The organism is Halomonas sp. SpR1, assembly GCF_031010175.1.
Taxonomy (GTDB): Bacteria; Pseudomonadota; Gammaproteobacteria; order Pseudomonadales; family Halomonadaceae; genus Vreelandella.
In genome coordinates, this window is the sequence record NZ_JAUAMB010000017.1 from 57,672 (window position 1) to 108,058 (window position 50,387).

The following is a 50,387-nucleotide window of genomic DNA, read 5'->3' on the forward strand; positions in this document are numbered from 1 at the left end:
TTAAGGTGCCGGAGACGCTTTCCACGCCATCTTCACCGCCATCAGCCAGGGTGAAATCAAAGCTGGCATCGCCTGCACTACTGCCCGCCGTGAATGTCACCAAGCCGTTGTCGATGTCTTGTTGGGTAAAGGTCTCGCCTGCGGCCAAGGCGGTGCCGTTAAGAAATAGTGTGCCGGACGTTGGCAGGGTGTTCAGTGTGTAAGTAAGCTCTGCCCCCTCGTTATCCGGATCGCCTTCATTCAAATTGGCAGTCGTCAGTGTGACGCTACGCCCCGCTTGTACGCTGGGGCCTGTGTTGGTGGCGATGGTCGGCGCATTGTTAACCCCTGCCACTGTCACCGTCAGCGTTGAAGTGTTGGTATTACCCGCGGTGTCTTGAATGTCGACGGTGACGCTGGTGGTTTGTGTCTCACCGTGGGCAAGGGCTTCGAACTCTCCATTGGGGTCGAAGCTTGCAGTGCCATCGGCATTGACGATAAAGCGCCCGCCGTTGCTGCCTGCCACCGCGTTGCCCAGCGCATCGGAACGGTTATTCACCGCGGTAACAGGGGCTGTATTGTCTGCGCCCGTGTCGTTATCGGTTAGCTTGTCGCCTGCTCCGCTAACGTTGGTCAGCAGGGTCTGCCCCGCATCTTCGCGTACCGTGGCAGTCGTGTCGTTTTTGGCGGTTGGCGCGGTGGTATCCAGGATCAGCGCAAGATCCGCAGATGCGCTGCTGGTATTGCCTGCGCTATCGATAACAATCGTATCGATGGCATTGATGCCTTCGCTCAGGTCGCCTTCGGCCAAGGTGAAGGCCCAGGCGCCGTTGCCATTGGCGGTGGCGCTACCCACGCTGATGCCATCGACACGCACCGTCACGGTAGCCCCCGCTTCAGCCCCCGTGCCGGTGAGAGTAGGCGTTGTGTGGTTGGTAAGGTTGTCACTATCGCTCACGCCACTGTCGGAATCAGCCGCTAACGAGGGCGCTGAAGCAGCAGCGGGAGAATTGGCATCAATCGACAAATTAGTATTGTCGGCAAGGTTTTGACCGCTGGGTAACGCATCAAGGTTCGCCGATATGCGGTTATCGTGGGCGACCAGCGTGGCTGCCCCCGTCAGGCTTAGTGAGGCGACGTTAAGCCCAGCGGTGTCTGTCTCGCCTTCTTGCACCGTATAGCGGCCAATAAACTGCGTTTGGTTAGCGGCATCGCTACTGGTGAGGAGAATCGTTGCTCCGGTGTTGAGCGTGGCCGTCAGTGCACCGCCGTTGGCAGCAAAGTCGACCGCTTTATCGAAGGACACGGTGATATCTATGCTGCTGCCTACCGCAAAGGTGCCATCGGCGGTGGGCGAGGTAATCGCTTGAATACCTGGGGCCGTGCCGGTCACCACGCTGAAAAGGTCATTTTGGGTTACGGCGACAAGGGTATTGCCCGCCGCATCCTGAGCACCGCTGACTCGTACATCCACGTCATTGATCACTTCATTGGCGTCGGCGGTGTCGAAGGTAGCGATATAGGTTGTGGCATCCGTCCAACTGCCGGTGTTAAAGGTAATAGTGTTTGTGGGATCTTCCGTTGGGAAGGTGATCGTCGGTGCGACGCCCGTATCCATCGCTTCGTTGAAGCTCAATGTCAGGGTAAAGCGGCCACTGCCGATCTGGTCGTCAGTAATAGTGGTGAGCGACGGTACGATAGCGCCATCCAAAAGAGGTCGAGCAGTGTCGATGGCATCAGCACTCTGGCTGATAGCGGTGGTGTAAGTGTTGGAGCTATTGCCTGCCGCATCGGACAGCACAACGCTAACGGGAATGTCGTCGCCTGGAGCGCGGGAGGTATTCCCCTCCTGTACCGTGTAAGTGGCGGTATAGATGCCGCCGCCCTGGTCGGTGAAATCGGTGACCGCTACCCCGTTCACCGTACCGGCGTCCAGCGATAAGCCTGCCTCTCCCGCGCTAATGGTGACGGTCACAGTATCGCCGATTTTATGGCTGCTATTCGGTATAGAAACGCTGGTGATGAAGGGGGCTACGGCATCAACAACGATGTTCTTGTTGGCGCTCAGCGAGTTGGCGGTACCCGGTGTGGGCAGGGTAAGTTCGGTGTCGTTGCCTGCTGCATCGCGAATTGAGCCGCCATTGAGGATGATTCCGGTACCTGCCAGCGCCAGATCACTGGATTCGTCACCCGCCTGAACGGTATAAGCAAACGTCAGCGTGTCGGTACCTGAGCCAGCCACATAATCTATGGTGCGATCCGTTGCCCCGGTTTCCAGCGTCAACTGCGGTGTACCGTTCACAGTTACGGCTTCACTGAATGCTAAGGTGATGTTAACAGTGTCGCCCGCTTTATAAGTACCGTCAGCATTCGTTGAGGTGATGTTGGTCACACTCGGTTTCACCCGATCAACGCTGTGTGCCGAACCACTGGTATAGGCGGTCGCCATATTCCCCGCGGCATCCTGCACATTCGTATTACTGTCGAGGTCAAGGCGCAGAGTGCCGTCGCCAGTGAGTGTGTCTACGGTGACGGTGTAGCTACTGCCGGAGCCTGAGATGGCGGCGATGGTGCCCGACGCATTGCCGTTGAGGGTGGAGAGGGTAAAATCATCGATAGAGACACCGCTGACGTTTTCGCTAAATGTCACGGTGTAATCCACTGAGGAGGCATTGGCAGCAGGGGAACCGCTGAGCGCAATGCTGGAAACGCTGGGCACTACGGCATCGATTACAATATCTTTATTGCTACTCAGCGAGTTAGTATCGCCCGGCGCGGGCAGGGTAACCACCGTGTCGTTACCTGCCGCGTCCTTTATAGAACCGCCATTGAGGATGAGCTCGCTACCCGCCAATGATAGATCGCTGGTTTCATCCCCGGCCTGGACGGTATACCTAAACATCAGCGTATTAGTCCCAGATCCCGAGGTATAACTAACGGCCCGGTCGGTCGTGCCGGTTTCCAGCGTTAGCTGTGGCGTACCGGCACCCGTGTTCACCGTAACGGCTTCACTAAAGGTCAGCGTAATGTCAACGATGTCACCCGCTTTGTATGTGCCGTTGGCTCCCGGCGAGGTCACGTTGGTGACACTCGGTTTTACCAGGTCAACGTTATGGGTCGTGCCGCTGGTGTATCCTGCTGGGGCGTTGGTGGCCCCATCGTCGATATCGGTGCCAGTGTTAAGATCAAGACGCAGGTCGCCCGCACCACTAATACCAGTAACACTGACCGTATAGCTGTCACCGCTGCCAGCAACCGCAGTAATAGTGCCAGATGCCGTACCGGTGGCGGTGAGGGTGAAGTCGTCGACCGATACATTGCTGACGCTTTCGCTAAAGGTAACGGTGTAATCTACTGAGGCGGCATTGGCCGCAGGTGAACCGCTGGGGGCGATACTGGTAACGCTGGGCGCCACGTCATCAATGACATTAATGGTAATATTTTGCGTCGAGGGTGTCGTGCCATCGGTGGCTTGTACGCTGAGCGTATAGCTACCTGTAGCGCTGGCGTCGAGTTGGCTAGTATCGCTCAGGGTGATCTCGCCAGTGTTACTGTCGATAGCGAAGACGCTGCCGGTGTTGCCGGACGCGATAGAGTAGCTCACCGAGTTATCGTCGCCCGTGGTAGCGACAGTGCCTATAGAGATGCTATTGGCATCGCTCTCGTTAACGCTAAAGGATTGGCCGGTGGTGATGACCGGGGCGATATCGTTAACCGAAATGGTGATATTTTGAGTAGCGGTGTTGTTGGTGCTTTCGCCATCGTCGGCCTGCACCGTTAAGGTATAGCTAGCGGCCGTTTCATAGTCGAGCGCTGCTGCACCGGCGGCATTAAGGCGGATCTCACCATCGTCAGCATCGATATCAAAATAGCTTTGCCCCGTACCGCCCGTAATTGAATAGGTGATATTGGCATCCGCCAGACCACCATCACCGTCATCGGCCTGCACATCCAGTAACACCACATTGTCATTGATGGCGGTTTCGTTAATAGTGAAGGCGTTTACAGAGTTAAATTGTGGGGAGGTATTGGGAATGACCGCGTTATCAATCACAATATTGTTAATGGAGGAGTAGCCGCTGCCGTCGGCGTAATAGATGCGGACTTCATCAACGTAATCAAAACTGGAGTTATTGGATATATCTATGGAGAGACGGTTGTAATCGCTATTGGATATAAAACTACTGAAGGCTACTTGAACCGAGTTTTTAAAGCCAACAACATTAACTTGTTCGAGGGCTCGTGGTTCTGAACCCCAGTCATAAAAATCAAACGACTCCAGTTGAAATGCCGTGCCACTACTACTTTTTATGGCCATCCCTGCCCATTCATTGCCATAAGTATTCCAATCAACAGTCAAGCCGTTAAAGTCGTCGTCAGCAGCAAAATCGATGCTGTTAAACCAATTGATACTGTTAAGTCTAGTGCCATTTATATCGCTAATATTATAGAACTCGAGCACTGCCCCAGGGAAGTCAGCACTACCCCCTTCACCATCTTGGGCAATAGAGTCTGTGTCCCAGCTAGGGTCGTCAGCACTAAACGTAATGGTGGTGAGGGCTAATAGATGCTGATAGGTAGTTACAGCGAGGCTAGGGCCATGCGATGGAGCTGTGGTTGTATCAAGTAGCCAACTGCCGCCCAACAAGGTGCTGCCGATAGGCGAACTTGATGCGCTGATATCGACATCAAGTAGAGCATTTAATCGACTGAGTAAGAAAGCGCCCTCATTACCTTTAGCAGTAGAACAAGAATATAAAAAAAGTTCTCGTTGAACCAGTTGCCCAAGCTCCTCTAGCTGAGGTGCAAGTGCGGCAAAATTATCATTAGCAATACGTGTATTGCCAAGGTAAATGGTGCCTGGCTGCCCATGACATAAAAGATGCAGCGCCTCCACCGGTAAGAAATGAGAAGAGAGCTGCTCAATCAGGAAGCCAAGGCTATCCTGATCATGTGTAAGGTACAGCACCTTCATGCCTTGCGATGCTGCAGCGTTAGCAAGTACATCATAATCCGGTAGAGCTGAGTCGATAACGGCGACGGCGGTCATGGTAGCCTCTTTAACAGTGAACGAGCACAGCGTGCTTTCAATGTTAGCTAGTTAGTTAATTGTTGGTATTAAGGGCGGGATGGATAGATGCCGTTAAGCGCCACGCAGTAACGAATACCCTGCTGGGGTGGCAGGTTGTTAAAGGGCACTGCTTGTCCTGTCGATCCTACTTGAACCTGGCCACCTTCGATGCTAACAGGAAAGGGAGAGGTCAAAGTCTCAGACCAAATGGTCGCGCTGCCAGGGCCGCCACCTGAAGCGGCAAGGTACGGATTAGTACTGCTAGGTGTGGATGAATTATTACTGCTGTTACTCGAAACCGGCAGCTGCGAATTAGTAACAGTAGCCGCGTGAGTATGAGGGGCTAGATTGGCACTCGTTAACGTAGTGATTTCGGTGCCACGTGTTTCACCTGCAACAACTGGGGATAATCCTGGGCCGTTACCCAGTCCAACAGGCGTGCGTCCTTGTAAGTCGGGCAGTCTAAACGTTTGAGTACCATTACCGCCATAGGTAGTGCCGAGTAGTGAGAAAAGAGCGGAGTTTTGGGCAATAGAAAGCAACTGCCCCCGCGCTTCAGCGTATTGGTTCGGGCAATAGCTAGCGGCGGTCAAGCAAATGGAGCCTATGTAGGGTTCGCTACTGCAAGTGGCATTTGCAGTCGTTGTAATTCCAAGCATTCCTAATAAAGCAGTAGCCAGGGCTACAGGACGATAAAAACAGGTGAGTTGTTTCATGGTTATTTTCCCTTGAGTTTTTTAGTTTTTTATTGCTCTTGAAGCTTAGCCATTTCCTTATTTTCTGTCACTAATAATTACTTAGTCCTAGCAAAAATTGCTGGTGATATGTCAATTTTATGAAGTTTTGAAACGCTGGTTTCAATTGACTGTTTTTATCTTTGGTCTGAGTTTTGTCGTTACAGATGGCCCATATAAATTTTATTTATTGAAGAGACTCTCTTTATGAGGTTTAAGGGGGATTTGCTTTGTTAAAGACGCTATAAAAATTAGAGTTTACGAATATAGACAATGAACCATGGGGGGCGCCGAGTGCATAGTGGCAATTTAGAGAGTTAAAAGACCATGCAAGAGCGAAGAGCCGCCATTATCATAATGGCGGCTCTTCGCATCAATTCAGTTTCAATGTGAACTTAGCCAGAATACTCCAAGGCACACTGCAAAGTTATATTTTTTACTTACCAAACTTGACAGCGCAGCACGACCTGCAGGTAAGAGCTCACCAGCCTCCCTGGCCCTCTAACAAGCTGCGGGTGTTGTTATTGAGCGGCATGCGAAAATCGGCGCTGCCGAGTACCATGGCATCGCCTGCCCGCACTACCCTAGCACTCACATAGACGTAGTCCTGGCCCTGTGCATAGGTGCCCATTAAAATTGAGCGGGCGTTGTGCTGAGCGGTTAGGCGCTGAACTTGCCGTGAAAGAATTAATTCCCCCACGCTCTCTTCGATGAACATGCTGTCGCGCATTTTAACTTCGCGTACCTGCATACCCTGGCGGGCCAGGGCGGACGCCATAATTTCAGAGCTGATACGCCCCAGTGTCGACGACTGGCTTAGATTATCGATGCTCACAAAGGTGGCGGCGATCATGGGGCTATAGCGCGTTAACTCTGGATTGCTGGCAACCATCTGCTCGGCAGCTGCATGAACCAATTCAGAGAGATCGGGTTCCGGTTCAGCGGGTCTGTTGTTAGCATTGCCCAGCGTGCCGCAGCCAGCCAGTAGCAGTAGCGTTATTCCAATGGCCATTCCACGGGTAGCATGGCTGAGCGTGCGGGCGCGCTGAATATTGAAAAGTGTCATCAACATGAAATTACCACGTATCAGTAAGGGGAACGGAGGGTGTGGTAGGTGCCTGGGGCACGCGATGAGGGGCATATTGACGACGATCACCGGCATTGATGTAGTAAATGTTGGATGAAGAGTAGAGAATTCGTTCGCCATCGATGATTTGTGTGGTCACGATGATCTCTTCGTCACCGGTGTGCGTCCAGCTGCCGCTGGTAGTGTCGGCAAGCATGCCAGCGGGAATCAACCCCAAAGCAGGTTCGGCCCACTGGTTAAAGGGAATAGTGGCCACGGCGATACCCGCGGTGAGTGCGGTAAAAGCGCCGACGGGGGGGCGGATAAAACCACGATCCCGGTGTTCGACAACTTCGACATTAAAGGTAATGTTGGCACTGTTAGCAGTCGGGACGGTGGTGAGGTTAGCCCCCCGTGAGACCAGCTCGCTGGTCAGCAGCGCGCGAAAGCCGCGGCCAAATTCACCGCCACTGTAAGCGTGCAGTGCTTCACTGTCTGGCTCGCTAATGTGTAAATCGCGATTGCGAACGCGCTCGCGTTGCAAAATGCTGGTAGCTTCATGGCGGGCCAGCACATCCCAATGGTGGGCAGCCTGCATACGCTGCTGTTCGGTATAGGGATAGGTTGTGGCGATCGGCGCTTGAGATGTGTTGGCATAAAAGCAGCCGCTGAGCATTAAGCTTGCCAGCCCCAGGCTAACAGGACGTATGAAATAGGGTATTGGGAATAATCTGGGACGGGTGCGCACCTGCTGGTTCCTTTTTCGCTACAAAACGGCTTTTGATAGACTGTTCGCCATGCTTAGCTTGCCATGCCTAATTCGACGTACCTAGCTCTATGTGGCTAATTATAAGCATCTGATTTGACAAGCCTAGCTTGATGTACCTAGTTCGTCATATTTAGCTAGATCGGCCACGAGGTTAAAAACTTTAATGAGCGATAATACCAATGCTTGAAGATCATCGCGGCGGCCCGCGCCACGATTCGCTAATGTCGGCCTATCATGAAGGTGATAGTGGTAGTGGTTGGATGATCAGCTATCTCGATATCATGACCTTGTTGGTGGCTCTTTTCGTGGTCATTATTGCCGCGGCAGGGCCAGTAATACCCCAGTGGAACCAGGCAGACAGTGAGAGTGATTATACATCGTCGGCCCTGGAAGTCCCGCTGCCTGAGTCTTTGGCCCAGCTAAATCACGAGCGTGCGGACATTGCCCGGTGGAGCGGGGCGGGATTGAGCCCTATGGCCATTAGTGCGGCGCTCGGCGTCGCAGGGCTGCCCAAGTTGACCGATCTTCCTCGGCGAGTCAGCGTCGGTGTCCCACCGCTTTTGGCAGCACCACTGCCGCCCGCTGAGCCGGTTATTTCTTTACCCAAACTGTTGATGCCCGCGGGCAGCGATGATTTTACATCACCCTTAGCTGACTACATGGTGGTGTTGACTGACCGCCCCCCGGTGAATGTAGAAGCAGTGAGTGATGAGTCAGTCTCGGGGGCACTTGCGCTAAATCAGGCGCTTTCGGAACGTGTAGAAGAGTCTACCTATCTGCCCGACCTTGAGGGGGTTGAGGTCTCACGGGTGGCCGAGGGGATTAGTCTCCGCGTGCAGGATCAACTGCTGTTTCCCTCGGCAACGGCTGAGCTAACCAATGACGGATCGTCACTAGTGGGCAGTTTGCTGGAAACTATTCAGCGCTACGATGGCGAAGTATGGGTCGAGGGGCACTCGGATAGCCAGACCATCAATACCGATGAGTTCTCGTCTAATTGGGCATTATCTAGCGCCCGCGCGATTGCCATTGTGGAAGCGCTGGAAGCCGCGGGGGTAGATGCCGAGCGGCTACGCGCCGTAGGTTTGGCGGCCACAAAGCCATTGGAAAGCAACGCCACTGCTGAAGGGCGTGCGCGTAATCGTCGAGTTGAAGTGGTGATTCATGTCGAATAGTGGGTGAAAATAGTGAGTGAAGACGCACTCTCATACCTTTCAACCAGTATTGAGCCGCTAAACGAGCAGCTACTCGGTGCTAGGCGTTTCAGTGGCGGGGCGGGGGCAAAAAAAACCCGCCGGGAAGGCGGGTATCAAAGGGCTTGGCTCACTGCAGCCCACCGGCATCAGGTGAGGGGTGTACAGGATGCACGGTGGGTACAATTTCAGTATAGCTATTTATTGAACGTTGCCAAGTGCTGTGACGCTTTTTGTAGAACTATTTTTATTTTTGCAAATTATATTTTGTCTTCTGATAGAAAATAGCGCCAGAAGCGCACTGATCTGTTTCATGCACTCTTTTGGTGCGCTTGCGTTGCCTCTTTTTGGTGCTTGGCTGTTTTCCACCTTATCTATTCCGTAAGTTGCTATGTAACACCCTGTTGAACCAATGCTTCTCTGTTTTGGCTTATTAATTGCTATGCTTTCCATAGCCATTAGGTGTCCCCAGACATGACGCCTTAACGATGCGTTAAGGCCGAAGAGAGGTAGTGCCATGCCTGAATCCACTCGTCTTTCCACATCAACGCTTTCGGCAGCGTCAGTTGATCCCGCTCTACAGCCGCGGCTGGTAGTGACCGATTTAGATGGCTCACTGCTTGATCATCACAGTTATGACTTTAGCCCTGCTGCTCCCTGGCTTGCCCGCTTAAAGCAGATGGGGGTGCCGGTAATTCCGGTAACCAGTAAAACCCGTGCCGAACTGATTCCACTGCGCGAAGCGCTGGGCCTCACGGCAACGCCGTTTATTGCGGAAAACGGTGCAGTTATTGGTCTGCCGCCAGGCTGGTGCCATGCACGCTTAGACCGCCCAGGAAGTGGTCGCGATGGCGTCGTTATCAAACATCCAGGTGTGGATATTGGTTTTATTCGTGCCCGACTGAAGGTGTGGCGTGAGCGTCTAAATATTCGCTTTACCCGCATGGGGGAGCTGAGTGTGCCAGAGGTGATGGAGCTTACCGGGCTTGACGCGGTTCGCGCCCGGGATGCACGGCAGCGTGAAGGCAGTGAGCCATTGCTGTGGCATGACAGCGAGGTGGCACTCGAGTCGTTTCGCGCCGCGCTGGAAGGGGATGGGCTGCAGCTTACTCAAGGGGGGCGCTTTTGGCATGTAATGGGGCGCTCCGCGGATAAGGGCAATGCCGTCGAGTGGCTGGTTAAACGTTTTACGGCATTAAGAGGACGAACGCCTATTTCGCTAGGATTAGGCGATGGACCGAACGATATCACCATGCTTGAAGCAGTCGATCAAGCGGTCGTCATCCGTGGTTGCCACGAACTAGCCGTAGAGCCCAGCAATGCTTCACTCTATCGCACGGAGGCAACAGGGCCGACCGGCTGGGCCGAGGGGGTGGCCTACTGGTGGGGGCGAGATGGCCGCCGTTTAGCGACGGCGGAGAGAGGTGCTGCTGTATTCTCGGAATCCACTTCTTTGAGTACAGCTCTTTGAAGCCAGTTCTTAGGATCTAGTTCTTTGAATCCAGGGAGGTAAGCGCATGAGTGACTTTCATCAAAATGGAATTATTACCGACTTTCACAACCTTACCCGGCGCTCGGTGGAGGCGCTTGAGCAGGAGCTGTGCCAGTTTGCTCGACGGCGCCCCATGGGGCTGATTCTGCCGTCGCTGTTTTCGGAGCTGGAAGGGCCTGCGTTGTCGGGGATCGTTGATGAGTTGGTTAAAGTCCCCTATCTCAATGAAATTGTCATTGGCTTGGATCGCGCCGATCGTGAGCAATTCTTATATGCCCGGGAATTTTTCTCACGCCTACCACAGCATACGCGCATCTTATGGAACGATGGCCCGCGGCTGCGCGCCCTGGATGCGGAGCTGGAGGAGCACGGCCTAGGCGCGCTGGAACCTGGCAAAGGGCGCAATGTGTGGTACTGCGCAGGCTATATGCTGTCGTCTGGGCGTTCGACGGTGGTAGGGCTTCACGACTGCGATATTTTGACCTATGAGCGGGGGCTGCTGGCGCGCTTGATGTATCCGGTGGCCCACCCTAATTTTAACTACAGCTTCTGCAAAGGTTATTACCCGCGCATTGCCGAGGGTAAGCTGAACGGGCGAGTCTCTCGACTGTTAGTGACGCCGCTACTGCGAGCGCTTAAAACTGTCTGCGGGCCGATGCCGTACCTGGATTACCTGGATAGCTTTCGTTATCCATTATCGGGCGAGTTTGCGATGCGTAGCGAAGTGCTTGAGGGAATTCGTATGCCGGCGGACTGGGGACTGGAGATTGGCGTGTTATCGGAGTTACAGCGCAACTACTCACTGCGACAGCTGTGTCAGGTAGATATTGCCGATGCCTACGACCACAAGCACCAACCGGTTAGCGAAGATGATCCCAACGGCGGTTTAAACCGCATGAGCCTGGATATTTCAAAAGCCCTCTACCGCAAATTAGCTACCCAGGGGGTTACTTTTAGCAGCGAAGATTTCCGCACGCTCAAAGCTACCTACTATCGCTTCGCGCTGGATTTGATTGAAGCCTATGACCACGATGCGACGATGAATGGCCTAAGCCTTGACCGTCACAGTGAAGAGCAAGCCGTAGAGCTGTTTGCCAGTAACCTGCTTGAAGCCGGCAATCTGTTTATAGATAACCCACGAGAGCGGCCTTTCATTCCTAGCTGGAATCGCGTGCAGGCTGCGGTGCCGGATCTGCTCACGCGTATGCACGAGGCAGTCGAGCTGGATAATCAAGGTAAGGTTTAACGGCCTTGGTTGTTAATTAATCATTTCTTCCAAAACCGTTTTATCCATTAAAAAGGCCAGCTGCCCTAGGGTAGCTGGCCTTGTCTTAGCCCTTGATGTTTAGCACTTAGCTTTTGCTAGTGCTAAAAATCGTTGTGCTGGTGAGTGGCACGTGAGGCAGGAGAGGAGGCGGGCAATGCCTGCGTATGCTCCATGCTCTGATTAATGCGGAAGTGGGCTACCAGTTGGCGAAGCTGGGCGCTGAGCTGTGCGAGGGTTTGGGTGGCGTGATTGCTCTCTTGCACCAGGCTGGCATTTTGCTGGGTCATTTGATCCATTTGCGTTACCGCCTGGTTGACCTGCTCAATGCCGCTGCTCTGCTCAATGGTGGCCGCTGAAATTTCCTGAACCAGGGTGCTGAGCTGTTTAATGTCATCGACCATGCCATTGATCACATCGCCGGTGTCACGCACTTGGCGGCTGCCTTCCACCACTTTGCTATCCGACGCTTCGATCAAGGTTTTGATCTCCTGGGCGGCAGCGGCCGAACGACTGGCCAGTTGGCGAACCTCATTGGCGACAACGGCAAAACCGCGCCCTTGATCACCGGCACGTGCGGCTTCCACCGAGGCGTTAAGGGCCAAAATATTGGTTTGGAAGGCAATGCCATCAATAGTGTTAACGATACTGCTCATCTGGGTGGCGCTTTCGTTAATCGTGGCCATGGTCGTGATCACTGTCGACATAGAGTCACTGCCACGCTGAGCGCTGTCCGCCGCTCGGGTGGCAAGCGTGCGTGCGTGATCGGCGTGCTCGGCATTTTGCTTAACCGTGGCGGTGAGCTGCTCCATGCTCGAAGCGGTTTCGGCCAATGAAGCAGCCTGCTCTTCGGTGCGTGTGGAAAGCTCTTCATTAACACCCACAATCTGCTCTACGCCACTATTGACCTGACTCGCGCCGAGGTGGATGTCGCCAATCGTTTCAGCGAGTGCCTCACGCATACGATTGATATTAAACAGTAAGCTTTGTTGATCCTTGGGTGAAAGCCGCGTGACTTGGGTCAGGTCGCCATCAGCGATATGCCGCACTACGTTGGCGGCGTAGCGTGGGTCACCGCCTAAACGACGAGAAACATCACGAATAACCCAGCCCATCAGCAGCGTTACCGGTAGGCCAATGATCAGCAGTATTCCTATTGAGCGAATCAAACCAGCAATAAAGGCGGCGTTAATATCGTCCACATAAACGCCTGTCGCCAGTGACCACTGCCACTCAGGGAGATGCGCGACATAACTGGTTTTTGGCAACTGCTCGTCGCCACCCGCACGGGTTGAGTAGTAGTTAACGTGACCACCGCCCGCCTGGGCAACACGCAGCAACTCGGGGTATAACGCCATACCGCTGGCGTCTTCGTAGTTGGTCATGTCAGTGCCGGGGTCACGACTAGGGTGCGAAACGATAAGTAAGTCGTTGTTAAAAGAGAAGATATACTCCCCCGCCCCAAAGCTAACGCTCGACATATTGTCGATAGCACGCTGTTGTGCTTCTTCCAGGCTGAGTTCGCCGGCGGCGACCCGTTCTTGCAATGCTTCAATTTGGTTTTGCACGCTTTCCACGACGTGCTGAATGCTGTCGCGGCGTTCGCTCTCAATCGTCTGGCGATTCTCCCAGGCAAGCCAGCCAACCAAGAGCAGCATGGCGATCCAGATAATGCCCAGCGTTCCCCAGAGTTTTTGTGTGGTTGTTAAGTGAGTCATATTGTTCCTAGTTTTTGTAATTGAGTAACTCTTAAGCTATCGGCCTAAACAGGGCAGACCTTAGCAAAAATAGTCTCGGACTCTCTTTTGGGTTAATAGTGTTTTTATATTCTTAAATAATCTAAATATAGAACATAAAGTGCACTATGCTGTCTCTACAGGATGAGCATGAGATTTCCACTCTATGGGAGGCAGTTATGCAACGCCCAACCGTGACGCACTTTTTCGACGAACCCACCAACACCTTTAGCTACGTCGTTCAAGACCCCGACAGCAATGCCTGCGCCATTATCGATTCAGTACTCGATTTTGACTACGCTGCTGGGCGAACCGATGTACTCTCCGCTGACAACATCATCGCCTATATACGTGAACACCACCTGGAAGTTGCCTGGATTTTGGAAACCCATGTGCATGCCGACCACCTCTCGGCAGCGCCATACCTGCATGAGCAGTTAGGCGGCAAAACCGGCATTGGTGCCAATATCGTGGCGGTGCAGGAGATATTCGGTAAGGCGTTTAACGCGGGGACGGAGTTTGCCCGGGATGGCAGTCAGTTTGATGCGCTGTTTAAAGAGGGGGATACGTTCTCGATTGGTCAGTTGCAGGGCTGTGTACTGCATACCCCAGGGCATACGCCCGCCTGTTTAACCTACGTCGTCGGGGATGCTGCCTTTGTCGGCGATACGCTATTTATGCCGGATTATGGCACCGCGCGTTGCGACTTCCCGGGCGGCGATGCGCGCACCCTTTATCGCTCTATCCAAAAAGTGCTGGCGCTTCCCGAGCAGACGCGACTGTTCCTTTGCCACGACTACAAAGCCCCCGGCCGTGAGACCTTCCAGCATGAAACCAGCGTGGCTGAGCAGCTAAACGGTAATGTTCACGTGCATAAAGGTATTAGCGAAGACGAGTTTGTAAAAATGCGCACTGAGCGCGATGCCACCTTGGGCATGCCACGGCTCATCATTCCGTCGGTTCAGGTCAATATGCGCGCGGGGGCGATGCCGCCAGCGGAAGATAACGGTCAGGTTTATCTTAAAGTGCCGCTCAATTTTTTCTAACCATCACGACATGTTAAGACAGGAGAAGGGGGATGGATTGGATGGCAAGCCTGTATGGGCTGGTTGGAGGGGTATTGATCGGTCTTTCCGCTACCTGGCTGATGGCAGCGCTGGGGCGTATCGCGGGTATCAGTGGCATCGTGGGAAACTTGATTACCCAGCGACCCAAAGGCGATAGCGCTTGGCGAGTGGCTTTTTTGTTAGGGCTAATCAGCGGGCCGTTGGTGCTCATGGCGTTAGGGGGTGGTTTAGGCAATGTTGCCGGTAGCCCTGGTGAGGTAATTGGTGCACCAGCAGGCGGAGTAGGGCTAATGCTGGTGGCCGGTTTGTTGGTGGGGGTAGGCACAGGGCTGGGTAGTGGCTGTACCAGCGGCCATGGCGTATGTGGGCTGGCGCGCTTGGCACCGCGCTCTATGGCAGCCACCGGGATGTTTTTACTGACGGCGCTAGTGACCGTTTATATCTCGCGTCATTTGCTAGGCCTAGGCGGTGGAGCATGAATCAGTCCAGCAATCATGGTTGGATGAAAACAGCGGCTGGCTATGCGGCGGGGCTGCTTTTCGGCCTTGGTTTGGCCATTTCAGGCATGACTGACCCCGCGCGCGTGCTGGGGTTTTTAGACCTTGCGGGTGCCTGGGATCCAACGCTGATGTTTGTGTTGGGAGGGGCCGTCATTACCACCTTTATCGGCTATCGGCTGGTATTTAAGCGCTCGGCACCCCTGTTGGGTGGCGTCTTTCAGTTGCCAACCAAACGGGCGTTAGACGCGAAGTTGTTAGGCGGCGCTGCACTATTCGGCATCGGCTGGGGACTTTCTGGCTACTGCCCAGGGCCTGCAATTGCCTCTATTGGTGGTCTTTCGTTACCGCTATTGGCCATGCTGGTGACAATGGTGCTGGGGTGGTTCGCCGCTAGGCGGCTTTCAGCTTGAGTAGTCTTGGCGGTGGCCGCTTTAGCCACCGCCCATAGTTCTCTACGGCGCTTCACTGCCCATCATCTCAATCAGCCGCTCATCGCTGGGCATACCCTGAATGCGGTCGAGGCGCACATTTCCGTTCTCTGTTTCACGCTGAAAAACCGAGGTGGGCGTGGCATACAGTCCTAACTCCTCAAATAGCTGGTTATTGGTGTAGACCTGCTCTTCAATCTCTCGTGGCTGGGCGCTGGCCGCGACCTCTTCCTGGCCACTTTCATGGGCACGCAGCGTAGCCGCTGGATCGTCAGCGCCGAGAATGGCAGCTGCTTTGCCAGGACTGTCGGCGGCTAAAATACCAACCATGATGTGACGCAGTTGCACTTCACCCGCTTCTACCCAAGGGCGTGCCTCATGCCAAAACTGGCGGCAGTAGGGGCAGTTGGCATCTGTGAAGGTGTAAATCACCCGCGGGGCCTCCACATCGCCATCTTGAATCCAGTGGCTTTCGCTTAATAGCTGCCAGGTTTGTGCCTCTAGCGGTGCGCGCACATGCTTATCCAACTTTGCTTCGGTAAGGTCATTACCCTCGCTATCCATCAGCGTACCGACCAACGCATGCTCGCCATCAGGTGTCAGATAAATCGCCATGTCCTGACCCTGCACGCTGGCGCCGTAGCCGCGCAACCCGCCGGGGGCATCGAATTGGCCATGAATCTCCAAGCCCTGATCGGCCAGCGCTTGAATAGGGGCGGGAAGCTCATCTGCATGGCTGGCAGAGGTGACCGCCCAGCTTGCCAGTAGAAGAAAACCGCTTATGACAGAGTGATGTTTCAAGTGCATCGCAGCGCCTTGTTTGAAGAGGAGTGAAAGGCTAAAGGTTGGGTAACCGCCATCTTAACACTGGTGTAATGCTGTGCTGCATTATCCCACCACGACCTTATTCAGGGATTATGGGCGTCACTCGTGGGCGGTATGTCGCCACTTATCTAATGATCAGCCACCAACCAGCGAACTGCGTAAGGCGGCAGCGCACCTTCGTAAATCCAAGGGTTGCTGGGATCCAGCGCTTGCCAGGCGTGTTTTTCCAGTGCCTGGGTAACCGCTTCTCCCAAGTTTTCTAAGGGAAGTGGCAGATCGGTGACGTTATACAGCGCTAGTAAGCGTCGGCCATCATGTAGGGGGCCGCGCTCTACTGCCAGCAGTTCGGGTTCAGAAACCAGCACTCGTTGGGCGGCATTGGGGTGGAAGCAGGGCTCTTGACGGCGCTGGTCTAATAGCCGATTTAAGGCGTGGAAAACATCGTGGGTGGGCGTTGACGGGCTATCTAACAACAGGTCTAGCTCGCTACGCTGCCAGCGCCTGCGGTTGATCGAACGTAGCCGCCCACTGCGCTCAACGCCTTCCACGTCATTGAGTGTGCCAGTTAGGGTGTGAATATACAGCGCGGGGATACCTTGCAAACTCAGCATAATCGCTTGGCTGCAGAGAAAGCGTGCAACCTGCCACGGGTCAGGGCCACGGCGGGTGCCGCGCATGGCCTCAAACCAGGTAATATTGATCTCGTAAGGCGTGTCGCTGCCATCCGGGTTGCTGCGCATGCTGACAAAACCGCCGAATTTGTGCATCAGCTCCAGTAGCGCATCCCGCTCGTGGTCAGGCAGTAAGCCCTCCAGAGGGCGTACGCCAATGCCGTCGTGACTGGCAGTAAAATTGAGGTAGGTGCATTGATTCGGCAGAACGGGAAGGCTGGAAAGCCAGGTTTGTAAGGTGCTCGCTTCACCTCGGGTGAGGGTGTGCAGTAGCAGAGGGGGCAGGGCAAACTGATACACCATATGGGCTTCGTCGGGCGCCCCTTCGGGTAGCCGATTTAAACCAAAATAACTGATATTTTCCTGGTGGGGCACATTGGTTTCGGTAATCAACAGTGTGCCTGGAGCTACGTGATCCACAATGGCACGCAGTAGCCGCACCACCGTATGGGTTTCTGGCAAGTGAATACAGGAGGTGCCCAGTTTCTTCCATAGAAAGGCCACCGCATCCAAACGCACAATCCGCGTGCCTTGCTCCAGGTAGAACAGCAGAATGCCCACGAACTCCAGCAGCACATCCGGGTTTTCAAAGTTAAGGTCAAGCTGGTCTTCGGAGAAGGTCGCCCACAGATAGCGGGTGCCGCGCCGAGTGGAAATGGGTACCAGTAGCGGGCTGCTGCGCGGGCGCACCACCTGGGAAACGTCGGTATCCGGGTCGACCTCGATAAAGTAGTCGCGCCCCGGCAGACTGCCGCTCAGATAGTCGACAAACCACAGGGACTCCCTAGAGACGTGGTTGAGTACCAGGTCGGCCATCAGGTCGTAGTGACTGGCGAGTTCGCGGATATGCGACCAGTCGCCGAGATCGGGGTTGACTTCCCGGTAGTGAATCACCGAAAAGCCGTCGTCGCTGCTCCACGGAAAGAAGGGCAGAACGTGCACGCCGCTGATGCGATCGCCCAGCCGGGCTTGAAGAAAATCGCTAAGCACGGCCAGCGGTGGCTTATCCTCTTCGATAATCGAATCACCATAGCTGATCACCCACTGATCCTTTTCGCTCCAGGAAGGTGCGTTATTAGCGTTGGCTGCTACGGGGTTGGCTGCTACGGGCTTGGATGAAAAGGGGGCAAGCGACTGGAAATGCTCTAGACGCTGGTTTAAGCGGCGCTGCACTTCGTCTGCCCGGGGCCCGTAAAGGTGGCTGAGGTAGTCATGAACGGTATTTGAAAATGTGTCGTGAACGGTCTGCTCAAAGGGGGGCATGGGTGACTCCTGATAAACAATCTGCCACAAACGCTGCAGCTTGTGTGCCAAATCGTTACAATACGTGTTTGATATCGCGCTTAAACACTAAGATACATTAGCTTATGGCAGTTGCTACTGCGAAAAGCCATTAATAGCACACACATTGACAGGTTATAACACGCAAACTCGTGGGGCACGCCGACACGAGCTGACAACAGGTTGACCGCCATGCATTGCCCTTTTTGTGGTGCAAACGATACTCGAGTGACCGATTCGCGGCTGGTAGCCGACGGCGACCAGGTACGCCGTCGCCGCCAGTGTGCGAGCTGCCAAGAGCGCTTTACCACCTACGAGACCGCTGAGCTGGTAATGCCGCGGGTGGTGAAGTCCGATGGCTCCCGAGAGAGTTTTAATGAAGCCAAACTGCGGGCAGGCATGCTGCGCGCACTGGAAAAACGCCCGGTCAGTGCTGAAGCCACTGAAGCGGCGGTGGAGCGTATCCGTCAAACCCTGCGTGCTCGGGGCGATCGAGAGATCAACGCCCGGGATATCGGTGAGTCGGTCATGCAAGCGCTTAAAACCCTCGATCATGTGGCCTATATTCGCTTTGCCTCGGTGTATCGCAAATTCCAGGATCTGGATGAATTCCGCGCTGAGATTGATCGGCTTTCCCAAGAGCCCTCAAACAAGAGCGGGCCGTCAAAGTGAGCAGCGCTTTTAGCCAAGCCGACCACCGCTATATGGCGCGGGCGCTGCAACTGGCGCAAAAAGGCTTGTATACCACGGATCCCAACCCACGGGTCGGCTGCGTGATCGTGCGCGATGAGCAGATTGTCGGTGAAGGCTTTCACCTGCGTGCCGGTGAACCCCATGCCGAAATCCATGCTTTAAATGCGGCCGGTGAACGGGCCCAGGGGGCGACTGCCTACGTGACTCTGGAGCCCTGCTCCCACACCGGGCGCACCGGGCCCTGCGCGGTAGCATTGAAGGACGCTAGGGTGTCACGGGTAGTGATCGCGATGGAGGATCCCAACCCCCAGGTCAGTGGTCGCGGTATTCGAATGCTTGAAGAGGGAGGTATTGAGGTTGCCGTAGGATTGCTTGAGAGTGAAGCACGCGGGTTGAACCCCGGCTTTATAGCTCGCATGACCCAACAGCGGCCCTTTGTGCGCCTGAAAATGGCGATGAGCTTAGACGGCCGTACCGCCATGGGATCAGGGGAGTCCCAGTGGATTACCGGGCCCGAAGCGCGTACCCAGGTGCAGCGGCTGCGGGCGCGCTCCAGCGCCATATTGAGCGGCGTGGAGTCGCTTATTATGGACGACTCACGGCTGACGCTACGGGCAGAGCAGCTCAAACTCGATAACGCTGACGACGTGATTCGCCGCCAACCTTTGCGAGTGATTTTGGATACCCACTTGCGCTTACCCCTGGCGGCGGCCTGTTTGAGCGAGCCCGGGCGGACGCTAGTGGTCACTACGCCAGGCCACTCAGAAGAGAAGCGCGAAAGACTAATCCAAGCGGGTGCGGAAGTGCAGGTAGTGCCCGCTGGCAGCGATGGGCGTATCGACCTAGTGGCAATGCTGCAGTGGTTGGCGGAAAATGAGCAGGTTAACGAATTGCTGGTGGAAACCGGGGCAACGCTGGCAGGCGCTATGCTTGATGCAGCGCTGGTCGATGAACTGCAGCTGTTCGTTGCCCCCACGCTGTTAGGTGGGGAAGCACGGCCACTGTTTGCGCTGCCAGGGCTCTCACGTATGGCCGATCAGCGTCGGTTAACCATTCACGATATGCGTGCGGTGGGGCGTGATTGGCGCATTATCGCTTCCCCTCAGGCGACTAGTGCATCTGGCAGATTTAGCGATAGCAAGGTACCCTGACGCGCTAAATCGTGACTAACCTCGCGCGACACTTTTCCGCGATAATCTTTCGTGACAACCGTTCGTGACAACATTAATTGGAGATTCCATGGCGCACCCCACCTCTAGAGGCTTAGCCCCTATTGCCGAGCTGGTGGACGATATCCGCCAGGGCAAAATGGTGATTCTCATGGACGATGAGGATCGCGAAAATGAAGGTGATATTATTATGGCCGCCGAAAAAGTGCAGGCCGAGCATATCAACTTTATGGCCCGTTTCGCCCGTGGTTTGATCTGTATGCCGATGACCCGGGCCCGCTGCGAGCAGCTTAATCTGCCGTTGATGGTGCGCGATAACGGTTCCGGTTTTGGCACTAAATTTACCCTTTCCATTGAGGCAACTGAAGGCGTCACGACCGGTATCTCCGCAGCGGATCGCGCGCGCACAGTGCAGGCGGCGGCAGCACCCCATGCCAAGCCATCCGATATCGTGCAGCCAGGGCATATCTTTCCGCTGATGGCAGAGCCGGGCGGCGTGCTGCGCCGTGCCGGGCATACTGAAGCAGCGTGTGATTTGGCGGCACTGGCAGGCTGTGACCCCAGCGGTGTGATCTGCGAGATCATGAACGATGATGGCAGCATGGCGCGACGCCCGGAGCTTGAGGCGTTTGCCCAAGAGCACGGCATTAAAATTGGCACCATCGCAGACCTGATCCACTACCGCATCGTCAACGAGCAGACCATCGATCATCTGGAAACGTCGACGGTGATGACCTCCCATGGCGAGCTCACCCTGCACGTTTTCCGTGATCGCATTCAAGGCGCCCATCATTTGGCGTTGGTGAACGGTCAGCCAACACCCGAACAGCCCACCACTGTGCGCGTGCATCTTACCGATACGCTGCGCGACGTGATGGGCTTAATGAAAGACGAGCAGTGCCGCTGGGATGCTCACCGGGCGTTGGAAGAGATTGCCGGTGCCGCGCCAGGCGTGTTTGTGCTGATCGATGACGGTCGTCCGCATCAGGATTTAAAAGATCAGTTGGATATCTTTTTGGATCGCGTGCGTCAGCCGCGTACCAGTGATTCCGACGGTGCCGGTAACTATTTAACCATCGGCACCGGTTCACAGATTCTGCGCTATTTAGGCGTAGGTAAAATGCGCTTACTGAGTTCACCGTGGAAGTTCTCCGCGCTGTCCGGCTTTGACCTTGAAGTCGTCGAGCGCCTGGGGCCTAACGACACGGCGTATGAGCCAACTTTTCAGCAAGACTAATTTAGCAGGAATAAATTAATGCACTCCCTCACTCAAGTTGAAGGTACCTTTGTTGACGTCGATGGCCACTATGTCATCGTGGTCGGCCGTTTTAACCATCACGTGGTGGATAGTCTGGTGGAAGGCGCCGTCGACAGCTTGACCCGCCACGGCGTAGACGCCGAGCATATTCATATTGTTCACGTGCCGGGCGCCTGGGAACTGCCACTGGCGGTTAAGCGCGTGCTGAAGGTGATGAAACCCGATGCAGTGATTGCCCTGGGCGCGGTGATACGCGGTGGAACGCCTCACTTTGAGTACGTGGCGGGCGGCTGCAATACGGCGATCAATCACTTGCAGCTTGAGTTTGATACCCCGGTGGCTAACGGCGTGTTAACCGTTGAAAGCATCGAACAAGCGATTGAGCGTGCGGGCACCAAAGCCGGTAACAAAGGCACTGAAGCTGCCATGGCGGCCATGGAAATGGTCTCTTTGCTGCGCGCGCTGCCGTTAGGAGATAGCCAATGAGCGAGCGTAAACCCTCTGCCGCTCAGCAGGGCCGCCACGCCGCACGTGAATTAACCGTGCAGGGGCTCTATCAGTGGCAGATGACGGGTAAATCCATCACCACCATTGAGGCCGAGTTTCGTAGCCAGACTGCGGATGATGATCTGGAAGATCATGAAAACTGGGTCAAGGTGATGGAGATTGCCGACAAGGCGCTATTTCACGAGCTGCTGCATAATACCGTGCGTTTCAAAGCGGAACTGGATCGTGAAATCTCCCCTCTGCTAGATCGCCGCCTGGAAGATCTTGATGCGGTCGAGCTGGCCATTTTGCGGTTAGGCGCTTACGAGCTTTCCCGGCGTATGGAAGTACCCTATCGTGTAGTGATTAACGAAGGCGTTGAGCTGGCTAAGTCATTTGGCGCCACCGACGGCCATAAATACGTGAACGGCATTCTCGACAAGTTAGCGATTCGCTTGCGCAGTGCCGAGGTCAGCGCTCGTCGTCTCTGAACGCGAGCGGTATGACGATGCGTTTAAGGGGCCTTTGTGCTTGCTGAATTTGATTTGATCCGACGCTACTTTATGTCGTCGCAGGAGGCGTCGTCCGCGTCAAATGGCGTCACACTAGGATGTGGAGACGACGCCACACTGCTGCTACCGCAAGCCAGCCAACAGTTGGTCGTGAGCGTGGATACCTCGGTAGTGGATGTTCACTTTCCCCGCGAAGCCCCGCCATTTGCGGTGGGGCATCGTGCGTTGGCCGTCGCGCTGAGCGATTTGGCTGCCATGGGGGCGACGTCGCGCTGGTGCTTGATGGCGTTAACCCTCGATCAGCGCCAATTTGCTGATGACGAAGCTACCCATGCTTGGCTGGCTGACTACGCCCGTGGCTTTCATGCCCTTGGCCAGCAGCACGCTACAACGCTGGTGGGAGGCGATGTCACTTCTGGTGCGCTCTCCATAGGCGTTACCGTGATGGGAGAGGCGCCGGTGGGCGGAGCCCTAACCCGTGGCGGTGCCCAGGCAGGCGATGTTATCGCGGTAACCGGCGCACTCGGTGGCGGGGCCGGCGGGCTGGCGCTTTGGCAGCAGGGCGAGCGTGATCTGGCGCATCCGCTGCTAACTCGCTATCTCTTGCCGCAACCTCGCTTAGCGGCGGGCTTGGCACTGCGTGGTCTGGCCACCGCGGCACTGGATATTTCCGACGGGCTGCTGGCTGACCTGGCGCATCTTCGCGAGGCTTCGCAAGTGGGTGCCGTCATCGCGTTAGACGCGCTGCCACTAGCTGATGAACTGGAAAGCACGCTAGGCGGGGAGGCTGCTTTACAGGCGGCGCTTTCCGGCGGCGATGATTATGAGCTGCTCGTGACGTTAAGTGCTGACGACGTAGCCAAAGCGCAGCAGCGCCTTGCGCCATTAGGCTTGACGCTGACCGTCATTGGCCACTGTTGTGAAGCGCTCGGTGTGAGAGCCTCTGACCACAGGAACCTCAGTGGCTACGTCGGCTGGCAGCATTTTAGTGGGGAAGCGCCATGAATCGTGCACCAAAAAGTGTCTGGCGTCGCCCAACGCATTTTTTTGCCTTTGGTTTAGGCAGCGGTACGGTGCCTTGGGCACCGGGCACCTTTGGCACGCTAGCGGCAATTCCGTTTTACTGGATGATGGCGGAATTGCCCCTGGGGTGGTATCTGAGCATCTGTTTTGTCACTTTCGTGGTGGGTGTTTGGTTATGCGACAAAACGTCTCACGACTTAGGTGTCCATGACCACTCCGGCATCGTCTGGGATGAGTTTGTCGGTTATTGGCTGACCATGGCAGCGGTACCTTTTTCGTGGGAGGCTGCGTTGTGGGGCTTTATTGTATTCCGCATCTTCGATGTCTTTAAACCCTGGCCGATACGCTGGGCAGATCGCCGTGTAGCGGGCGGTTTTGGCATTATGATCGATGATGTGATGGCAGGGGTCTACGCCTGGAGTACTATGCACCTGTGGTTCTGGCTGCACTAAGCTGTTTAAGTGGTAAGTGGTAAGTGGTAAGTGGTAAATAGAGAGCAGGAGCGGTTGATAACTTTTTCGAGTGCATTGGCTGCAAGGCGTTAGCTTCAAGGAGGTAGCATGCGCAAGGAACGTCTGATTGTCCCCACGCTGGCGATCATCGCCGTAGTGTGGGTGGCAGCGCAGCTGCTCTCAAGCGTGCTTTTTGAGCGCAGCCTGCGCCAAGCGCTTGAAGACCTGGAAGCGCGGGGAGAGTGGCGCGTCAACCGTACTGAGAGCCACCAAGGCTGGCTAAGCTCCCAAGGTAGGCTGATACTTTCACCGTTGCTGGGTCGCCCCTGGCGCCTTGAACTCACCTATAACGCACGTCACGGTATTTTAAGTACCGATGTTGAAGGTACTGTGTTACCACGCCTGGATACCGTGTTACAGCAAGCGGTGGGGGAAGTCACCGCCCCCTCTGTGCCGCGCTGGCAAGGGCGTTATCACACCCTGAGTGGCCATAGTGAACTGCGCCTTGCTCTTGCCCCCTTCGTTATTCAACAGAATGGTCGCGAGTTAGCCGTCCGCGGTGGTCGGCTGCGCCTGGAAGGTGTCTTTGGTGATTGGCGACTACGTGCGCTGTTTGATCAACTTACCCTGATCGATGGCATGGCCCAGCTCGCACTAGGGCCTACAGAGCTGGAAAGCCGCTATACCTATACCGACGGTGCCTACCACTTTGCTCAACGCGATCACCTGCATATTGAAACGCTAACGCTCAGCTACCCCTCCTACGATATCCAACTGTCGCCGCTCGATCTAAATAGCCATATGGTGCTGGATGAGAGCGAGCTACGTATCAAAGGCGATATCGAGATAGGGAATGTGATGGTGCCTTCTGAGGCGCCAGAAATGCCGCTGCTCAATGGCCGCATAGAGATGGAGCTTTCCCGGCTGAATGCCGATGCGGTTCGCCATGTGATTCGTCGTTTGCGCCAGGAAGCCGCCTGGGGAGACGCTAGTCTACCCATGGCCGAAGGGTTGCTGGCACGCCTTGAGCCGGATCTGCGCAAAGTGCTTAGCGACTCTCCGCGTTTAGATGTTATGACCGTTGCCATTGATAGCCCGCTGCTAGGTATTCGCCTGGATGCGGATGGCGCGCTGTTTTTTGATGCCCGGCAGTTGGATGAGCTTAGCGTGATTCATCTCGACAAAGAGAAAGAGCAGGCGAAGTGGTTGGAGCGCATTGATGGCGACTTCACCTGGCACGATGCGCCCACCGTCGCTGCCCTATGGCTAGGACTGCCGCTCGGCACCCGGGAGCTGCAGTTTGATGTGGTACGCGGGGTGTGGCGAGTCAATGGGCGCCCAATGCCTGAGCTATGGCCACAATAGTGTTCAGAGAAAAGCTTACCTATGTTTGCAGGGATTAACTATGTTCGCAGTGATTACCTATGCTCGCAGGGAGCGTTGTTAAACCACTTGTTCTACTCCCCAAGGGTTGAAGTTTTGGCGCACTGCCCGCATTCCATGGTCAACGCTAGGCGGTTCTCTCCGCCGGTACCGGTTCATTGGAGGATGCATGAGCGACCAGGATTACGAACGTGATAATGAACACCTTGATTGGCAAACTGACGATGAACAGTCATCCTCAACCACGACTGATGAGAAGGGGAATCAGGACTTTCGTTCAGACGGCGAACGGGTAAACTCCCTGGTACCCGCCAGCGAAATGCTGCCCGAGCGTATCTACCTCCTGCCTATCCATAATCGACCTTTTTTCCCTGCCCAGGTGCAGCCGCTGGTGGTTAATCGCGAGCGCTGGGAAGAGACCATGCGTCGCGTGGGTAACACGCCGCACCACACGCTGGGTGTTGCCTTTGTGGGGGAGCAGGGCGTCACTTCGCTTGATCACGAAGGTTTTCCAGAGATCGGCACCGCGGTTAAAGTGCATAAACTCAAGGGCGAAGACGACCAGATCCAGTTTATCGCTCAAGGGTTGCAGCGCTTTAAAATTACCCGCTGGCTCTCCAAAGAGCCCCCCTACCTAGTCGAAGTCACCTATCCGAAAGAGCCGGTCGACGCGGAAAACGAAGAGACCCGCGCTTACGCCATGGCGATTATCAACGGCATTAAAGAGCTGCTGCCAATTAACCCGCTGTATGGCGAAGAGCTCAAGCACTACCTCAACCGCTTCAGTCCTCATCAGCCTGGCCCGTTGACCGATTTTGCCGCCGCGATTACTTCCGCCAAAGGCCCCGAACTCCAGGATGTGCTGGCCACCCTGTCAGTGGAAGAGCGGATGCAGAAAGTGCTGCCGCTGCTGCGTAAAGAGATCGATGTGGCACTGCTGCAGGGCGAGATCAGCGAGCAGGTAAACGCGCAAATGCAGGATCGCCAGCGCGAGTTCTTCCTGCGTGAGCAGCTCAAGGTCATCCAGCGAGAATTGGGTATCTCCAAAGATGATCGCGAAAACGACGTGGATACCTTTAGAGCGCGTTTGGAGTCGCTGGTGGTGCCTGAGCGTGTTCAGTCGCGCATTGACGATGAGCTCAATAAACTTAGCGTGCTGGAAACTGGCTCGCCGGAGTATGGCACCACGCGTAACTACCTGGATTGGCTGACATCGCTGCCCTGGGGAGTGACCAGCCAGGATCAGTTGGATCTACCCCATGCTCGTCAAGTGCTGGATCGTGACCACGACGGCCTGAAAGACGTGAAAGAGCGTATTATCGAATTTCTGGCCGAGGGCACTTTTAAAGGCGACGTAGGCGGCTCGATTGTGTTGCTGGTCGGCCCGCCAGGGGTGGGTAAAACCTCCATCGGACGCTCGATCGCCGAAGCCCTGGGGCGTCAGTTCTACCGCTTCTCGGTCGGTGGTATGCGCGATGAAGCGGAAATTAAGGGGCATCGGCGCACCTACGTGGGCGCTATGCCCGGCAAGCTGGTACAAGCCTTTAAAGAAGTCGAGGTTGAAAACCCCGTTATCATGCTGGATGAGATCGACAAGCTGGGGCAGTCCTTCCAGGGCGACCCTGCCTCGGCGCTGCTGGAAGTGCTCGATCCTGAGCAGAACGTCGATTTCCTCGATCACTATCTTGATGTACGTATGGATCTCTCCAAGGTGCTGTTTATCTGCACCGCCAATACCCTGGATTCGATCCCAGGGCCGCTGTTGGATCGTATGGAGCAAATCCGCCTCTCAGGCTATATCGCCGAAGAAAAGCTGGCGATTGCCAAGCATCACCTGTGGCCAAAGCTGCTCAAGCGCGACAACCTGACGAAAAAACGCATCAGTCTGTCTGATGCGGCCTTAAAGCAGGTGATAGAAGGCTACGCCCGGGAAGCCGGGGTACGTCAGTTGGAGAAACAGCTTCACCGTATTGTGCGTAAATCGGCCGTCAAGCTGCTCGAAGAGGAGGACGAAACGGTCAAAATTTCGGTTAAAAACCTGGAGGAGTTTCTGGGGGCGCCGATCTTCCGTAAAGAGAAAGTGCTTACCGGTGAAGGGGTGGTGACTGGCCTGGCGTGGACGTCCATGGGCGGGGCAACGCTGCCCATCGAAGCGGGCAAAGTGCACTCGCTGGATCGCGGCTTTAAGCTTACCGGTAAGCTCGGTGAGGTGATGCAGGAGTCTGCTAATATCGCCTACAGCTATACCCTGGGTCACCTACAGGAGTATGGCGCCGATGCGGACTTCTTCGACTCAGCCTTTGTCCACTTGCACGTACCCGAGGGCGCTACGCCCAAAGATGGTCCTTCGGCCGGTGTCACCATGACCACCGCGCTGCTGTCACTGGCCAAGCACCATGCGATTGACCGGCCTTTGGCGATGACCGGCGAGCTAACCTTAACCGGTCAAGTGCTGCCCGTTGGTGGCATTCGTGAAAAAGTCATTGCTGCCCGCCGCAGTGATATTTTTGAATTGATTCTGCCCGATGCCAACAAGCGCGACTACGAAGAGTTGCCGGACTATCTGAAAGAGGGCGTGACGGTGCACTTTGCCAAGCGCTACCGTGATGTGGCCAATGTGGTGTTTGGCCGCTAATCAGCGGTTTATATAACCTCTTTAAAACGTCATTCCCTCCACTAACAAGCGTCTTACGAAAGTAAGGCGCTTTTTTACGCTTGTTCACTGGCTTGTCGGCATGATCTATAGCGATAATGACTTCTGCTTTAATAAAAATTAAGAATATCTAATTCTTGGAGAACGAATGCGCAACAACCAGCCCGTCACTCAACGCGAGTATGTCCTAAGCGAAGAAGCGGTACTTATTTCCCGCTCGGATTTAAAAGGCAACGTGACCTATGCCAATCCCACCTTTGTTGAGGTCAGTGGCTACAGCCGTGAAGAGCTGATCGGCGCTCCCCATAATCTTCTTCGTCACCCTGATATGCCTGAAGCTGCTTACGCAGATTTCTGGAAAACCATTCAGGCCGGGGTCACCTGGCAAGGCGTGGTCAAAAACCGCCGTAAAAATGGTGACCACTACTGGGTGCATGCCACGGTCGCCCCACTGCGGGACGGTGAGCGAATCGTTGGCTATACCTCAGTGCGTCGTAAAGCCGCTGGAAAGGCGGTTGCCCGTGCCGAAAAAATCTACGCTGAAATTCGCGAAAAGGGCAAATCCCGCCACTATGCGCTAGCTCATGGCACGCTGCGACGTAAGGGCTTGACCGGTATGCTGTCGCGTTTTCAGTTCTCTAGCCTGAAAGCCAAGCTCACCAGTATGGTGGTGGTCTCGTTGCTGCTGCTCTGCTTTTCGGGCGGATTGGGGGTATACGCGGTGATGGTCTCCGGCGAACGGCTGGAAACACTTAATCGGTCAGGGTTGAGTGATGTTGCCTCGCTACAGCATATCGAGCGCTACATTGGTCAAACGGTTGAAACACTGGAGCCTGCGGTACGCAGCCCCCGCCGGGCTGACCTGGAGGCTGTCAACGCGAATATTGACCAATATATCAATGCCATGCAAACGCTGTGGGCGGATTATTATGTCGATGATGCCGTCAATGTTGAAGCCGCCCAGACCTTTGATAATGCGCTGACTACCTGGACAATCGGCGTGCAAACCAGCCTGGTGGCGATTGAGGAGGGGAATGGATTCGCGGCCTTTGAAGCCTTTAATGACGTGGTGGTGCCGACCACTGACTCCCTGCGCGAGATGAATCAAACCCTGGTCGATCAGGTGCGCGCCGATGCCGAAGAGCTAGTTAGTCAGGCGCAAGGCGGGCGTCAACAGCTGCTAATAGCGCAACTGGTGCTGTTGGCAGTGGGCTTTTTGGTCATGATCGGTCTAAGCGTGATGATTCTGAAATCGGTGTTTCGCAGTCTGTCCGGCGCGCGCTATATCACCTTTCAAATTGCCGCGGGTAACTTGGCCGCCCGAGAGCGACGCCAAACCAACGATGAGTTGGGTGAGTTACTTTATTCCCTGGACACCATGCGCTTTAGCCTTTCCAGCATCGTGGGCGATGTAGAGAGCCGTGTCTCGGTCGTCACTCCAGCGATTCAGCAGATAGCCGCTGAAAACGAAGAACTCTCTTCGCGTACTGAGCAGCAGGCATCGTCGCTTCAACAGACCGCTTCCAGTATGGAGGAGATGACCTCGACGGTTCAGCAGAACACCGATAATGCCCGCCAAGCCACCGACCTGGCGGTACAAAATGCGGCCAGTACCCGGGAAACGGGGAAGCAGATGCAGCAGTTGGTGGAACGCATGCAGCGTATCGCCAAGAGTGCCGAAAAGATGACCGAGATGATCAGCGTGATCGACGGCATTGCCTTTCAAACCAATATCCTGGCGTTGAACGCGTCGGTAGAAGCTGCCCGGGCGGGCGAACATGGTCGCGGCTTTGCGGTCGTCGCCAGTGAAGTACGCAATCTGGCTGGGCGTAGCGCGGATGCCGCCCAGGAAATCCGTAAGATGATTGATAGCACCACCCAGGAGGTCAGCGGTGGCCGCAGTGCGGTGGAGCAGGCAGAGCGGGCAATTGAAGAGGTGTCTCAGCAGGTCAGCCGGGTTAGTGAACTCATGGAGTCGATCAGCACAGCCTCCAGCGAGCAGAGTAGCGGGATTGGTCAAATCAACTCGGCGATTGCCGAAATGGATCTTGTCACCCAACAGAACGCCTCCAAAGTGCAGTCGATTGCGGCGTCAGCCGATAACCTCTCCCTTGAAGCCTTTGAACTTGCCAACGTGGTCGATGCGTTTCGTTTGGAAGGCGCCCAGGATGAGAGCATTAAAGAGGCTCGGGCGAAGTTACAGCGTGCTAACCATGCGCTCAGTAAGGCTGCCCAGCGTTTACCTGCGCCTGCCGAGCAGCGTGCTAAGTCACCCGCAACACAGCCACGCGCGGCTGACCAGTGGGAAGAGTTCTAGCCACTAGGCAACGCTTTATGTGCTTGATTTTTCTTTATCCGCTTTAATCGTATGCCACCCTCTGCGGTGGCATATTTCATGCATCACCTCTAATTGAAAAGGCTTAGCGTTAGGGAGCTACTAAGTCTAACGATGGCGCAAGCCTTCAATAAAAAGTAGGGGGTCTAAATGCATAATGCCGAACAAGCAGCATCCGCTGTTTATGAGTTAGCCGACGACGAAGTGTTGATCTCACGCTCGGATCTGCAAGGCAGAATTACCTATGCCAACCAGACATTCGTAGAGGTGAGTGGCTACTCCTTGGACGAGATCATGGGCGAACCCCATAGCCTGTTCCGCCACCCTAGCATGCCCAAAGCGGTTTTTAAGAACTTATGGGAAACCATTGAGGCGGGTAAAACCTGGCAAGGGCTGATCAAGAATCGCCGCCAAACTGGCGAAGCGTACTGGATGCATACCACTGTTGCGCCGCTGCTCGATGGTGAACGCGTGGTGGGCTATACCTCTATACGCCGCAAAGCCGAAGATCGAGCCATTATCCGTGCAGAGAGGGTATATGCTGCCATGCAACAGGGCAAAACCCGTGGCTTCAAGCTCCGTTATGGTGCAATACGCCACACTGGCCTGCGCGGGTGGGCCAAGCGGTTTAGTTTCAGTAGTATGCAGGCCAAGCTAATGGGCATGGTGCTGGCTGCTGTAGTTTTATTGGTCATTGCGGGGGCGGCGGGGGTGTATGGCCTAACCAGTTCCGCTGAACGCTTGCGTACGCTCAATCAAACCGGTCTTGAAGGCATTACCGACCTCCAGCAGATAGACCAGCGGGTGAGTCAAGCGATCCAGGCATTGGAGCCGGCGGTGCGTAACCCTCGCCGTGCGGATCTCGATGTGCTTGAAAGCCAGTTAACCACCATGAGCGACAGCATTGAGCAGTCGTGGCAAGGTTATACCGCTCATCGCGAAACCAGTGGTGTGCAGGAGGGGCTAACAGCACATCTCACCACGTTTATTGAAAGTGCCGAAACCACCCTGACGGCTATTCGAGACGGCAACGGCTTTGCCGCCTTTGAAGCCTTTAATGACAACGTGCAGCCCACCTCTGAACTTATTAGTGACACTATCAACGTATTAGTTGAACAGGAACGAACTGCCGCGCATACGCTGATGGAAACGGCTGAACAGCAGCAACAGGTGCTGCTTTACGGCCAATTGGGTGTTCTGCTGCTGGGGATCCTGATAATGGTAGGGCTGAGTATGGCGGTGCTCAAATCATTGATTAAGTCGCTCAACGAGGCGCGCCGGGTAACGTTCCAAATTGCCGCGGGTAACCTCGCCAACCGGGTGACCTTAAAGCGTAATGATGAGCTGGGTGAGCTGCTCAATTCGCTGGAAACAATGCGCGCTAGCTTATCGGGGCTGATCACCGAGGTGGGCAATAAAGTGGATGTGGTGACCCCCGCTTCTGAACATATCAAACAGCAGAATGAAGACCTGGCGTCGCGCACCGAGCAGCAGGCGTCCTCGCTGCAGCAAACCGCTTCTAGCATGGATCAAATGACCGCGACCGTGCAGCAAAACAGCGAAAACGCCCGCCAGGCCAATCAGTTGGCCATGCAAAATGCGACGACCAGCCGAGAAACCGGCGAGCGCATGCAGGCGCTGGTAGAGCGTATGGAACGTATTGCTGAAAGTGCCGATAAGATGACGGATATTATCAGCGTCATCGATGGGATCGCCTTTCAAACCAATATTCTGGCGCTGAATGCCTCGGTAGAAGCCGCAAGGGCAGGCGAGCAGGGACGTGGCTTTGCAGTAGTGGCTAACGAGGTGCGCAATTTGGCCGGGCGCAGCGCCGATGCCGCTGGCGACATCCGCCGCTTAATCGACGCCTCCTCTGAGGAGATCAACGGCGGCGCTCAGGCGGTAAGAGAGGCCGAAGCGGCGATTGAACAGGTCGTTACTCAGGTGATGAAAGTCAGCGATATTATGGAAGAGATCAGCACCGCGTCCGATGAACAGAGCAATGGCATCGCCCAGATTAATACTGCTGTCGCGGAAATGGATCATGTCACCCAGCAGAACGCCTCCAAGGTACAGTCGATTTCCAGCGCTGCTCAAGACCTCACACGCGAAGCGCTTAGCCTCGCCAACGTTATCGCTGCCTTTCGCTTGGAAGGTGCTGCCGAGGAGAGCAGCGAGACTGCCCGTGAGCGCTTGCTCAAACAGACAGGGATGGCGGCCATGCCATCATTATCAGCAGCTTCTCAAGCGTTAGCCTCGCCACAAGCCCACCCATCTCTGCCTACGACTCTTGCTCAGCCAGCCTAAACGCCTGGGCAACCATTGATGAATCCGCGCCATGGAGGGCGCTCCCCTCTCTAATTACATCTAGTCTCTTCAACTAACCCTGCATCTAGTCTCTACGCATCGCTCATGCCACAATCTAAGGCCGCTGGATTGACACTAGCCCACGCCTTTTATGCGGAGGGCTGATAAATAACAGAACGTGAAAAGTAGAGAGTAGAGGAAGCCATGCCAGAGTATCGCTCACGTACCACCACCGCTGGCCGCAACATGGCCGGTGCCCGCGCGCTATGGCGCGCAACGGGTATGCAGGACGGTGATTTCCAAAAGCCGATTATTGCAGTCGCCAACTCCTTTACCCAGTTTGTGCCGGGCCATGTGCACTTAAAGGATATGGGCCAACTGGTCGCACGTGAGATTGAGAAAGCCGGTGGCGTCGCCAAAGAGTTCAATACCATTGCGGTAGACGACGGTATCGCCATGGGCCACGACGGCATGCTCTACTCGCTGCCTAGCCGCGACCTCATCGCCGACAGCGTCGAGTATATGTGCAATGCCCACTGCGCCGATGCGCTGGTGTGTATTTCCAACTGCGACAAGATTACCCCCGGAATGCTGATGGCCGCTCTGCGCCTCAATATTCCGGTTATCTTCGTTTCTGGCGGCCCCATGGAAGCGGGCAAAACCAAGCTGCTCAACCACGGCCTGGATCTTGTCGATGCCATGGTCATGGCTGCCGACGACAGCGTAGACGATGAAACCCTGGCGGAAGTCGAGCGCAGCGCTTGCCCCACCTGCGGCAGCTGTTCGGGGATGTTTACCGCCAACTCGATGAACTGTTTAACCGAGGCGTTGGGTCTAGCCTTGCCCGGCAACGGCACCGTGCTGGCGACCCACTCGGATCGCCGCCGTCTATTTGAAACCGCTGGTCATCGCATTGTTGAGCTGGCCAAACGCTATTACGAAGGTGAAGAAGCGCACCTGCTGCCCCGCGCCATTGCCTCCAAGGCGGCGTTTAAAAACGCCATGACCCTGGATATCGCCATGGGTGGCTCTACCAACACGATTCTGCATTTCCTGGCGGCGGCCCAGGAAGCCGAGGTGGACTTCACCATGGCGGATATCGACCGCCTCTCCCGTGAAGTGCCTCAGCTGTGCAAAGTGGCGCCCAATACCCAGAAGTACCATATCGAAGACGTTCATCGGGCCGGCGGTATTATGGCCATTCTAGGCGAGCTAGATCGTGCCGGGGTGCTGGATACTTCGGTGCCCACCGTGTATGGCGATAGCCTCAAAGCCGCGCTGGATGAGTGGGATATCATGCGCTCGCCCAGTGCGGAAGTTGTTGAGTTTTTCAAAGCCGGGCCGGGGGGCGTTCCCACCCAAACAGCGTTCTCGCAAAGCGCCCGCTGGCCGAGTCTGGATGGCGATCGCGCTACCGGCTGTATTCGCGACCTTGAGCACGCCTTCTCCCAGCAGGGCGGCTTGGCCGTACTCTACGGCAATATCGCGCTGGACGGCTGCGTGGTCAAAACCGCCGGTGTCGACGACTCGATCCTGGTGTTTGAAGGCCCCGCCCATGTGGTGGAGTCCCAGGATCAGGCTGTCGCCGATGTGCTGGCGGACAAGGTCAAAGCGGGCGATGTAGTGGTAATTCGCTACGAAGGCCCCAAAGGCGGCCCCGGTATGCAGGAGATGCTCTATCCGACGTCTTATCTCAAATCCAAGGGGCTAGGCAAAGCCTGTGCGCTGCTGACCGATGGGCGCTTCTCGGGCGGCACCTCCGGGCTCTCCATTGGTCATGTCTCTCCGGAAGCTGCGGCAGGTGGCGCGATTGGATTGATCGAGCAGGGCGACCTGATTCGTATCGATATCCCCAACCGGACGATCAACGTCCAACTGACGGATGCTGAGCTGGCGGCTCGCCGCGAAGCAATGGAAGCCAAAGGTGTCACTGCCTGGAAACCCATCGAACAGCGCCCCCGCAAGATCACCCCAGCGCTTAAGGCTTATGCCCTGTTGGCGACCTCTGCTGATAAAGGGGCAGTTCGAGATCTAAGCAAGCTCGACTGATACACTCAACTGATGTACGCAGTTAAATCAGGAACAGGCCCAAGTAAGGAATCAAATGAAGGCGATTATTAACGTTGGATTAGTTGGCTACGGTTTCGCTAGCCAAACCTTCCACGCACCGCTGATCCAGGCCACGGAAGGCCTGGATTTGGTGGCCGTGTCGTCAAGCGATGCTGCCAAGGTAGAGGCGTCACTTCCCAATGTTGAGGTTGAGAGCCAAGCGTTGGCGCTATGCCAGCGTCCTGACATTGATCTGATTGTTATCCCAACCCCTAACGACACGCACTTTTCGCTCGCCAAGGCAGCCCTAACGGCGGGCAAGCACGTGGTGGTCGATAAACCCTTTACGGTCTCGCTGTCTGAAGCAAAGCTGCTCAAAAAGTTGGCGGATGACAAAGAGTGCCTATTGTCGGTGTTTCACAACCGCCGTTGGGATAGCGATTTTCTGACCATTAAAGAGCTGCTCGCGGCGGGGACATTAGGTCGGCTGGTCAATTTTGAATCCCATTTTGACCGCTTCCGCCCGGAAGTTCGCGACCGCTGGCGCGAGAAGGCCACCCCCGGTGGCGGCATCTGGTATGACCTAGGCCCACACCTGCTGGATCAAGCCTGCGAGCTGTTTGGTATGCCCCAGGCTATTCTGCTGGAACTCGGCGCATTGCGGGATGGCGCCAAGGCTGACGATGACTTCCTGGCGCTGCTCGACTACGAAAGCTTTCGCGTAACTTTGGCAGCAGGCACGCTGGTGGCGGAACCGACGCCGCGCTTTCGGATCAATGGCACCCAAGGCAGCTTCATAAAATACGGCTTAGACCCTCAAGAAGATCGTTTAAAAGCAGGCGAATTGCCGACATCCCAGTGGGGCGAAGATACTCAACACGGCACCCTGACGCTGCGCGAAGGCGAGGGGGAAAACGCCCCGCTAACGCGTCGGGAGCTGCCAACCCTGCCGGGCGATTATCTGGCGTATTATCAAGGTATCACCGCTGCTATCCGCGATAAGGCGCCGCTACCGGTCAGCGTCGACGACGCTTTGCGCTCAATGGCCCTGCTGGAAGCAGGCCTCGACAGCCACCGCCAACGGCGCTGGATCGCATTGAAAAATCATTGATGTGAGGCGTGAGGCGTGAGGGGTTGGAGTGCCTAGTTTAGTAGCGCGGCGTAAGCGTCAGCGCACCCGCGGGAGCAGCGCGAAGCGGTGCCGGGGTTGGTTCCATGCCATTGGGCGTCGTTCCGCCGCCTCCCGCGGGTGCCTCATTCGCTCGTGCCTCGCGAGATTCGTTACCACGCGCTACGGTACGTGCTCGAAGCTGAATCTTTGGGTTTCGTAGCGTGGCGTAAGCGTCAGCGCACCCGCAGCGGCGGCCCGGCGCGAAAGCAGCGCGCAGCGGTGCCTGGGTTAGAGATCACTACTACCATTAGGTTTGTTAAGCTAGTCCCAATCGCTGTTGCAGTGTTCGTTACGGGCTTTTTAGGGGGAAACATGCCGATAGAACCTGGTGAATACCCAATAATTGAGCCCAGTACAGCGTTAGGGCGTGCGCTCGTCGAGTTTTTTGATGTGCTTGGGCCTGTGTATGCAAGTGGCGAGAAAGGCATATTTCAAGTGATTGTATTTGGAGGCTGCGCGGTTCACATTCATTCTCAAGCGCGAGGAAGTGCGGATATAGACGCCGAGGTTGCATCACATGGTTTGGCCAAAAAAGCCGATATCGTGGCGCTTCTGGATGAAGACACCTATGTGTTCACCAATGAAGATGGTGTGGTGCAAATGCTAGAGCTAGATGCTAGCTTCAATACGACGTTGGCTCCTCTACACGAAGATTACGAGGATCGCGTCATTCGCTTGGTGGCACAAAGCAATGTCCCCAACGTAGAAGTCTACGTCGCAAGTGCGCTTGATGTGGCAATTACCAAACTTGGCCGTTTTGGTGACCGTGATCAAAATGATATCCAAACGTTGCTGCAGCTCCCTTATATAAACATCGAAGAATTTGAACGGTTAGCTCGAGAAGCAATAAGCTACTATGTGGGTGATGAAACTCGCATTCTGGGTAACCTTAAGGTGATGCTAGAAGACTATCATGGTAACTGGGGTTAATTATGGAAGCTTCTGTTAAGCGCAAACTGCTATACCGAGTGGGGGTTTGCTCGCTTGAAAAGGCGGTTGAGGACGTTAAGCGACTTGCAGAATCCATCTGGTATAAAGGGTATCGGCCAACGTGGGCTGAGCTCGAGGCACTCCGTCACATGATGCCTCGTGAGGCATTTCAGCGTTCACTTTGTGTGCTTGAATTGCTTAGCCAGTATCCTGTCTGCTGCCGAGATACTGCACGACATCTGCAGCAGTTGACCCGTCGATACCACCATCAGTTGCTGGGGGATGAAGATGTACGTCCCCAAGGCAGGTATTCTCCTAGCCAGCGATGGGGGCTAACCGATACTACAATTTCGCTTCGCAAGGCGCTGCTGCCACTGCAAACGCGCATCTATGCTGATGCGAAAGCAGATCGACATGGTTTAAGTGCATAGTGGGTATAGTACAAACTCCTCGACAGTGGAGTGGCCCAAAACAGCACTAACACCTTACCACTTACTCTTCACCACCCAATCAAAGCAAATCCGGCTCGTTATTACGTTTCTCTTCCCGCAACCTGTCCCGGGCGATATAGAGCGCGGCGATGGCGCGGGCTTCGTGGAAATCCTCGCGCAGTAGTAAGGCCGGGAGCTCCTCGATGGCATGGGTTTCCACAATTAACGGCTCGGGTTCATCTCCCGGCAGTCGCTTGGGGTAAAGGTCGGTGGCGAGGAGTACTTGCATGCGGTGGCGCATATAGTTGGGCGCCAACGAAAGCTCGACCAGCGGTTCAATACGGTGCGCGCCAACGCCACACTCTTCCATTAACTCGCGGTTGGCCGCGGTAATAATATCTTCACCGGGGTCGACCAACCCCTTTGGCAGAGTAAGCACATAATCTTCAAACCCCGCGGCATATTCGCGGATCAGCAGCACGTGGTCGGGGTCGGGCATCGCCACCATCATCACCGCACCGCGGTCAGCGCCGGTTAAACGCTCAAATTGGCGCTCTTCCCCATTAGAGAAACGCAAATCAAGTGACTCAATCTGGAATAAACGGCTTTGGGCCACGCTTTTGCGAGCCAAAATCTGCGGCTTTTGCTGATAATCGGAGCGCTTAACGCTGCCATCTTCTGAGTTATTGAAGATGGGACGCGTTGGGGGCAGAGTAGACATAAAAGTGGGCCTCCATGGCTGGTAAAAGGCGGTTAAGCTACAATAGCACGCTTACTCCTAACGTGACTGGAGCGGCAATGATTGATTGGCGCGAGATAGACACCGTCCTCTTGGATATGGACGGCACGCTGCTGGATTTACACTTCGACAGCCACTTTTGGCTGGAGCACCTGCCAAGACGCTACCGAGAACTGCACCAGTTGGATGAAGCCTCCCAGGAAGCGCTGCGCGCACGCATTATTGGCGAGCAGGGCACCCTGAACTGGTACAGTCTGGCGTACTGGAGCCGCGAATTAGGCGTGGATATTGTGGCGTTGAAGCGCGAAGTCCAGCACCTGATTGGCCTGCGCAGTGACGCGCTGGATTTCCTCAAATGGCTAAAACAGGCCCACCCGAGGGTAATACTCGCCACCAATGCCGATCGTGCAAGCCTTGCCTTGAAGCTACCGCTCACCGGCTTGGAGAGCTATCTGGACGCTATTGTCTCTTCCGAGGACGTGGGAGCAGCCAAAGAGGAGCAGGCGTTCTGGTTTGCTTTGCAGGAGATGGAAGCCTTTGATCCCGCGCGCACGCTGTTTATCGATGACAATGTCCGGGTGCTAGAGAGCGCTCGCGAATTTGGTATCAAGCATTTGCTGGGTATTAAACAGCCCGATAGCCAGCGGCCTGAGAAAGAGCTACAGGAATTTATAGCCCTCGACCGCTTTGCTCACCTGCTGCCTGAACAGTTGCCTGAGCCATTGTCTGAAATCCAAGGAGTGCCTAAATGAGCGAAAGCGTACGCTTGGACAAATGGCTCTGGGCCGCGCGTTTTTTTAAGACCCGCGCGCTGGCCAAAAAAGCCATCGAGGGTGGGAAAGTAAATTACAACGGCGGTCGCGCTAAAACCAGCAAGCAGGTGGAACTCGGTGCGCTGATTCGCGTGCCCCAGGGCTGGGAGATTTTGGAGGTAGAAGTATTATCCCTCTCTGATCAACGCCGCGGCGCGCCAGAAGCGCGCACGCTGTATGCGGAAACCGAAGAGAGCGTGCAGCGTCGTGCTAAAGAGGCCGAAGCAAGGCGCCTCACGAACGAGGCGATGCAGCATCCCCTTAAACGCCCCGACAAAAAGCAGCGCCGTGATATCCAGCGTTTTCAGCGAAACCAGGGCGAATAAGCCCGCTTTATCTAACCCTCCTTTATCTAGCCACCGTCAACGTCTTAATTAATATTAGGTTTTCCGACTATGTCCGATCAAATTCAACGCTTTATGTTCGATCACACCAATGTCCGCGGCGAGATCGTCACCCTGGCGGCCGCCTATCACGAAGTGTTGGATCGCCACGCTTACCCACCGGCCGTCAATGAACTGCTGGGCGAACTATTAGCCGCTGTGGCGCTGCTCACCGACACGGTCAAGTTGGATGGCACGCTGAGTATCGAAGTACGTGGACGCGGCGTTCTGTCACTCTTGATGGCCGAATCCAACCCCGGTGGTGAACTGCGAGCGATTGCCCGCATAGCGGAAGACGCCGCGCTGCCCAGCGAACATGCCAGCTTTCGCGAACTGGTCGGCGAAGGGCAGATCGTGATTACCCTCGACCCCCGCGAAGGTAATCGCTATCAAGGCATCGTGGCGCTGGATCAAGAGTCTCTGGGCGGCTGTTTGGAAGCCTATTTCAGCCAATCCGAGCAGCTACCAACCCGCCTTTGGTTGGCAGCTGATGAAAAACGAGCGGGTGGGTTACTGCTACAGCGGTTGCCAGAAGAGTCACAAAACCAGGATGTCGATGCCTGGGATCGCAGCGTACAACTAGCCGATACGATTAAAACAGAAGAGCTGCTGGGTCTTGAGCAGCGTGAGGTGCTATACCGCCTTTATCACGAAGAGACCGTGCGCGTTTTTGAACCCAAGGCGCTGCGCTTTGGCTGCACCTGCTCACGGGAACGCATGAGCTACGCATTACACTCGCTGGGTAAGGAAGAACTGCGCGATATTTTGCACGAACAGGGGGCTATTGATACCCAATGCCACTTTTGCCACACGAAATATCACTACACAGCAGCGGATATTGAAACTTTGTTGGACGACCCCGAAGCGCCGTCGCCCACTATTCATTAACTATGTAGTCGAAAGCGTGTGTCAGGGCGACTACCCGTCGTACTAGGAGCGCCATTGTATTCAATGATTTTGGCGATTCTTGCAAACGGCTGTTTGAATTTTTACTGCGTTGCAACACAAAATGTAGTGCCTTTGTAGTAGTTTAACTACAAGATATTTGATCTTCGCCCCCGTTTCCTGGGGGCTTTCTTTTTGCCATAATGCGCCGGACTTCAGCGCGCCCAGCCGGTTTTTCAGTGGCTGGGATGAACATTAAGGCGTCGGTGACGCCCGGTAAATCGAGAGAAGCCCAGGAATCGACATGACCACGACTCAAGCCGCTCCCCAATCCCACGTTAATCTCAGCAGCGCCGAACTGATCGAGCGCGCAGTGGCACGTGGCGAAGGCCGCCTCTCAGCCAACGGCGCCTTGGTAGTCAATACCGGCCTGCGTACCGGCCGTTCACCGAAAGACCGTTATATCGTCGACGAGCCCTCCACTAGCAGCCAAATCGATTGGGGTAACGTTAACCAGCCCTTCGACGCCGCCAAGTTCAACGCCCTGTGGGATCGGGTTAATGCCTACTTGGTCAGCCAGGAGCATTTTGTCTCTGAACTGCACGTGGGCAGTGATTCCACTCACTACCTGCCGGTGCGCGTCACCACCGAAACTGCGTGGCAAAATCTGTTTGGCCGTACCATGTTTGTTCGCCCCCAGGCTTACAACCCAGCGGTTAAAGACGAGTGGACAATTGTTAACGCCGCAGGCTTTGAGTGCGATCCTGCCCGCGACGGCACCAACTCTGATGGCTGCGTGATCATCAACTTCGCGGATAAAAAAGTGCTTATCGCGGGCATGCGCTATGCTGGCGAGATGAAGAAAGCCATGTTCTCGGTGCAGAACTTCCTGCTGCCAGCCGCCGATGTACTCCCCATGCACTGCTCGGCGAACGTGGGTGAAGATGGTGAAACCTGCCTCTTCTTCGGCCTCTCCGGTACCGGTAAGACCACGCTTTCTGCGGATCAGGCGCGCTTTTTGATCGGTGACGATGAGCATGCCTGGGGTGACGGCATTGTCTTCAATATGGAAGGCGGCTGCTACGCCAAATGTATCGATCTTTCCGAGAAGAACGAGCCGGTTATCTGGAACGCCATCAAGTTTGGCACCGTACTGGAAAACGTGGTGCTGGATGACCGCCGTGAGCCTGACTACGCCGACGACAGCCTGACCCAGAACTCCCGCGCCGCTTACCCGCTAGAGCACGTTGAGAAGCGCGTAGCGGAAAATCTGGCTGGCGAGCCGAATGCCATCGTATTCCTGACCTGCGATATGTCCGGCGTACTGCCCCCGGTGTCGGTTCTTTCCAAAGAAGCCGCGGCGTACCACTTCCTATCAGGCTACACCGCCAAAGTGGGCTCTACCGAAATGGGCTCTTCTGAAGGCCTGGCGGCAACGTTCTCTACCTGTTTCGGTGCCCCGTTCTTCCCTCGTCCTGCCCGTGAGTACGCAGACCTGCTGATCAAGCGTGTCGAGAAAAAAGACGCCCAGGTCTACCTGGTTAACACTGGCTGGACTGGTGGTGCTTTTGGTGAAGGTGGTGCACGCTTCTCTATCCCGACCACCCGCGCCATCATCAGTGCGATTCAGTCCGGCGTGCTGCGCGACATCGATACCAAGCATATCGACGGCCTTAATCTGCAAGTTCCCATCGCCGTGCCAGGCGTCGATTCCAGCCTCCTCGACCCGCGTGAAACCTGGCAAGACCGTGATGCCTACGACCGCCACCTCAAAGACTTAGCGACCAAATTCGTCGATAACTTCAAGAAATTCGAAGGCGTCAACGAAGCAATCATTAAGGCGGGCCCTCAGCTAGGCTAAGATTCAGTTGAGCTAAGCACTTATAATGGGGCAGCGCTACGGCACTGCCCCATTTTTTTGACAGCGTTTTTTGGCTATCGGCGGTGCGTGGTTGAAGGTGCGTGATTGAAAAAGCTAAGGAGCCTAACGTGAATTTCTGGACTCAAAAAAAACTTGCCAGTATTCATAATCTACACGATGTTGAGCGGCTGGCACGGCGCAAGCTGCCCAGGCCAATTTTTGGCTATATCGATCATGTCGCCGAGGATGGACGAACCCAGCGCACGAACCTGACCGCTTTTGATGAGTACCAATTCTTGCCTAAAGCGTTTGTTAACGTTGCGCAAATTGATCTGCACATAGAGCTTTATGGCAAACGCTACGCCGTGCCTTTCGGTATTGCCCCCATGGGGATTAGTGCGCTCTCGACTTACCAGGGGGACTTAGTGCTGGCGCGTGCAGCGGCGGCGCGTAACCTGCCAATGATTATGAGTGGATCTTCGCTGGTACCCATGGAAGAGGTGGCCAAAGTGGAGGGCGCCGACTGGTTTCAGGCGTATCTGCCGGGAACCCCCGAAGGTATCGAAGCGCTGCTTGCGCGTATCCACCGGGCAGGCTTTAAGAAGCTGGTGGTAACGCTCGATTACCCGGTTCCCCCCAACCCCGAGCATCTTCGCCGCTCCGGCTTTTCCTCGCCGCTGGAACCAAGCCTGCGTTTAGCGTTCGATGGGTTGGTGCGCCCAGGCTGGCTATGCAATACCTTTCTACGCACCTTGTGGAAGCACGGCATGCCGCACTTCGAAAACAATTACGCCGAGCGGGGCGCCCCAGTCATATCTCGCCAAGCCGCACGGGATTTTTCGGGGCGGCGCCATTTTGACTGGGGCTACCTCGATCTAGTGCGGCGACTATGGCCCGATGTCTTGATCGTTAAAGGCGTGCTTAACCCTGAGGATGCGGTACGTGCTCAGCAGGCGGGCGTCGACGGCATTATCCTTTCCAACCATGGTGCCCGCCAGTTGGATTGCACCATCTCCCCGCTCCAGGTACTGCCAGAAATTAAGCGTCGCGTTAGCGATATTCCGATTATGATCGACAGCGGCTTCCGGCGAGGCACCGATGTGATTAAAGCGCTGGCGCTAGGGGCTGATTTTGTCTTTGTCGGGCGCCCCTTCAACTACGCCGCCGCCTGCGCGGGGCAGGCCGGGGTAGAGCATATCGCCGACCTTTTACAGCGAGAGATTGAGCGCAATATGGCGCTGCTCGGCCTGACCAGCCTCTCACAGCTGGATCGCGCCTGCCTCTATCAACCAAAAAATGGTGAAGCATTGTCGCCAATGCCCAAAAACATCAGTTGATGATGCAACCGTGCAGATCCGCACAACGCTATTTTAGTGGATGCGAGATTTAGTAGCGCGTGGTAATCCTCCTGTGCACCCGCAGCGGCGGCCCGGCGCGGAAGCATCGCGAAGCGGTGCCAGGGTTGGCGTGGTGCCACCGGGCGTCGTTCCGACGCCTCCCGCGGGTGCCTCAAACGCTCGCTGAACTCGCGTTCTCGTTACCACGCGCTACAAGTGCAGGCAAGCAGCTGAATCGGTAGGTTTTCGTAGCGCGTGGTAAGCGGAGCGCACCCACAGCGGCGGCCCGGGGCGAAAGCATCGCGAAGCGGTGCCGGGGTTAGGCTGAAGTGTCATTGGGCGCCGTTCCGTCGCCTCTAGCCGATCAAAGCCTAAACCCTTCAACAATATGCTCGGCCAAGCTATCAATAATGGGTGATTGGGTGGAGGAGGTGCGCTGCAAAATGATGGATGCTTCCGGCAAATCGGGGAAACCTTCCTTGGTGCCCAATATCTGCATATCGGCAGTGACCAGGCTATGCATCCAGGCAGAAACGGCCAACCCCGCCCCTACAACTGCCTGCAATGTCGCCAGGCTGGGGCTGCTATAAGCAACTCGATAGGCCCGGCCTGCACGGTCAAGCGCATTGCAGGCGTGGCGACGACAGAAGCAGGGTGCCTCAAACATGGCAAGGGGTACCGGCGACTGCAAATGACTGCTATGGCTCTCAGCTGAGACCCATACCGTCGCTTCCCGCCTTAATATAGTGCCAATCTCGTCGCCTATCTCCCGCGTCATGATGATCAGATCCAGGCTGTCTTTGGGCTGCTGGGAGAGTACCGAAGAAGGCGCGCAATGCACATCTACATCCACCAGCGGCCAGGCTTGGGAAAAGGTTTTCAGAATGCCGGGCAGAAAACGCATTACATAGTCATCCGGTACACCCAGGCGCACACGACCCACCATATCGGGCTGGCGTAGCAGCGTCAGCGCCTCTCCCTGCAGCGATAGAATTTTGCGCGCATAGCCCAGCAGCGTATGGCCTTCGCTGGTCAATTGCAGCGGTTTGCTTTGGCGCACAAACAACGGACGCTGAATAACGTCCTCTTCCAGCCGCTTAATTTGCATGCTCACGGCGGATTGCGTGCGGTTCACTGTTTGGGCCGCACGGGTAAAGCCGCTTTGGTCAACGATGGCAACAAAGGTACGTAGCAGCTCGTGATCGATGGTGGGTAGCGTCGCCATAGAGATCAATCTTGTTGATGTTGTTCATAAGGAGTATTCGTTGGATTGATTGTAGTTGTTGCTCAATACTTCTTTCAACGCTTATTTGATAGGCCGTGTTAAGCGGCTAGAGGAGTTTGAAATGGAGTGCTCAGTCGCAACTCATCAAAACGCGCAGCATCGACAGGCGCAGCAGTGTGGTAGCAAAGTAACCTGGCGGGAAAGGCTTTATCGCTGGCGTCAACTGCGTCGCGAGCGCTATGCGCTGCGCCATCTAAGCGACGACATGCTGAAAGATATTGGCCTTAGCCGCGAAGCCGTTCAACGCGAATCGCATCGACCGTTTTGGGATGACCGCGGCTGGCGCCGCTAGCAAGCGATCTCAGGGCTATGTTTTCAGGGCCAGGTTTAAGGTCATGCCAGCCGTGGCGGGTTTGTGATACCTTGTTGGCACTAAAAAATGCTGCATGAGTTAGTTGCAATTTATGGATGTCAATCAGCGTATTATTTCCCGCTTGGCCACTGAGTTAGGTGTACGTCCTGAGCAGGTCTCAGCCACGGTGGAGCTACTGGACGGTGGCGCCACCGTGCCGTTTATTGCCCGCTATCGTAAAGAAGTCACCGGCGCGCTGGACGATATCCAGCTGCGCCAGTTAGATGAACGCCTGCGTTACCTGCGCGAGCTAGAAGAGCGCCGCGCCGCAGTACTCGCCGCCATAGACGAGCAGGGCAAGCTCGATGCCACGCTGAAAGCCAGTATTGACGCCGCCGAGACCAAGCAGCGCCTGGAAGATCTCTACCTGCCGTTCAAGAAAAAGCGCCGCACCAAAGCACAGATTGCCCGCGAAGCAGGGTTAGAGCCGCTAGCGGATGCGCTGCTTGCCGACCCAAGCCTTGACCCTGAAAGCGAAGCCGCCAACTATCTGCGCCCGGCAGATGGCGATATCCCCGCCATTGAAGATGCCAAGGCTGCCCTGGATGGCGCCAAGCAGATATTGATGGAGCGTTTCGCTGAAGACCCCGAACTGATTGGCCAACTGCGTGAGCGGCTATGGCAAGAGGGCGAGCTAAGTGCCCGGGTGCTGGATGGCAAACAGCAGGAGGGGGCCAAGTTCTCCGACTATTTCGAGCACGATGAAAAACTCGCCAAAGCACCGTCACACCGCGCCCTGGCCATGTTCCGGGCGCGCAACGAAGGCGTGCTAAGCCTGTCGATTCGGCTGCCCGGCGAAGAGGAAGCCCCCGTCCACCCCGCTCAAGTCGCGATTGCCAAACAGTTCGGCATCAGCGATCAAGGCCGCCCGGCGGATAAATGGTTAGCCGAAGTGGTGCGCTGGACGTGGCGTGTAAAGCTCTACACCGCTCTGGAAACCGAGCTGCTGGGGCGCCTACGCGAACAGGCTGAATTAACGGCGATTGAAGTGTTCGCGGCCAATCTTAAAGACCTGCTGCTGGCTGCCCCAGCGGGGCAAAAAGTCACCCTAGCCATCGACCCCGGCCAGCGCACCGGCTGTAAGGTCGCGGTGGTTGATGCCACCGGGCAGTTTGTCGACCACACGACTATCTATCCTCACGCGCCGCAAAACCAATGGGACGCCGCCTTGAACGTGCTGGCTAAGTTGGTGAAACAGCACGGCGTCGAGCTGATTGCCGTAGGCAACGGCACCGCCAGCCGGGAAACCGATAAGCTGGCGGGTGAACTGCTCAAGGCGCTGGCGCCCGCCCATCGGCTAAGTAAAGTGATGGTTTCTGAAGCAGGTGCCTCCGTGTATTCCGCTTCTGAATATGCCTCACGTGAAATGCCCGATCTCGATGTTACGGTGCGTGGTGCTGTCTCTATTGCCCGACGCTTGCAGGATCCGCTGGCCGAGCTTGTCAAAATCGAACCCAAGTCTATCGGTGTGGGTCAGTATCAGCACGATGTTTCCCAGGTGCAGTTGTCGCGTAGCCTTGAAGTAGTCATTGAAGACTGCGTTAACGCCGTGGGCGTCGATCTCAACACCGCTTCCAGCGCACTGCTCTCTCGGGTAGCCGGGCTGAGTACTGCCCTAGCCGAAAATATCGTTGCCCAGCGCAACGTTAAAGGCGCCTTTAAAAGCCGTAAAGAGCTGTTAGAAGTGAGTCGCCTGGGCGCCAAAACCTTTGAGCAGTGCGCCGGCTTCTTGCGTATCCATAATGCCGACAACCCCTTGGATGCCAGCGCGGTTCACCCGGAAGCCTACCCACTGGTAGAGCGTATTGCTAAGCAGAGCGGCCGTGAAGTACGCGGCTTGATTGGCGATAGCGCTGCGCTGAAAACGTTAAAGCCCGCCGATTTCGCCGATGAGCGTTTCGGCGTGCCCACGGTCAGCGACATTCTAAAAGAACTGGATAAGCCCGGCCGCGACCCGCGTCCTGAGTTCAAGGCCGCTGAGTTCCGCGAAGGGGTCGAAACCCTCAACGATCTCAAGCTCGGCATGGTGCTCGAAGGTACCGTGACCAACGTCACGCACTTCGGCGCTTTTGTGGATATTGGCGTCCATCAGGATGGCCTGGTGCATATCTCGGCGCTATCGGATCGCTTTATCGACGACCCGCGCAGTGTGGTCAAGGCGGGAGACATCGTCACCGTTAAAGTCATGAGCGTGGATATTCCCCGCAAGCGGGTAGGCCTGTCGATGCGTCTGGATGATCAGCCAGAGGCTGAAAACGCGGCTAATAAGAACGATGCTAATAAGAACAATGGCTCGCCTAAAGATCAGCGTAACACCAACCGCAAGCCGTCTCGGAACCAACGTAACAGCGCTAAGCCTGACGAGGCCCCCATGGGCGCCCTAGGCGCTGCGTTACTAAAAGCGCGTAGCGGCAAATAGCCACGCGCCTTGAAAGAAACGGTAGCTTGAAAAAAACGGTAGCTTGAAAAAAACGGTAGCTTGAAAAAACCATGGTTGCCGCCATATCCTGTTTTCAATTTTGAAATAACGATGATGGCGATGCCACCTGACTACACCAAAGCCCGCTCACGGCGGGCTTTACTGACAAGGAGTGTTCACCTTGCCTGAACCACTCACTGTGCCATCTGCGCTGACTGCGCAAGTCGAGCGCCTGATACCCAGTGCGCGCCTTGGTCGGTTGGGCCGCCTGCGTCGTGGGCTTGAAAAAGAGGGGCTGCGGGTCAATGCCGATGGGCACATTGCGCAAACGCCGCACCCGCACGCGCTGGGCTCCAAGTTAACTCATCCGCATATCACTACTGATTACTCAGAGTCACTGTTAGAGTACATCACGCCGGTTTACTCCCAGCCGGGTGAAGCGCTGTGTTTTCTGTCTGATCTGCACACTTTTACCTACCAGCACCTGGAAAACGAGTGGATCTGGCCCGGCAGCATGCCTTCTCGGCTTTCTGGCAATGACAGCGTGCCGATTGCCGACTACGGCAGCTCTAACGTCGGCACCATGAAGCATGTTTACCGTAAAGGGCTGGACATGCGCTATGGCCGTATCATGCAGGCGATTGCCGGTGTTCACTACAACGTATCGCTGCCGGATGATATGTGGCACGGCCTGCGTGAGCTTGAGAAAGCCACCAATATCCCGTTCAACGATTACCGCTCCACCCGCTATTTCGGCATGATTCGCCACTTCCGTCGCCATAGCTGGTTACTGCTTTATCTATTTGGTGCATCACCAGCCATTGATAAGAGCTTTTTGCCTGACGACAAAAAAGTGCCTGAAAAGCTGCACTCCCTAAGCGACGATACCTACTACGCGCCTTACGCGACGACGTTACGTATGTCGGATCTGGGCTACCAGAACAAGGTGCAGTCGCAGCTTAAAATCTGTTTTAACTCGCTCTCAAACTACGTTAACACCCTACGTCACGCCATCTCTTCACCGTGGCCCGACTATGAAAAAATGGGTGTAAATGAGGGTGGCGAGTGGCGCCAGCTGAACGCCAATATTCTCCAAATCGAAAACGAATACTACAGCGACATTCGCCCCAAGCGGGTCGCCAAGCATAATGAAACGCCCAGCCAGGCCCTTGAAGCCCGCGGCGTGGAATACATTGAAGTACGCTGCTTGGATCTCAATCCCTTCGACCCCCTTGGCGTGACTGAAGAGCAGATGCGCTTTGTAGATACCTTTTTGATGTGGTGTCTGCTTAGCGACAGCCCGTGGATCTCCGACGAAGAGTGCGATCGTCTGGATGACAACCGTCGCTGGGTGGTTGAGCGTGGTCGCGACCCGGAACTTCAGTTATTCAACCACGGTGAAACCACCTCGGTGCGTGAGTGGGGCGAGCAGATATTTGCCGAGATGGGCGAAGTCGCCCGCCTGCTGGATGCTGTCGAGGAGGGAACACCGCATGCCGATGCCTTGGCAAGCCTTGCGCCACGCCTGGCAGACCCTTCGCTTACGCCCTCTGCCCAAGTGCTAGAGCGTCTCAAAGCGAACGGCGGCTCGCTAAGTGATTTGATGCTTAGTCTGGCCAAAGAACAGGCGGAGCAGCTAAAAGCTGCCCCCATGCAGCGCTGTCGGGAAGCACTGTTAGCTCAGTTGATTGAGACCTCTCACCAGCAACAGCACGATATAGAAGCCGCTGACCAGGAGACCTTTGAAGAATTTTTACAGGTCTACTTCACCAAAGCGCGTGAGTCCCGCGCTCTTTCGGCGCTGCCAACTGAGGTTCGTCAATGATTCTGCACTCCTTTCGCTCGGTGGCTTTGGCCGGTTTAGCCTTCTGCGTGTTAATGATGGCGGTGGCCCTGGGCCTCGAACACATCGGCGGTTATGAACCCTGCCCTCTGTGCATCTTTCAGCGTGTGGCGGTGATCGCTGCGGGCATCGTATTTGCCATAGCCGCTATCCATAGCCCGGCAGGGCGGGTTGGTAAAGTTGTTTACGGGCTGCTGGCGTTGGTCGCGGTGGGAACGGGCGCCTTTATCGCCGGGCGGCATGTGTGGCTACAAGGCTTGCCCGCAGATGAAGTACCTTCCTGCGGCCCAGGGCTGGATTACATGATGGATATTCTGCCCATGCAGGACGTCGTTGCCATGGTGCTAACGGGGTCTGGCGAGTGCGCCAATATCGATTTTTCCTTGTTAGGCCTCTCACTACCTGCCTGGACGTTGATCGGTTTTGCCATTCTGGCAATCGCGCCGCTGCGTATGCTGTTGATGAAAAGCCGGGGTTAGTAGGGCGTCAGCGATAAGGAGTGCGACATGCTTTATCAACATTTTGCGACTCAAGAAGAGATCGATCGTGCCTACGACCCGATGATAGGTCGCGACCCGGCGGTGTTGGTAAAGGATTGGCGTGAGCGTAGCGAGACCTCGCGCACACGCCACCGGGTAAGTCTAGATGTCCCTTACGGGCATTCGCTTACTGAACGCATGGATATCTTTCATGCCGATGCATCTCATGTCGATAAGCCCCAAGCCCCTGTTCACGTATTTTTCCATGGGGGCTACTGGCGCTCGCTGAGTCATCGTGAATTTAGCTTTATCGTTGATGACTTGGTCAAAGCCGGTATCACGGTGGCAGTGGTCAACTATGCGCTCTGTCCGCAAGTACGCTTTAGCGAGATTGTACGTCAGGCTCAGGCTGCCGTGGCCTATGTTTACACCCATGCCGCTGAGCTAGGTGTTGATCCTGAACAGTTGAGTATTTCGGGGCATTCGGCAGGTGGGCATCTCTGCGCCATGCTGATGTCAACGGACTGGGAGGGCACCTTTGGCTTATCGAACCAACTGATTCGCGGCGCGCTATGTGTGAGCGGACTCTACGATCTGCGGCCTTTCCCCTGGTCGTGGCTGCAGCCCAAGCTTCAGCTAACCGGTCGCGATGTGCAGGAGTTCAGCCCGCTATGGCTGCCGTGCCGAGTGGGAGCTGCGGTGAAACTAGTAGCAGGGGGTCTGGAGTCAAAAGAGTTTGAGTGCCAGATGAGCGCCTACAGCGAGCATTTGAGCGAGCAAGGCCAAACAGTTACTCAGCAGCTAATCCCCGACGTCGATCACTTCTCGATTCTTGAGCACTATCTTAACGATGACTGTTTTGTTGAGTGGATCAAAAGTTTTCATGGGTTATAAGAACACGCCTTAGCTCTGAGTGGAACGCAATAGCCTTCCGCGGGGGCGCTGTGAACCCATATATGGTCTCCTCCCTGCTTGCAAGGCTTCGGTCATCGATGCAGGAACAGGTTGCTGCCATATATCCGGCCTGTGCATGAGGCGTCGTCTCCTGGCGCCTCTGGCCCCGA

The 50,387-nt window shown here is 55.6% G+C and carries 40 protein-coding genes (1 of these 40 only partly in view); 30 read left to right on the plus strand and 10 right to left on the minus strand.

Annotation, left to right across the window (positions count from 1 at the left end; genetic code table 11):
* From QT231_RS13365 to QT231_RS13380, 4 genes are all read right to left on the minus strand, one after another.
* Window positions 1–5,029 carry the 5' portion of a DUF4347 domain-containing protein gene (locus tag QT231_RS13365; RefSeq protein WP_308337354.1) on the minus strand. 1,076 nt of this gene lie to the left of the window's left edge, so only the first 5,029 of its 6,105 coding nucleotides appear in the window; the start codon lies at window positions 5,027–5,029; its stop codon lies beyond the left edge, outside the window.
* Window positions 5,030–5,097: 68 nt separating this feature from the next.
* Window positions 5,098–5,766, minus strand: a complete 669-nt coding sequence (locus tag QT231_RS13370; protein WP_308337355.1) for a tail fiber protein — start codon at window positions 5,764–5,766, stop codon at window positions 5,098–5,100.
* Between the two features lie 499 nt (window positions 5,767–6,265).
* Window positions 6,266–6,856, minus strand: a complete 591-nt coding sequence (locus QT231_RS13375; RefSeq protein WP_308337356.1) for a FlgO family outer membrane protein — start codon at window positions 6,854–6,856, stop codon at window positions 6,266–6,268.
* 4 nt (window positions 6,857–6,860) lie between these two features.
* Entirely contained in the window at window positions 6,861–7,526 is a 666-nt protein-coding gene (locus QT231_RS13380; protein ID WP_374694392.1) for a hypothetical protein, read from the minus strand.
* Between the two features lie 272 nt (window positions 7,527–7,798).
* On the opposite strand from QT231_RS13380, the gene QT231_RS13385 reads away from it, so the two are divergent.
* On the plus strand, window positions 7,799–8,794 hold the full coding sequence (locus QT231_RS13385; RefSeq protein WP_308337358.1) for an OmpA family protein: 996 nt from the start codon (window positions 7,799–7,801) through the stop codon (window positions 8,792–8,794).
* 219 nt (window positions 8,795–9,013) lie between these two features.
* Here the strand turns inward: QT231_RS13385 and QT231_RS13390 are convergent, their stop codons facing one another.
* A complete protein-coding gene (locus QT231_RS13390; RefSeq protein WP_308337359.1) occupies window positions 9,014–9,271 on the minus strand; it encodes a hypothetical protein in 258 nt (85 codons plus the stop codon).
* 58 nt (window positions 9,272–9,329) lie between these two features.
* Here QT231_RS13390 and QT231_RS13395 point away from each other — a divergent pair, with 58 nt between their 5' ends.
* Entirely contained in the window at window positions 9,330–10,283 is a 954-nt protein-coding gene (locus QT231_RS13395; RefSeq protein WP_308337360.1) for an HAD-IIB family hydrolase, read from the plus strand.
* Between the two features lie 46 nt (window positions 10,284–10,329).
* Entirely contained in the window at window positions 10,330–11,550 is a 1,221-nt protein-coding gene (locus QT231_RS13400) for a glycosyl transferase (RefSeq protein WP_308337361.1), read from the plus strand.
* Window positions 11,551–11,672: 122 nt separating this feature from the next.
* Here the strand turns inward: QT231_RS13400 and htc2 are convergent, their stop codons facing one another.
* A complete protein-coding gene (htc2, locus tag QT231_RS13405) occupies window positions 11,673–13,286 on the minus strand; it encodes a methyl-accepting chemotaxis protein Htc2 (protein WP_308337362.1) in 1,614 nt (537 codons plus the stop codon).
* 197 nt (window positions 13,287–13,483) lie between these two features.
* Between htc2 and QT231_RS13410 the strand changes: the two genes are divergently transcribed.
* The 3 genes from QT231_RS13410 to QT231_RS13420 are packed head-to-tail and all read left to right on the plus strand — an operon-like array spanning window position 13,484 to window position 15,281.
* A complete protein-coding gene (locus tag QT231_RS13410) occupies window positions 13,484–14,350 on the plus strand; it encodes an MBL fold metallo-hydrolase (RefSeq protein WP_308337363.1) in 867 nt (288 codons plus the stop codon).
* Between the two features lie 32 nt (window positions 14,351–14,382).
* The gene (locus tag QT231_RS13415; protein WP_308337364.1) at window positions 14,383–14,850 is read left to right on the plus strand and encodes a YeeE/YedE family protein; all 468 of its coding nucleotides are present in this window, start codon (window positions 14,383–14,385) and stop codon (window positions 14,848–14,850) included.
* 23 nt (window positions 14,851–14,873) lie between these two features.
* A complete protein-coding gene (locus QT231_RS13420) occupies window positions 14,874–15,281 on the plus strand; it encodes a DUF6691 family protein (RefSeq protein WP_374694393.1) in 408 nt (135 codons plus the stop codon).
* Between the two features lie 42 nt (window positions 15,282–15,323).
* Here QT231_RS13420 and dsbG read toward each other — a convergent pair whose 3' ends face one another.
* A complete protein-coding gene (dsbG, locus tag QT231_RS13425; RefSeq protein ID WP_308337366.1) occupies window positions 15,324–16,106 on the minus strand; it encodes a thiol:disulfide interchange protein DsbG in 783 nt (260 codons plus the stop codon).
* 146 nt (window positions 16,107–16,252) lie between these two features.
* Entirely contained in the window at window positions 16,253–18,058 is a 1,806-nt protein-coding gene (locus QT231_RS13430; protein ID WP_308337367.1) for a sugar phosphorylase, read from the minus strand.
* A gap of 210 nt (window positions 18,059–18,268) precedes the next feature.
* Here QT231_RS13430 and nrdR point away from each other — a divergent pair, with 210 nt between their 5' ends.
* The 14 genes from nrdR (at window position 18,269) to QT231_RS13500 (ending at window position 36,497) form a co-directional block, all read left to right on the plus strand.
* Window positions 18,269–18,748 carry a transcriptional regulator NrdR gene (gene nrdR / locus QT231_RS13435; RefSeq protein ID WP_308337368.1) on the plus strand — a complete coding sequence of 160 codons (480 nt, stop codon included), beginning with the start codon at window positions 18,269–18,271 and terminating at the stop codon, window positions 18,746–18,748.
* Window positions 18,745–19,920 (plus strand): bifunctional diaminohydroxyphosphoribosylaminopyrimidine deaminase/5-amino-6-(5-phosphoribosylamino)uracil reductase RibD, encoded by a 1,176-nt coding sequence (gene ribD, locus QT231_RS13440; RefSeq protein WP_308337369.1) that lies wholly within the window; start codon window positions 18,745–18,747, stop codon window positions 19,918–19,920. The genes nrdR and ribD overlap by 4 nt, the downstream gene beginning before the upstream one ends.
* An 88-nt stretch (window positions 19,921–20,008) precedes the next feature.
* On the plus strand, window positions 20,009–21,175 hold the full coding sequence (ribBA, locus tag QT231_RS13445; protein WP_308337370.1) for a bifunctional 3,4-dihydroxy-2-butanone-4-phosphate synthase/GTP cyclohydrolase II: 1,167 nt from the start codon (window positions 20,009–20,011) through the stop codon (window positions 21,173–21,175).
* 18 nt (window positions 21,176–21,193) lie between these two features.
* Entirely contained in the window at window positions 21,194–21,682 is a 489-nt protein-coding gene (ribE, locus tag QT231_RS13450; RefSeq protein WP_308337371.1) for a 6,7-dimethyl-8-ribityllumazine synthase, read from the plus strand.
* Window positions 21,679–22,173, plus strand: a complete 495-nt coding sequence (gene nusB, locus QT231_RS13455) for a transcription antitermination factor NusB (RefSeq protein ID WP_308337372.1) — start codon at window positions 21,679–21,681, stop codon at window positions 22,171–22,173. The genes ribE and nusB overlap by 4 nt, the downstream gene beginning before the upstream one ends.
* A 36-nt stretch (window positions 22,174–22,209) precedes the next feature.
* On the plus strand, window positions 22,210–23,199 hold the full coding sequence (gene thiL, locus QT231_RS13460; protein ID WP_308337373.1) for a thiamine-phosphate kinase: 990 nt from the start codon (window positions 22,210–22,212) through the stop codon (window positions 23,197–23,199).
* A complete protein-coding gene (locus QT231_RS13465; RefSeq protein WP_280111010.1) occupies window positions 23,196–23,669 on the plus strand; it encodes a phosphatidylglycerophosphatase A in 474 nt (157 codons plus the stop codon). Before thiL ends, QT231_RS13465 begins: the two co-directional genes overlap by 4 nt.
* A gap of 108 nt (window positions 23,670–23,777) precedes the next feature.
* Window positions 23,778–25,034: a DUF945 family protein gene (locus QT231_RS13470; protein ID WP_308337374.1), complete on the plus strand. Its 1,257-nt coding sequence runs from the start codon at window positions 23,778–23,780 to the stop codon at window positions 25,032–25,034.
* A 187-nt stretch (window positions 25,035–25,221) separates the two neighbouring features.
* A complete protein-coding gene (lon, locus tag QT231_RS13475; RefSeq protein WP_308337375.1) occupies window positions 25,222–27,687 on the plus strand; it encodes an endopeptidase La in 2,466 nt (821 codons plus the stop codon).
* A 166-nt stretch (window positions 27,688–27,853) separates the two neighbouring features.
* Window positions 27,854–30,022, plus strand: coding sequence for a methyl-accepting chemotaxis protein (locus QT231_RS13480; RefSeq protein ID WP_308337376.1), 2,169 nt, complete (start codon window positions 27,854–27,856; stop codon window positions 30,020–30,022).
* Window positions 30,023–30,190: 168 nt separating this feature from the next.
* Window positions 30,191–32,347 carry a methyl-accepting chemotaxis protein gene (locus QT231_RS13485; RefSeq protein WP_308337377.1) on the plus strand — a complete coding sequence of 719 codons (2,157 nt, stop codon included), beginning with the start codon at window positions 30,191–30,193 and terminating at the stop codon, window positions 32,345–32,347.
* 204 nt (window positions 32,348–32,551) lie between these two features.
* On the plus strand, window positions 32,552–34,396 hold the full coding sequence (ilvD, locus tag QT231_RS13490) for a dihydroxy-acid dehydratase (RefSeq protein ID WP_308337378.1): 1,845 nt from the start codon (window positions 32,552–32,554) through the stop codon (window positions 34,394–34,396).
* A 55-nt stretch (window positions 34,397–34,451) separates the two neighbouring features.
* Window positions 34,452–35,507, plus strand: a complete 1,056-nt coding sequence (locus QT231_RS13495; RefSeq protein ID WP_308337379.1) for an oxidoreductase — start codon at window positions 34,452–34,454, stop codon at window positions 35,505–35,507.
* A 372-nt stretch (window positions 35,508–35,879) separates the two neighbouring features.
* Window positions 35,880–36,497 (plus strand): DUF6036 family nucleotidyltransferase, encoded by a 618-nt coding sequence (locus QT231_RS13500; RefSeq protein WP_308337380.1) that lies wholly within the window; start codon window positions 35,880–35,882, stop codon window positions 36,495–36,497.
* Between the two features lie 510 nt (window positions 36,498–37,007).
* Here QT231_RS13500 and nudE read toward each other — a convergent pair.
* On the minus strand, window positions 37,008–37,649 hold the full coding sequence (gene nudE / locus QT231_RS13505; protein WP_308337381.1) for an ADP compounds hydrolase NudE: 642 nt from the start codon (window positions 37,647–37,649) through the stop codon (window positions 37,008–37,010).
* Window positions 37,650–37,726: 77 nt separating this feature from the next.
* Between nudE and yrfG the strand changes: the two genes are divergently transcribed.
* The 5 genes from yrfG to QT231_RS13530 all read left to right on the plus strand — a co-directional run bounded on the left by yrfG (window position 37,727) and on the right by QT231_RS13530 (window position 42,945).
* Complete coding sequence (gene yrfG / locus QT231_RS13510; protein ID WP_308337382.1) at window positions 37,727–38,419, plus strand: GMP/IMP nucleotidase; 693 nt, start codon at window positions 37,727–37,729, stop codon at window positions 38,417–38,419.
* Window positions 38,416–38,805: a ribosome-associated heat shock protein Hsp15 gene (gene hslR, locus QT231_RS13515; RefSeq protein ID WP_308337383.1), complete on the plus strand. Its 390-nt coding sequence runs from the start codon at window positions 38,416–38,418 to the stop codon at window positions 38,803–38,805. Before yrfG ends, hslR begins: the two co-directional genes overlap by 4 nt.
* 69 nt (window positions 38,806–38,874) lie before the next feature.
* The gene (gene hslO, locus QT231_RS13520; RefSeq protein ID WP_308337384.1) at window positions 38,875–39,750 is read left to right on the plus strand and encodes an Hsp33 family molecular chaperone HslO; all 876 of its coding nucleotides are present in this window, start codon (window positions 38,875–38,877) and stop codon (window positions 39,748–39,750) included.
* A 301-nt stretch (window positions 39,751–40,051) separates the two neighbouring features.
* The gene (locus tag QT231_RS13525) at window positions 40,052–41,608 is read left to right on the plus strand and encodes a phosphoenolpyruvate carboxykinase (RefSeq protein WP_308337385.1); all 1,557 of its coding nucleotides are present in this window, start codon (window positions 40,052–40,054) and stop codon (window positions 41,606–41,608) included.
* Between the two features lie 128 nt (window positions 41,609–41,736).
* Window positions 41,737–42,945 (plus strand): alpha-hydroxy acid oxidase, encoded by a 1,209-nt coding sequence (locus tag QT231_RS13530; RefSeq protein ID WP_308337386.1) that lies wholly within the window; start codon window positions 41,737–41,739, stop codon window positions 42,943–42,945.
* 364 nt (window positions 42,946–43,309) lie between these two features.
* Here the strand turns inward: QT231_RS13530 and QT231_RS13535 are convergent, their stop codons facing one another.
* Complete coding sequence (locus QT231_RS13535; RefSeq protein WP_308337387.1) at window positions 43,310–44,170, minus strand: LysR substrate-binding domain-containing protein; 861 nt, start codon at window positions 44,168–44,170, stop codon at window positions 43,310–43,312.
* A 121-nt stretch (window positions 44,171–44,291) separates the two neighbouring features.
* Between QT231_RS13535 and QT231_RS13540 the strand changes: the two genes are divergently transcribed.
* The 5 genes from QT231_RS13540 to QT231_RS13560 all read left to right on the plus strand — a co-directional run bounded on the left by QT231_RS13540 (window position 44,292) and on the right by QT231_RS13560 (window position 50,217).
* A complete protein-coding gene (locus QT231_RS13540; protein WP_308337388.1) occupies window positions 44,292–44,522 on the plus strand; it encodes a DUF1127 domain-containing protein in 231 nt (76 codons plus the stop codon).
* Between the two features lie 112 nt (window positions 44,523–44,634).
* A complete protein-coding gene (locus tag QT231_RS13545; protein WP_308337389.1) occupies window positions 44,635–47,001 on the plus strand; it encodes a Tex family protein in 2,367 nt (788 codons plus the stop codon).
* A 181-nt stretch (window positions 47,002–47,182) separates the two neighbouring features.
* Window positions 47,183–48,826: a glutamate--cysteine ligase gene (gshA, locus tag QT231_RS13550; protein WP_308337390.1), complete on the plus strand. Its 1,644-nt coding sequence runs from the start codon at window positions 47,183–47,185 to the stop codon at window positions 48,824–48,826.
* Complete coding sequence (locus QT231_RS13555) at window positions 48,823–49,323, plus strand: disulfide bond formation protein B (RefSeq protein WP_308337391.1); 501 nt, start codon at window positions 48,823–48,825, stop codon at window positions 49,321–49,323. Before gshA ends, QT231_RS13555 begins: the two co-directional genes overlap by 4 nt.
* Window positions 49,324–49,350: 27 nt before the next feature.
* The gene (locus QT231_RS13560) at window positions 49,351–50,217 is read left to right on the plus strand and encodes an alpha/beta hydrolase (RefSeq protein ID WP_308337392.1); all 867 of its coding nucleotides are present in this window, start codon (window positions 49,351–49,353) and stop codon (window positions 50,215–50,217) included.
* Window positions 50,218–50,387: the final 170 nt, after the last annotated feature.

Excerpts from the sequence above, each read along its gene's own strand:
- QT231_RS13370 (WP_308337355.1), bottom strand. The coding sequence starts at position 5,766 with ATGAAACAACTCACCTGTTTTTATCGTCCTGTAGCCCTGGCTACTGCT.
- QT231_RS13375 (WP_308337356.1), bottom strand. The coding sequence starts at position 6,856 with ATGTTGATGACACTTTTCAATATTCAGCGCGCCCGCACGCTCAGCCAT.
- QT231_RS13380 (WP_374694392.1), bottom strand. The coding sequence starts at position 7,526 with ATGCTCAGCGGCTGCTTTTATGCCAACACATCTCAAGCGCCGATCGCC.
- QT231_RS13385 (WP_308337358.1), top strand. The coding sequence starts at position 7,799 with ATGCTTGAAGATCATCGCGGCGGCCCGCGCCACGATTCGCTAATGTCG.
- QT231_RS13390 (WP_308337359.1), bottom strand. The coding sequence starts at position 9,271 with ATGGCTATGGAAAGCATAGCAATTAATAAGCCAAAACAGAGAAGCATT.
- QT231_RS13395 (WP_308337360.1), top strand. The coding sequence starts at position 9,330 with ATGCCTGAATCCACTCGTCTTTCCACATCAACGCTTTCGGCAGCGTCA.
- QT231_RS13400 (WP_308337361.1), top strand. The coding sequence starts at position 10,330 with ATGAGTGACTTTCATCAAAATGGAATTATTACCGACTTTCACAACCTT.
- htc2 (WP_308337362.1), bottom strand. The coding sequence starts at position 13,286 with ATGACTCACTTAACAACCACACAAAAACTCTGGGGAACGCTGGGCATT.
- QT231_RS13410 (WP_308337363.1), top strand. The coding sequence starts at position 13,484 with ATGCAACGCCCAACCGTGACGCACTTTTTCGACGAACCCACCAACACC.
- QT231_RS13415 (WP_308337364.1), top strand. The coding sequence starts at position 14,383 with ATGGATTGGATGGCAAGCCTGTATGGGCTGGTTGGAGGGGTATTGATC.
- QT231_RS13420 (WP_374694393.1), top strand. The coding sequence starts at position 14,874 with ATGAAAACAGCGGCTGGCTATGCGGCGGGGCTGCTTTTCGGCCTTGGT.
- dsbG (WP_308337366.1), bottom strand. The coding sequence starts at position 16,106 with ATGCACTTGAAACATCACTCTGTCATAAGCGGTTTTCTTCTACTGGCA.
- QT231_RS13430 (WP_308337367.1), bottom strand. The coding sequence starts at position 18,058 with ATGCCCCCCTTTGAGCAGACCGTTCACGACACATTTTCAAATACCGTT.
- nrdR (WP_308337368.1), top strand. The coding sequence starts at position 18,269 with ATGCATTGCCCTTTTTGTGGTGCAAACGATACTCGAGTGACCGATTCG.
- ribBA (WP_308337370.1), top strand. The coding sequence starts at position 20,009 with ATGGCGCACCCCACCTCTAGAGGCTTAGCCCCTATTGCCGAGCTGGTG.
- ribE (WP_308337371.1), top strand. The coding sequence starts at position 21,194 with ATGCACTCCCTCACTCAAGTTGAAGGTACCTTTGTTGACGTCGATGGC.
- nusB (WP_308337372.1), top strand. The coding sequence starts at position 21,679 with ATGAGCGAGCGTAAACCCTCTGCCGCTCAGCAGGGCCGCCACGCCGCA.
- QT231_RS13465 (WP_280111010.1), top strand. The coding sequence starts at position 23,196 with ATGAATCGTGCACCAAAAAGTGTCTGGCGTCGCCCAACGCATTTTTTT.
- QT231_RS13470 (WP_308337374.1), top strand. The coding sequence starts at position 23,778 with ATGCGCAAGGAACGTCTGATTGTCCCCACGCTGGCGATCATCGCCGTA.
- lon (WP_308337375.1), top strand. The coding sequence starts at position 25,222 with ATGAGCGACCAGGATTACGAACGTGATAATGAACACCTTGATTGGCAA.
- QT231_RS13480 (WP_308337376.1), top strand. The coding sequence starts at position 27,854 with ATGCGCAACAACCAGCCCGTCACTCAACGCGAGTATGTCCTAAGCGAA.
- QT231_RS13485 (WP_308337377.1), top strand. The coding sequence starts at position 30,191 with ATGCATAATGCCGAACAAGCAGCATCCGCTGTTTATGAGTTAGCCGAC.
- ilvD (WP_308337378.1), top strand. The coding sequence starts at position 32,552 with ATGCCAGAGTATCGCTCACGTACCACCACCGCTGGCCGCAACATGGCC.
- QT231_RS13495 (WP_308337379.1), top strand. The coding sequence starts at position 34,452 with ATGAAGGCGATTATTAACGTTGGATTAGTTGGCTACGGTTTCGCTAGC.
- QT231_RS13500 (WP_308337380.1), top strand. The coding sequence starts at position 35,880 with ATGCCGATAGAACCTGGTGAATACCCAATAATTGAGCCCAGTACAGCG.
- nudE (WP_308337381.1), bottom strand. The coding sequence starts at position 37,649 with ATGTCTACTCTGCCCCCAACGCGTCCCATCTTCAATAACTCAGAAGAT.
- yrfG (WP_308337382.1), top strand. The coding sequence starts at position 37,727 with ATGATTGATTGGCGCGAGATAGACACCGTCCTCTTGGATATGGACGGC.
- hslR (WP_308337383.1), top strand. The coding sequence starts at position 38,416 with ATGAGCGAAAGCGTACGCTTGGACAAATGGCTCTGGGCCGCGCGTTTT.
- hslO (WP_308337384.1), top strand. The coding sequence starts at position 38,875 with ATGTCCGATCAAATTCAACGCTTTATGTTCGATCACACCAATGTCCGC.
- QT231_RS13525 (WP_308337385.1), top strand. The coding sequence starts at position 40,052 with ATGACCACGACTCAAGCCGCTCCCCAATCCCACGTTAATCTCAGCAGC.
- QT231_RS13535 (WP_308337387.1), bottom strand. The coding sequence starts at position 44,170 with ATGGCGACGCTACCCACCATCGATCACGAGCTGCTACGTACCTTTGTT.
- QT231_RS13540 (WP_308337388.1), top strand. The coding sequence starts at position 44,292 with ATGGAGTGCTCAGTCGCAACTCATCAAAACGCGCAGCATCGACAGGCG.
- QT231_RS13545 (WP_308337389.1), top strand. The coding sequence starts at position 44,635 with ATGGATGTCAATCAGCGTATTATTTCCCGCTTGGCCACTGAGTTAGGT.
- QT231_RS13555 (WP_308337391.1), top strand. The coding sequence starts at position 48,823 with ATGATTCTGCACTCCTTTCGCTCGGTGGCTTTGGCCGGTTTAGCCTTC.
- QT231_RS13560 (WP_308337392.1), top strand. The coding sequence starts at position 49,351 with ATGCTTTATCAACATTTTGCGACTCAAGAAGAGATCGATCGTGCCTAC.